At 38.7% G+C, this 57,671-nt stretch carries 52 protein-coding genes; 40 read left to right on the top strand and 12 right to left on the bottom strand.

Going from position 1 to position 57,671, the window contains the following annotated elements; genetic code table 11:
* Positions 1–108: 108 nt before the first annotated feature.
* Positions 109–1,905 carry a sigma-54 interaction domain-containing protein gene (locus tag JEP71_RS12715; protein ID WP_198626340.1) on the bottom strand — a complete coding sequence of 599 codons (1,797 nt, stop codon included), beginning with the start codon at positions 1,903–1,905 and terminating at the stop codon, positions 109–111.
* 365 nt (positions 1,906–2,270) lie between these two features.
* On the opposite strand from JEP71_RS12715, the gene dpaL reads away from it, so the two are divergent.
* From dpaL to JEP71_RS12695, 4 genes are all read left to right on the top strand, one after another.
* Positions 2,271–3,488 carry a diaminopropionate ammonia-lyase gene (gene dpaL, locus JEP71_RS12710; protein WP_198626339.1) on the top strand — a complete coding sequence of 406 codons (1,218 nt, stop codon included), beginning with the start codon at positions 2,271–2,273 and terminating at the stop codon, positions 3,486–3,488.
* Between the two features lie 31 nt (positions 3,489–3,519).
* Positions 3,520–4,704, top strand: a complete 1,185-nt coding sequence (locus tag JEP71_RS12705; protein WP_198626338.1) for a YgeY family selenium metabolism-linked hydrolase — start codon at positions 3,520–3,522, stop codon at positions 4,702–4,704.
* Positions 4,705–4,776: 72 nt separating this feature from the next.
* Complete coding sequence (locus tag JEP71_RS12700; RefSeq protein ID WP_100157995.1) at positions 4,777–6,363, top strand: N-acyl-D-amino-acid deacylase family protein; 1,587 nt, start codon at positions 4,777–4,779, stop codon at positions 6,361–6,363.
* Between the two features lie 95 nt (positions 6,364–6,458).
* Entirely contained in the window at positions 6,459–7,733 is a 1,275-nt protein-coding gene (locus tag JEP71_RS12695) for an MFS transporter (RefSeq protein WP_109372631.1), read from the top strand.
* A gap of 217 nt (positions 7,734–7,950) precedes the next feature.
* Here the strand turns inward: JEP71_RS12695 and prfH are convergent, their stop codons facing one another.
* The 4 genes from prfH to deoC form a co-directional block, all read right to left on the bottom strand.
* Positions 7,951–8,562: a peptide chain release factor H gene (gene prfH / locus JEP71_RS12690; RefSeq protein ID WP_198626337.1), complete on the bottom strand. Its 612-nt coding sequence runs from the start codon at positions 8,560–8,562 to the stop codon at positions 7,951–7,953.
* Entirely contained in the window at positions 8,562–9,698 is a 1,137-nt protein-coding gene (locus JEP71_RS12685) for an RNA ligase RtcB family protein (RefSeq protein WP_232797613.1), read from the bottom strand. Before JEP71_RS12685 ends, prfH begins: the two co-directional genes overlap by 1 nt.
* 314 nt (positions 9,699–10,012) lie before the next feature.
* Positions 10,013–10,789, bottom strand: coding sequence for a DeoR family transcriptional regulator (locus tag JEP71_RS12680; RefSeq protein ID WP_198626335.1), 777 nt, complete (start codon positions 10,787–10,789; stop codon positions 10,013–10,015).
* Positions 10,790–10,844: 55 nt separating this feature from the next.
* Positions 10,845–11,513 carry a deoxyribose-phosphate aldolase gene (gene deoC, locus JEP71_RS12675; protein WP_151434071.1) on the bottom strand — a complete coding sequence of 223 codons (669 nt, stop codon included), beginning with the start codon at positions 11,511–11,513 and terminating at the stop codon, positions 10,845–10,847.
* Positions 11,514–11,692: 179 nt separating this feature from the next.
* Between deoC and rbsK the strand changes: the two genes are divergently transcribed.
* The 9 genes from rbsK (at position 11,693) to JEP71_RS12630 (ending at position 20,955) form a co-directional block, all read left to right on the top strand.
* A complete protein-coding gene (gene rbsK, locus JEP71_RS12670; RefSeq protein WP_072064518.1) occupies positions 11,693–12,613 on the top strand; it encodes a ribokinase in 921 nt (306 codons plus the stop codon).
* 236 nt (positions 12,614–12,849) lie between these two features.
* Positions 12,850–13,761: an N-acetylmuramic acid 6-phosphate etherase gene (gene murQ, locus JEP71_RS12665; RefSeq protein ID WP_198626334.1), complete on the top strand. Its 912-nt coding sequence runs from the start codon at positions 12,850–12,852 to the stop codon at positions 13,759–13,761.
* A gap of 42 nt (positions 13,762–13,803) precedes the next feature.
* Positions 13,804–15,168 (top strand): PTS transporter subunit EIIC, encoded by a 1,365-nt coding sequence (locus tag JEP71_RS12660; protein ID WP_109372624.1) that lies wholly within the window; start codon positions 13,804–13,806, stop codon positions 15,166–15,168.
* Positions 15,169–15,192: 24 nt separating this feature from the next.
* Complete coding sequence (locus JEP71_RS12655) at positions 15,193–16,044, top strand: MurR/RpiR family transcriptional regulator (RefSeq protein ID WP_198626333.1); 852 nt, start codon at positions 15,193–15,195, stop codon at positions 16,042–16,044.
* A complete protein-coding gene (locus JEP71_RS12650) occupies positions 16,044–16,832 on the top strand; it encodes a sulfite exporter TauE/SafE family protein (protein WP_109372622.1) in 789 nt (262 codons plus the stop codon). Before JEP71_RS12655 ends, JEP71_RS12650 begins: the two co-directional genes overlap by 1 nt.
* Before the next feature lie 313 nt (positions 16,833–17,145).
* A complete protein-coding gene (gene speFL / locus JEP71_RS17770; RefSeq protein WP_109372621.1) occupies positions 17,146–17,247 on the top strand; it encodes a leader peptide SpeFL in 102 nt (33 codons plus the stop codon).
* A 136-nt stretch (positions 17,248–17,383) separates the two neighbouring features.
* Complete coding sequence (gene argF, locus JEP71_RS12640; RefSeq protein ID WP_109372620.1) at positions 17,384–18,376, top strand: ornithine carbamoyltransferase; 993 nt, start codon at positions 17,384–17,386, stop codon at positions 18,374–18,376.
* Between the two features lie 15 nt (positions 18,377–18,391).
* On the top strand, positions 18,392–19,339 hold the full coding sequence (gene arcC / locus JEP71_RS12635) for a carbamate kinase (protein ID WP_198626332.1): 948 nt from the start codon (positions 18,392–18,394) through the stop codon (positions 19,337–19,339).
* Positions 19,340–19,443: 104 nt separating this feature from the next.
* Positions 19,444–20,955, top strand: a complete 1,512-nt coding sequence (locus tag JEP71_RS12630) for a YfcC family protein (RefSeq protein WP_198620188.1) — start codon at positions 19,444–19,446, stop codon at positions 20,953–20,955.
* Between the two features lie 190 nt (positions 20,956–21,145).
* Here JEP71_RS12630 and JEP71_RS17765 read toward each other — a convergent pair whose 3' ends face one another.
* Complete coding sequence (locus JEP71_RS17765) at positions 21,146–21,313, bottom strand: hypothetical protein (RefSeq protein WP_420902346.1); 168 nt, start codon at positions 21,311–21,313, stop codon at positions 21,146–21,148.
* Between the two features lie 90 nt (positions 21,314–21,403).
* Between JEP71_RS17765 and ilvB the strand changes: the two genes are divergently transcribed.
* Complete coding sequence (gene ilvB / locus JEP71_RS12620) at positions 21,404–23,098, top strand: acetolactate synthase large subunit (RefSeq protein WP_198620187.1); 1,695 nt, start codon at positions 21,404–21,406, stop codon at positions 23,096–23,098.
* 3 nt (positions 23,099–23,101) lie between these two features.
* Complete coding sequence (gene ilvN, locus JEP71_RS12615) at positions 23,102–23,386, top strand: acetolactate synthase small subunit (RefSeq protein WP_109372615.1); 285 nt, start codon at positions 23,102–23,104, stop codon at positions 23,384–23,386.
* A gap of 93 nt (positions 23,387–23,479) precedes the next feature.
* Here the strand turns inward: ilvN and JEP71_RS12610 are convergent, their stop codons facing one another.
* On the bottom strand, positions 23,480–24,058 hold the full coding sequence (locus JEP71_RS12610) for a helix-turn-helix domain-containing protein (protein WP_151434082.1): 579 nt from the start codon (positions 24,056–24,058) through the stop codon (positions 23,480–23,482).
* Between the two features lie 184 nt (positions 24,059–24,242).
* Between JEP71_RS12610 and JEP71_RS12605 the strand changes: the two genes are divergently transcribed.
* The 6 genes from JEP71_RS12605 to JEP71_RS12580 all read left to right on the top strand — a co-directional run bounded on the left by JEP71_RS12605 (position 24,243) and on the right by JEP71_RS12580 (position 32,024).
* Positions 24,243–24,989, top strand: coding sequence for a sulfite exporter TauE/SafE family protein (locus tag JEP71_RS12605; protein ID WP_160229926.1), 747 nt, complete (start codon positions 24,243–24,245; stop codon positions 24,987–24,989).
* Between the two features lie 200 nt (positions 24,990–25,189).
* A complete protein-coding gene (locus tag JEP71_RS12600; protein ID WP_198626331.1) occupies positions 25,190–26,377 on the top strand; it encodes an MFS transporter in 1,188 nt (395 codons plus the stop codon).
* 744 nt (positions 26,378–27,121) lie between these two features.
* Positions 27,122–28,468 (top strand): NCS2 family permease, encoded by a 1,347-nt coding sequence (locus JEP71_RS12595; protein ID WP_099075192.1) that lies wholly within the window; start codon positions 27,122–27,124, stop codon positions 28,466–28,468.
* Positions 28,469–28,595: 127 nt separating this feature from the next.
* A complete protein-coding gene (locus tag JEP71_RS12590) occupies positions 28,596–29,099 on the top strand; it encodes a GNAT family N-acetyltransferase (protein WP_198626330.1) in 504 nt (167 codons plus the stop codon).
* A gap of 400 nt (positions 29,100–29,499) precedes the next feature.
* The gene (locus tag JEP71_RS12585; protein WP_198620183.1) at positions 29,500–31,149 is read left to right on the top strand and encodes a Na+/H+ antiporter; all 1,650 of its coding nucleotides are present in this window, start codon (positions 29,500–29,502) and stop codon (positions 31,147–31,149) included.
* Positions 31,150–31,151: 2 nt separating this feature from the next.
* Positions 31,152–32,024: a carboxylate/amino acid/amine transporter gene (locus tag JEP71_RS12580; protein ID WP_198626329.1), complete on the top strand. Its 873-nt coding sequence runs from the start codon at positions 31,152–31,154 to the stop codon at positions 32,022–32,024.
* Here JEP71_RS12580 and metR read toward each other — a convergent pair.
* The gene (metR, locus tag JEP71_RS12575) at positions 31,939–32,892 is read right to left on the bottom strand and encodes an HTH-type transcriptional regulator MetR (RefSeq protein ID WP_196533479.1); all 954 of its coding nucleotides are present in this window, start codon (positions 32,890–32,892) and stop codon (positions 31,939–31,941) included. The genes JEP71_RS12580 and metR overlap by 86 nt on opposite strands.
* 106 nt (positions 32,893–32,998) lie before the next feature.
* Here metR and metE point away from each other — a divergent pair, with 106 nt between their 5' ends.
* Positions 32,999–35,272: a 5-methyltetrahydropteroyltriglutamate--homocysteine S-methyltransferase gene (metE, locus tag JEP71_RS12570; protein ID WP_198620181.1), complete on the top strand. Its 2,274-nt coding sequence runs from the start codon at positions 32,999–33,001 to the stop codon at positions 35,270–35,272.
* Between the two features lie 179 nt (positions 35,273–35,451).
* Positions 35,452–36,279, top strand: a complete 828-nt coding sequence (locus tag JEP71_RS12565; RefSeq protein ID WP_198626328.1) for a hypothetical protein — start codon at positions 35,452–35,454, stop codon at positions 36,277–36,279.
* A gap of 83 nt (positions 36,280–36,362) precedes the next feature.
* Here the strand turns inward: JEP71_RS12565 and JEP71_RS12560 are convergent, their stop codons facing one another.
* On the bottom strand, positions 36,363–36,755 hold the full coding sequence (locus tag JEP71_RS12560; protein WP_198626327.1) for a YidB family protein: 393 nt from the start codon (positions 36,753–36,755) through the stop codon (positions 36,363–36,365).
* Positions 36,756–37,345: 590 nt separating this feature from the next.
* Here JEP71_RS12560 and udp point away from each other — a divergent pair.
* From udp to tatC, 10 genes are all read left to right on the top strand, one after another.
* Complete coding sequence (gene udp, locus JEP71_RS12555) at positions 37,346–38,104, top strand: uridine phosphorylase (protein WP_196571057.1); 759 nt, start codon at positions 37,346–37,348, stop codon at positions 38,102–38,104.
* A 152-nt stretch (positions 38,105–38,256) separates the two neighbouring features.
* A complete protein-coding gene (locus JEP71_RS12550) occupies positions 38,257–39,039 on the top strand; it encodes a tyrosine-protein phosphatase (RefSeq protein ID WP_198620178.1) in 783 nt (260 codons plus the stop codon).
* Between the two features lie 69 nt (positions 39,040–39,108).
* On the top strand, positions 39,109–39,639 hold the full coding sequence (locus JEP71_RS12545) for a DedA family protein (RefSeq protein ID WP_198620177.1): 531 nt from the start codon (positions 39,109–39,111) through the stop codon (positions 39,637–39,639).
* Between the two features lie 102 nt (positions 39,640–39,741).
* A complete protein-coding gene (gene rmuC, locus JEP71_RS12540) occupies positions 39,742–41,082 on the top strand; it encodes a DNA recombination protein RmuC (RefSeq protein ID WP_109372603.1) in 1,341 nt (446 codons plus the stop codon).
* An 83-nt stretch (positions 41,083–41,165) separates the two neighbouring features.
* Positions 41,166–41,921, top strand: coding sequence for a bifunctional demethylmenaquinone methyltransferase/2-methoxy-6-polyprenyl-1,4-benzoquinol methylase UbiE (gene ubiE / locus JEP71_RS12535; RefSeq protein ID WP_006535554.1), 756 nt, complete (start codon positions 41,166–41,168; stop codon positions 41,919–41,921).
* A gap of 1 nt (position 41,922) precedes the next feature.
* Positions 41,923–42,564: a ubiquinone biosynthesis accessory factor UbiJ gene (locus tag JEP71_RS12530; RefSeq protein WP_075672295.1), complete on the top strand. Its 642-nt coding sequence runs from the start codon at positions 41,923–41,925 to the stop codon at positions 42,562–42,564.
* Positions 42,564–44,201, top strand: a complete 1,638-nt coding sequence (ubiB, locus tag JEP71_RS12525; RefSeq protein WP_196533472.1) for a ubiquinone biosynthesis regulatory protein kinase UbiB — start codon at positions 42,564–42,566, stop codon at positions 44,199–44,201. The genes JEP71_RS12530 and ubiB overlap by 1 nt, the downstream gene beginning before the upstream one ends.
* A gap of 125 nt (positions 44,202–44,326) precedes the next feature.
* The gene (gene tatA / locus JEP71_RS12520; RefSeq protein WP_151434098.1) at positions 44,327–44,596 is read left to right on the top strand and encodes a Sec-independent protein translocase subunit TatA; all 270 of its coding nucleotides are present in this window, start codon (positions 44,327–44,329) and stop codon (positions 44,594–44,596) included.
* 3 nt (positions 44,597–44,599) lie between these two features.
* A complete protein-coding gene (gene tatB / locus JEP71_RS12515; RefSeq protein ID WP_109372599.1) occupies positions 44,600–45,115 on the top strand; it encodes a Sec-independent protein translocase protein TatB in 516 nt (171 codons plus the stop codon).
* Between the two features lie 3 nt (positions 45,116–45,118).
* Entirely contained in the window at positions 45,119–45,904 is a 786-nt protein-coding gene (gene tatC, locus JEP71_RS12510) for a Sec-independent protein translocase subunit TatC (RefSeq protein WP_198620176.1), read from the top strand.
* A 62-nt stretch (positions 45,905–45,966) separates the two neighbouring features.
* Here the strand turns inward: tatC and rfaH are convergent, their stop codons facing one another.
* Positions 45,967–46,467: a transcription/translation regulatory transformer protein RfaH gene (rfaH, locus tag JEP71_RS12505; protein WP_198620175.1), complete on the bottom strand. Its 501-nt coding sequence runs from the start codon at positions 46,465–46,467 to the stop codon at positions 45,967–45,969.
* A 290-nt stretch (positions 46,468–46,757) separates the two neighbouring features.
* Between rfaH and pepE the strand changes: the two genes are divergently transcribed.
* From pepE to fre, 3 genes are all read left to right on the top strand, one after another.
* A complete protein-coding gene (pepE, locus tag JEP71_RS12500) occupies positions 46,758–47,483 on the top strand; it encodes a dipeptidase PepE (protein ID WP_100158028.1) in 726 nt (241 codons plus the stop codon).
* A 120-nt stretch (positions 47,484–47,603) separates the two neighbouring features.
* Positions 47,604–49,073, top strand: coding sequence for a 4-hydroxy-3-polyprenylbenzoate decarboxylase (gene ubiD, locus JEP71_RS12495; protein ID WP_198620260.1), 1,470 nt, complete (start codon positions 47,604–47,606; stop codon positions 49,071–49,073).
* Between the two features lie 15 nt (positions 49,074–49,088).
* The gene (gene fre, locus JEP71_RS12490) at positions 49,089–49,790 is read left to right on the top strand and encodes an NAD(P)H-flavin reductase (RefSeq protein ID WP_196533469.1); all 702 of its coding nucleotides are present in this window, start codon (positions 49,089–49,091) and stop codon (positions 49,788–49,790) included.
* A 151-nt stretch (positions 49,791–49,941) separates the two neighbouring features.
* On the opposite strand, the gene fadA is transcribed toward fre, so the two are convergent.
* Both fadA and fadB read right to left on the bottom strand, forming a co-directional pair.
* Positions 49,942–51,105, bottom strand: coding sequence for an acetyl-CoA C-acyltransferase FadA (gene fadA, locus JEP71_RS12485; RefSeq protein ID WP_198626326.1), 1,164 nt, complete (start codon positions 51,103–51,105; stop codon positions 49,942–49,944).
* Between the two features lie 11 nt (positions 51,106–51,116).
* Positions 51,117–53,297, bottom strand: coding sequence for a fatty acid oxidation complex subunit alpha FadB (fadB, locus tag JEP71_RS12480; protein ID WP_198626325.1), 2,181 nt, complete (start codon positions 53,295–53,297; stop codon positions 51,117–51,119).
* Between the two features lie 267 nt (positions 53,298–53,564).
* On the opposite strand from fadB, the gene pepQ reads away from it, so the two are divergent.
* From pepQ to hemG, 4 genes are read left to right on the top strand one after another with little or no spacing between them, the layout of a single operon-like run.
* On the top strand, positions 53,565–54,899 hold the full coding sequence (gene pepQ, locus JEP71_RS12475) for a Xaa-Pro dipeptidase (RefSeq protein WP_109372593.1): 1,335 nt from the start codon (positions 53,565–53,567) through the stop codon (positions 54,897–54,899).
* On the top strand, positions 54,899–55,519 hold the full coding sequence (locus JEP71_RS12470; protein WP_100158033.1) for an IMPACT family protein: 621 nt from the start codon (positions 54,899–54,901) through the stop codon (positions 55,517–55,519). The genes pepQ and JEP71_RS12470 overlap by 1 nt, the downstream gene beginning before the upstream one ends.
* Before the next feature lie 25 nt (positions 55,520–55,544).
* Entirely contained in the window at positions 55,545–56,996 is a 1,452-nt protein-coding gene (gene trkH / locus JEP71_RS12465; RefSeq protein ID WP_036914641.1) for a Trk system potassium transporter TrkH, read from the top strand.
* Between the two features lie 20 nt (positions 56,997–57,016).
* Positions 57,017–57,547 (top strand): menaquinone-dependent protoporphyrinogen IX dehydrogenase, encoded by a 531-nt coding sequence (gene hemG / locus JEP71_RS12460; protein ID WP_198626324.1) that lies wholly within the window; start codon positions 57,017–57,019, stop codon positions 57,545–57,547.
* The last annotated feature ends 124 nt before the right edge of the window (positions 57,548–57,671 follow it).

The following is a 57,671-nucleotide window of genomic DNA, read 5'->3' as shown; positions in this document are numbered from 1 at the left end:
ATAATATATATAGAGTAATTAATGAAAATAATTCTTATTAAGTACCTTATATTAAATTAAATCTATTGATTAAATTATTAATATTCAAAAAATCATCTTAAATATCTTTTATCGTATTTTTATTTTCCTATATAGAGTAGCAATGCTTATCCCTAAAATTTCTGCCGCTTTCTTCTTTCCTTCTAATGTTGTCCCTGTTTTTTCTAATATGTTCATAATGGTTTGATACTCTGATGTCTGGTTTTGAGTTTTGAGAAATTCTTGTGCGTTTAACGGTTGATTTTTATTATCTGTTTTAGCTGCTGTATAGATACCACTGGTTTTTTCTTTTTCTAAAGGATCAGAATGAGGTGTTTCTAACAAATAAGGTGGAAGGTGGCTGAGGTTTAAATCCACTGTATCGCCTTGCATAACATACATATATTCAATCACATTACGTAGCTCTCTGATATTGCCCGGCCAATCATAGGAATATAAGTAGTTAATAACAACGTTGGGGATCTTTGCAGCAGGCCGTTGATAGGTTGAAGCCAGATCATCAGCAAAGAATTGTGCAAGTTCTGCAATATCTTCTCGGTGATCACGTAATGCAGGTGTATGGATCGGAACAACATTGAGGCGATAAAATAGATCTTCACGAAATTGTCCTTTATTTACCATTTCACGTAGATCTTTGTTGGTGGCAGCAATGATCCTTACATCAATATTGATCATATTATTAGAGCCAACACGAGTGATGCTTTTTTCTTGAAGAACACGTAAAAGCTTGGCTTGTAGATGTAAAGGCATATCTCCAATTTCATCTAGGAAGAGGCTTCCACCATGTGCCAATTCAAATTTACCAATACGTCCTTTAGGATCAGCACCACTAAATGCACCGCGTACATAACCAAAAAGCTCACTTTCTAGTAGTTGTTCTGGGATTGCTGCACAGTTAATAGTAATAAAAGGTTGCTTCGTGCGTAGGCTTTGTTGGTGAATAGTGTAAGCAACCACTTCTTTACCTGAACCGCTTTCTCCGGTGATAAGTACACTGGCGTGGCTAACAGCAACTTTACTTAACATGCTTTTTAATTGGAGCATATTTTGTGAGTTGCCAATTAAAGGGGAGTGAGGATTTTCATCAACCGATAAGGTATTCACCTGTGTCATATAATCGCGGGCATCATGGAAGATAACCATTGTGAGTTGGTCATTATCAACAGATGAAAAGGTGATTTTTTTACACAGAACATGATAGCGTTGTTGATTTAATATTAGCCATGCTTCTTCATCACCATAAAGAATATCGCCAGTCATATCGATATCAAGAGATTGCCCAATTAATTCACAATCAAAAAAACGTAGAGCAGAAAGATTGGCATGCCAAATTTTATTTTGGCTATCGATTGCAATCACACCTCTATCCATCACATCAATCAAGTTTCTAAAAGTCCCAAATCGCTCTTGTTCTCTAAGCCTTTCAAGACATTCAAAAATACGACTTGAAATCATCTCCGAAAACTGTTCGATAAAGGTGATAAAGGCTTGTTTTTGTTTCATCAAAAACATTTTTTGTTCTCGATTAGAACAAATAATCCCTATTACGCCAATAACTTGATTATTCAGGAAAATAGGAGCATTGAGATCAAGTTCTTCAGTGCAAGTTAATCGGTTTTGACACAGTTGGCATAGGCTATTTTCTTTGGGATCTTCAATCAAAATGGTTTTTTGTACTTGCAGTACATGGCGATAAATATGCCCATTACTAGAGACATCTTGATTGAGCATATAGCGATAACGTCCTGTACCTGCAATGCGAATCAAGTTGTTATCAATAATTTCAACATCGGTACCAGTGATACCTGCAATGGCATCGGTGTACTTGCTGATTTCATCTTGTAGAGTACTTAGTAATGAGTGCATCACATTCTCACCTTAAAATTATCAATATTGATAATAAATTATCACTTCGCATTTAGAGTATTAAATTTAATTATTATTTATTAGTTAGTTATGTGTTTTTTTGTATAAAGCTCACACAGTTTCTTATTATTGATAATTTATCACCTAAATAAAACCGCCTAGATCACAGCTTTTCTGCATCATTAATTTCACTTCTTAATTGTTAAAACAATAAATGTATTTTAAATCAAATAGTTATGTCTTTGTTAAATGCTTTTTGAATGAGTTGGCATACATATTGCGATATAGGAGATAACCCTATGTATTCCGATTAATCGCGATATTGGGTTATCGCGAATTTTAAAGTGTGATTAAGAGGTAATTCCATGCAGGAGCAATTGCAGTACCTGATTAACCAAAGTTCATTTACGCGAAAACCAACCGCTGAGCTTGCCCCTTTTTGTTATGAAGAGTTAGTCAAAGCGTTAGATTTTCATAGAACTATTCCAGGATACGCACCTACACCGTTATTTCATTTACCCCAGTTAGCCAAAACCTTAGGGATTGGTGAGTTATATCTTAAAGATGAGTCTTTTCGTTTTGGTTTAAAAGCATTTAAAGCGTTGGGTGGTGCTTATGCGATGGCTCGCCATATTGCTGATTTCCTTGAAATGGACATAAGTGAATTACCTTATGAGGTAATGATCAGTGATGAGATCAGGAAAAAGTTAAATGGCGTGACTTTTGCGACAACCACTGACGGGAATCATGGACGTGGTGTTGCTTGGATGGCAAGACAGTTAAAGCAAAAAGCGGTGGTCTATATGCCAAAAGGATCATCACAAGAACGTTTAGATGCCATTTTGCGTGAAGGTGCAGTCGCTGAAATCGTTGATATGAACTATGACGATGCAGTGAGAATGACGGCTGAAATGGCTGAAAAATATGGCTGGATAGTGGTTCAAGACACTGCATGGGATGGCTATGAAGAAATCCCACTTTGGATCATGCAAGGCTATGGCACTTTAATGCTGGAATCTCTTGCTCAATTACATGAAGTCCCCCCAACGCATATTTTTGTGCAAGCTGGTGTGGGCTCTTTTGCGGGTATGGTGCAAGGTATGGTAACAGCTGCTTATGGCAAACAAGCACCGAAAGTGATTGTGGCTGAAGCACGTATTGCCGACTGTTTATATCAATCTGCGGTATCAGGGAAAGCGGATGCTATTCCTGTTGGTGGGGATTTACAAACAGTCATGGCAGGGCTTGCTTGTGGTGAAGCGAATAGTATTGGTTGGAATTTATTACGCGATTATTCAGCGGCATTTTTCTCTTGCCCTGATGCTGTTGCGACGAGGGGAATGCGGATTTTAGGAAACCCTTTACCCGGTGATCCGCACATCATTTCTGGTGAATCTGGTGCCGTGACAACAGGCTTGCTCTCTATTTTGATGCAATCACCTGTTTATCAGAGTGCAAAAGAAGCGCTGGGATTAGATGAAAATGCAAGAGTGCTTGTGATAAGCACTGAAGGTGACACCGATCCTGAGCGTTATCGCGATATCGTGTGGGATGGCGAGTTGCCTAGCTTCAAACAATTTTAAAAAAACAAATAAGTCTTTTGGAGTGAACAGTATGTTATCAGCAAACCGATTTGATGAAGTTATTAAGAATTGCCAATTATTAATCCAACAAAAAAGCTATTCAGGTGAAGAAGGTAACGTTGTTAAAGTCATAGAAGAGATGATGAAAAACTATGATTTTGACGACATTCATATTGATAAATACGGCAATATCATTGGCGGAATTATAGGTCAACACCCAGGGAAAACCCTTGTTTTTGATGGTCATATCGACACTGTACCGGTTAGTGAGCGTGATTGGAAAGAAAAGCCTTATGGTGCAGAAATCAAAGACGGCAAGATTTATGGTCGTGGCACCAGTGATATGAAAGGTGCCGTCGCTGCCATGATTTCAGCGATAGGTTTTTATGGCCAAGATAATCAGCGCAATTTTGCTGGTCGTATTTATGTTTCTTGCATTGTGCATGAAGAGTGTTTTGAAGGTGTTGCCGCAAGACTCGTTTCTGAACGTTATAAACCAGACTATGTGGTAATTGGTGAAGCCTCCGAATTAAACCTCAAAATTGGGCAACGTGGTCGTGCTGAAATTGTTGTTGAAACCTTTGGCAAACCTGCTCACTCCGCCAATCCAGATGCAGGGATCAACTCTGTTTATAAAATGGCAAAACTGATCGAGAAGATCAGAACGTTAACGCCTTCCGTTCATCCTGTATTAGGAAAAGGGATCTTAGAACTAACAGATATTAAATCATCACCTTATCCGGGCGCTTCGGTTGTGCCTGAATATTGTCGCGCCACTTACGATCGCCGTTTGTTAGTGGGTGAAACGAAAGAAGAAGTGCTTGCACCATTACAAAAAGCGATTGATGAACTTGCTTCTCAAGATGCTGATTTTAAAGCGAAAGTCTCTTATGCCTACGGCACTGAAAAATGTTACACCGGAGCCACTATTGAAGGTGAACGTTTCTTCCCTGGTTGGGTATTAGAAGAGAGCGATCCTTATGTACAAAGCGTTTTAAAAGGGCTGCACGAGTCAGGCTTTAAACCGACTGTCACACAATACTCTTTCTGTACTAACGGTAGCCATTATGCGGGTGAGGCTGGTATTAAAACTATTGGTTTTGGCCCCTCTCGCGAGAACTTAGCGCACACCATTGATGAATATATTGAAGTTGAACAGTTAAAAGGTGCTGCGAGTGGCTATTACAGCATTATGAACAGCCTTTATCACCTTTAATTCTTACGAAATAAATCCTTACTAGAAGAGTATCTGGCGAAACAGTCAGATGCTCTTTGGAGAAATAACAGAATGAAAACAATATTTAAAAACGCCACTGTTATTGATGGAACAGGGGCAAGTGCATTTCAAGCTGATGTTGTGGTTAATGAAGGAAAAATAATAAAAATCGGTCAGTTTGATGCAAAAACGAATGATCAGATCATTGATGCAACAGGGAAGATAGTCTGTCCCGGTTTTATTGATACTCATACTCACTCTGATCTTTCTGCTCTGCTTAATCCCGCTTTATCCGCCAAAATCCGCCAAGGGATCACTACTGAATTATTAGGGCAAGATGGTGTCGCGTTAGCGCCATTACCAGAACAATATATTTCAGCATGGCGCAAGAATATTGCGGGTTTAGATGGTGATTCTGACAGCATTGATTGGCATTTTAAAAATACCGAAGGTTACTTAGGTATGTTAGAAGCGAGAGGCTCTGCAACGAATCTTGCTTACCTTGTTCCTCATGGCAACATTCGAATGGAAGCCATGGGATTAGAAGGTAATCCTTCTACTCGTGAAGATGTCGCCAAGATGTGTGAAATCTTAGAGCGTGAATTAAAAGCAGGGGCGTTTGGTTTATCAACAGGGCTGATTTATATGCCTTGCGCCTTTGGTGATACTGCTGAAATGATCGAACTTTGTAAGGTTACAGCAAAGCATAATGGTATTTTTGTTGTTCACCAGCGTAGTGAAGCTGACGATATTATTCAGTCGACTCAAGAGCTTATTGATATCGCCAAAGCATCGGGTGTTTGGTTGCATATTTCCCATATGAAGGTTTGCGGTAAGAAAAACTGGGGATTAATCGACGAAATGCTTGGCATGTTAGAGCAAGCACAAAAAGAGGGTATTCGTATCTCTTTTGACCAATATCCGTATGTGGCAGGCAGTACCATGCTTGGGGTGATTTTACCACCTTGGGTTCACGCAGGAGGCACAGAGAAATTATTAGAACGTTTAGCTTCTCCAGAACTGCGTAAAAAGATGATTGAAGATATCGAAAAAGGCATCCCAGGTTGGGATAACTTTATTGATTTCGCAGGGTTAGAAAATATTTATGTGACTAGCTCTAAAACAGAAAAAAACCAAGATGCCGTTGGACTTAGCCTTGTAGAACTAGGCAAATTGAGAGGTAAAGATCCATATAACGCAACCTTCGATCTGCTATATGAAGAAGAAAATGCGGTAGGAATGGTGGATTTTTACGGTACAGAAGAACACGTTATCAAATTCTTATGTCGTCCTGAACAAAACGTCTGTACTGATGGGTTAATGGGAGCAGGTAAGCCTCATCCTCGTGTATTTGGTGCATTCCCTCGTGTTTTAGGGAAATACGTCAGAGAAGAAAAATGCCTCACTTGGGAACAAGCTATCCGCAAAATGACAGGTAAACCAGCTGAAGTCCTTCGATTAACCGACAGAGGCTTAATTAAAGAAGGGTATGCCGCAGATATTGTGATGTTCGACCCTGAAACCATTATTGATAAAGGCACGTTTGTTGAACCAAACCAATACCCAGAAGGGATCGATTTAGTGATGGTCAATGGTCGTATCGCATTAATTAATGGGGTCGAAAGTTACGCCTGTAGTGGCCATGTTTTAAGAGCATAACCGCACAATAGCGCTCTTAAATGTTAAACCTTATCTCTGTTTATCACGGTTGTTCTTCAACCGTGATGGTTTCCCCTTACCTGAGGAACAGGAAAATGAGTTCAAATATTATTCCAAACCTTCAACAGAAGAAAACATGGAAAGCTCGTTACACCGTTTTATCCTTAATTTGGTTAGCATGGTTACTTTCGTTCTTAGATAGAATGGTAATGAGTGTTTCATTACCCTTTATTGGACGTGATCTGAATCTTGATACCACACAACAAGGCTTAATAATCAGTGCGTTCTTTGTCGGTTATGCGGCATTCCAAATACCGGGTGGATTCTTAGCTGACCGCTTTGGCGCACGTAAAATTATGGCAATCGGCATTGCATGGTGGTCAGTTTTCACCAGTTTAACGGGGATGGTGTTTACATTGCCATTAATGTTAGCGGTGCGATTCTTATTTGGTATTGGTGAAGGCTGTTTTCCATCGGCTTCTTGGAAAATGATCTCAACTTATTTCCCATCTAAAGAGCGTGGTCGTGCAACGGCAATTCAATCAACAGTAAATACCTTGGGGCCAGCATTAGCTGTAATTGTTGCGGCGAGTATTATCGGTGCTTTTGGCTGGCATATGGTGTTTATTGTTTTAGGTATTCCTGGCCTATTAATTGCAGCTGGTATTTATTTTTTCACTCGTGATAATCCAAAAGATCACCCAAGTATTACCCAGCAAGATCTCGATGAGCTAGCAGCAGATGGCACATTAACGGATAAACCTGTTGAAGCTGTACCCTTTAAAGATGTTTTAAAGATGCCAGTGTTGTGGCAAATGGCAGCAATTTGGTTTCTGTTTGATATTACCTTTTGGGGATTCTCAACATGGTTACCAAGTTATTTAATTACTGTTCGTGAATTCTCTTTGGCTAAAACAGGGGTAATGGCGGCTATTCCATTCTTATTTGGTGCTGGTGGTACATTATTAGGTGGTTATGTTTCTGATAAATGTAAATCACAGCGTAAATGGTTATATATGGTTACCGCAGTGATTGCAGCTGGCTTCTTATATATGACATATACTGTTGAAAGTGCTGATATGGCGGTTGTATATCAGTGTATTTCTGCATTATTTATGTTCTTCGCCATGGCAATGTTCTGGGGTATTTTAATGGATACTATCCCAAATAAAATCATGGGTCGTGCTTCAGGGATTGTTAACTTCGGTGGTCAAATGGCGGGTGTTGTTTCTGCACCTGTTATGGGCTTCTTAATTAAAGCGAGTGGTGGTAGTTACGACAGCGCATTTATGTTTATGATAATTGCATTAGTTGCCTCTGCTGTTGTAACGTTCACGGTTAAAATGCGAAATACACCTGCAGCCATTTAATTAATATTAATAATAGTTATATTTTAATAAGTGTGATGTTATTAAAAGAAATAAGATTAATTAAATAAAATAAATGTATTAACTGTAAGATTTATTTATTAAAACTCACTATACGCTTTATTGATTTTTTAATTTAAAAAATCTTATTGCAGGGTATTTTTGTCTTAAAAAAGCCACGATTAAAAATCGTGGCTTTGCTTTTGTTAGATTAATAACATTATTTGCTTATAAGTATAAAGTCGTTGCCACTAAAACAGAGTGTGGCATCGCCACGAATAACGCGGTGATGGGCAATATGGCGTTGACTATTTAATGAAGCGTGCTGTTTCATCATATAAGCCTCTAAATGCCATGCAATAAGTTGTTTAGCGAGCTTTTTATTCGCGTGCTGGCTACGTTCTGATTGCACTTTGACACTAATACCTGTGGCAATATGTGTTGCTCTGACCGCAGATTCTGTTTTATTAACATGCTGACCGCCGGGGCCATTTGAACGCATGGTTTCAAAGACAATTTCTTTGTCATTAATTTCATCAGGTTGTTCAAAACAAGCAACACCAATAAACCAGTTTTTACGTTTATGCCGCGGTCGTAATGTGCTTGCACATTGCCATTGTATAGAGCCTGCCCACTGTTGCGCGATAGCTTGTGCATCAGCACCTTCAAGAGACACTAATGCCGATTTTAAGCCATGACGTGAAGGCTCTTTTTCAAGAACCGTGACGTTCACTTGCTGTTTTGTTGTTGATTTCAAAAAGTAATTTAAGGCTTTTTCAACCGCTAAACAGCACTCTTCAGGGCCTTGTGCGGAGGTGAATTGTAATAACATTACGCCATCTCCCCACTTGTTTTATAGGTGATCACGGGTTTTAAACGTGCGATGACTTCGATTAGCCCGATACTCACCATACTTTCAATTACAGTCTCAATCGATTTATAAGATTGCGGTGCTTCTTCATAAATCAGTTGTTTATTGGCACAAATAATACGGCTACCTAATGCCGTTCGTGAAAGTTGTAAAGGTGTAAAACGGTGTGATAATCGGCCTTTGCACTCTGTACGCATCCATTTTCTACCTGCACCATGGGGTAAGGAATGAAGGCTTAATTCAGACACAATTGGCTTAACAATATAGCTGTAATCACCGCGTGAACCCGGAATAACCACCATATCGTGATGTGCTGGTGTTGCACCTTTACGATGTAACCAACCTTGTTGACCATGTAATTCACAAGGCTCTACAAGGTTATGATTTACATCAGAAATAACTGCACCTTGAGTGCGAATTTGGCGCATCATTCTTTCACCAATAAGGCGACGATTAATCTTTGCGTAATCAAGTGCATTATTGTGGGCTTGCAAATATTCATTTGCCTCTTCGGTGTTAGCAACAAGCCCTTTATGACCAAACTGTTCTGTATGAGCACGTAAGATAGATTGTCCTAAACCTCTCGATCCGCTGTGAACTAATAGCAATAACTGTTTTTTATTGATACCACTTGCAGCGAAAAGCGTTTCATTAATCACTTGGTCAATTTGTTGGAATTCAGCAAAGTGATTACCACCACCAATAGAGCTTAAAGAGCCAGCAAAAGGATGATGTTGCATTTCAGTCGGTAGATGCGTTTCTAGCCATTCTGAAGGTGCGATATCACTCATTTCACTCAACTGTTTCTCTGCTTTATCTAAGTTGAGTTTGCTGTTTTTAAATTCCGTTTGAAAGAGCGTCATGCCACAGCCAATATCATTTCCGACCAAAGCAGGGTAAAAACGATTAACAGAAAAAAAGGCAGCGCCAATGGGATAACCACGCCCCGGATGTAAATCAGGCATACCTGCGACATAAGCCATATCAGGAAGTTGAGCGGTTGTTTCTAATTGTTGGATTGCTTTGCTTTCAATCCAAGTATTATCCGATGCGATATAACAAACGCTATCAGATAAATAATGAACACACTTGTCCATATACCAATCCATATAATGTAAAGGATAAAAAAATAAATTGATTGGCGGACAGCAAAAAGAAGGAAAAAAGGATTACTTCTGAGATTGTCCGCAAAGAGTATTCATATTTGTAGTTGTCATGGGATACCTCCTTGCAGTTAATTGAAATGGATGAAAAATAATAAATCGCGGGCATATTAACCACTTTTTTTTGCATTGGCAATCAAAAAGTGGTGTGGTTTTTCTTTATTTTTTAAAAAAAGAATTAATAGATTTTATTTAATTTAAGGCTAACTTCCTTTTATTTGCTATTTCAGTTAGTTCTCTATTTTTAATTAATAAATTACTTTTACTGAGCTTTTTCGGCAATAATCTTCGTAATCATCCGTTAATTTTCTATCTGTGATAACAACATCAAACTGAGCTAAATCGCCCATATTGGCTGTCGCTGTTTCATCAAAATAGTGATATTTGGTGAGTAAGATCTTACGAATAGATTTACCCATCGCTTTTTTCTTCATGTACAGATCGTCGATGTTATAACAGGTAACGCCAAAATCGAGATGAACACCTTCGGCTGAAATAAAGGCTTTTTTGGGATTAATGCTATCAAGATAAGAAGGTTGGGTAGGATTGTAGAAAGAGTCACTTTTAGGACGATATTCACCTCCGCAGAGTAATACGGTGGCATTTTTTTTCTGGCTTAATGCCAAAAATACTCGATGAGAATAACAGATCCCCGTGAAATGCAGATTATCAGGAATAAGCTCAATCAGTGTAGGAATAAACTGCCCGTTATCGAAAAAAAGAACATCGCCGTCAGACACCATGCCAGCGGCAAGATTAGGAATATGAAGTTCTTCAGTTTGATCTGGCGTAATGATATTAGAGGATGTTGAGATTAATCCTGAATGGGGCTGGGCTAATGCAACAATGTAGCCACCTAATAATGACATCGGAAAAGGGTTTTCGGCGTCAGAACTAAGGTCGCGCCTAATTGTCATTTCAGAAACTTCAAGGATCCTTGCGGCGTCTTTAAGATGTATGCGACCTGAGCGTTTTATACATTCACTGAGGCGGCGCAAACGTTCGTGCTGTTTGGTCTCTATCACCGAAGGATCCTTGTGTTATCGAATAGCGTACTCCAAGAAAATATACGCTAAATAATTAGTAGTTTGATTCAGGTGCATCTGAATCTGTTGCGATAGCGACACTTGCGCTAGCGCCGATACGTGTTGCACCTGCTTTGATCATGTTTAATGCTGTTTGGCGATCGCGAACACCACCTGATGCTTTCACACCAACTTCATCACCCACTGTTTTGCGCATTAAAGCAACATGATGCTCTGTTGCGCCCATTGTACTGTATCCTGTTGATGTTTTCACAAAATCAACGCGGATCTCACGACACATTTCACAAACTAAACGTACTTCGTCGTCAGTTAATAAGCAAGTTTCTAAAATAACTTTCAGAGTTGTATTACCACAAGCGGCTTTTACTGCTTCGATATCTTGTTTTACGAAGTCTAAACGGCCGCTTTTTAACATACCAATATTGATAACCATATCGACTTCTTGTGCGCCTTGGCGAATAGCTTCAGCCGCTTCAAAGGCTTTTGTTGCTGTTAAACCCGCACCAAATGGGAAGTCGATAACACAACATACTTTTACATCACTTCCTTCAAGGCAAGTTCTTGCTAAAGGGATGTAAGAAGTGTTAATACAAACAGAGAAGAAACCGTGTTCAACTGCTTCAGCACACAATTTTTTGATTTGCGCTTCAGTTGTATCTGCAGCAAGAAGGGTATGATCGATATAATTAGCTAATGGACGCATAGTATATTCCTTAATAAGAAGATTGTTATTCATCACCCATGTGATTTTGGCAACATATTAGTGCCGTTTTAACGGGATAACAATCACAAATGATGTTTAAATAACATGATACTGTTATACATCTATCAAAATGTCACTATTTTCACATTTAAAAATTTCACATAAGAGTAAGAGGCGCTATGGATATCGCAGTGATTGGTTCAAATATGGTGGATTTGATCACCTATATAGACAGGATGCCAAAAGAGGGAGAAACCCTTGAGGCGCCAGCATTTAAGATTGGCTGTGGTGGTAAAGGGGCAAATCAAGCTGTTGCTGCTGCTAAATTAAATTCAAAAGTGATGATGTTAACAAAGGTTGGCGATGATATTTTCGCGGATAACACCATCATGAATTTAGAGTCTTATGGTATTAACACGCGCTATGTTGAAAAAGTGCCTGGTACAACAAGTGGTGTTGCGCCCATTTTTGTGACTTCTCAATCATCAAATAGCATTTTAATTGTTAAAGGTGCTAATCAGCATTTATCGCCAGAGGATATTGATAGAGCCACAGATAGCCTGAAAAAATGCAAAATAATCGTATTGCAATTAGAAATCCCGCTTGAAACGGTGTATCACGCCATTGAGTTTGGTAACAAACATCATATTCCTGTGTTATTTAACCCAGCGCCTGCTTCAAAAGCATTAGATCTTGATATTGCAGCTCGTTGTGACTTTTTTGTTCCGAATGAAACAGAACTTGAAATTTTGACTGGTATGCCAATCACTACAATGGATGAAATCCGTGAAGCCGCTTGTTCTTTACTACAAAAAGGCTTTAAGAATGTCATCGTTACATTAGGTGAAAAAGGCGCATTATGGATGAATGGTGAAATTGAAAAATATATTCCCGCCATTAAAGTTGATGCAATTGATACTAGTGGGGCGGGGGATGCCTTTATTGGTTGTTTCTCCCATTATTATGTTCACACCAATAATATTGAAGAAGCGTTAAATAAAGCCGTGATGTTTTCTGGTTTAAGTGTTGCAGGGAAAGGCACACAATCTTCTTATCCTAGCATTGAAGAGTTTGGGCAGTTTTTAGCGCAAGCCAAGTAGTACACTTCTGCACTATCACATCTTTGTATTCCACTTGCTATCTTATTTAGAAAGTAAGTGGAATTTCTTTAAAATTAATAGTTTGCTGTGTTTTTATAGTCACTGTTGGATTTCTTACAAAGAAAAACGGTTTAACTTAATGTGACTGATTTCACAGAGTGGTGACAATTATTATTGAAATATTATTTCATAAGATGTAATTTTAATTGAAATTTAGTTTCATTAAGGTTGTTATGATGAAAGAAGATGCATTAAGCGAATGTCTTAAAAATGAAAGCAATCAAGAAACAACACAGTTTTCTGAATTAAGCGCTTTAGAGTTGGTTACGCTTATCAATAGTGCAGATATGACTGTTGCAAATGCAGTTAAAAAAGAATTACCCGCTATTGCTAAAGCAGTAGAAAGAATTACTGAACGTCTGCAAAAAGGTGGACGTATTTTTTATGTTGGTGCAGGAACAAGTGGACGATTAGCGGTACTAGACAGTGCGGAATGTCCACCTACTTTTGGTGTATCTCCTACATTAGTACAGGCGATTATTGCTGGCGGTCATGATGCAATGCTAAAAGCGGTTGAAAATATTGAAGATAGTCAAGAGGCGGCAATTGAAGAGCTTCAACGTCGTCATGTTAGCGATAAAGATGTCGTTATTGGCATTGCGGCAAGCGGTCGTACGCCTTTCACTGTCGCAGCTTTGCAATATGGCAAGAAGCTAAAAGCATTGACAGTATCTATTACTACGCGTGGCAAAAGTATGATGAGTGAAATTGCCGACTTATCTATTGCACCAGATGTGGGCGCAGAAGTGTTAACAGGTTCCACAAGAATGAAAAGTGGCACAGCTCAAAAAATGATTTTGGGTATGTTAAGTACTAGCGTGATGACTAAACTTGGAAAAGTGCATAAAAACCTTATGGTGGATGTGATTGCGAGTAATGAGAAATTGCAACGTCGTGCTGAGGGTATTGTCAGTGAGGTGTGTGGAATTTCACATGAAACAGCCAGAACCCTGTTACAAATGGTTAATTATCATCCTAGAAAAGCCATTTTAATGTATGAACTTCACCTGAGTGTGGAGAAAGTTGAGCAAATTACACAGCAATATCCTTATCGTTCGTTACAACAGCAACTCGCCCTATTTAACTAATAACAATATGAGTAAACACTCTGAACTTTAGCAGGCACGCATATGGCTAATAAAATAGAACATCTCGACACGTTAGCAATAGAAATAGAAAAACATGCTGGTGGGTTTCAAAATGTGGCAACCCTAACACATTGTATGACTCGTATTCGACTGATTTTAAAAGATAGCTCGCTATTTGATGCCGACGCTTTAAAACAAGTCGAAGGCGTTAAAGGTGTTGTATTTAATGGCGAACAGCACCAAGTGATTGTAGGAATGGGAACCGCGGCAAAAGTTTATTCCATCATGAATAAGCGTATGCAAAACAGTTCAGCAAGTAGTGAAGATGAGCCTGCGTCAACACCAGTGAAAAAAGGCTTCTCCATTCGTCGTATGCTAAATACATTAGCGGCTATTTTTGTCCCGACAATTCCTGCTTTAATTGGCTGCGGTTTGATTATGGGGTTAATTAATATTATCCGTTTAGTCGCACCAGGCTTAGTTGAGCAATTCCCTGAGCTATTTAAATTATTCAAATTAATTGGTAGTACAGTATTTGCATATCTCTCTATTATGATTGGGATAAATACAGCTAAAGAATTGGGCGCGTCAACGTCGATTGGTGCCGTAATGGCTGGGTTATTAGCCATGCCTGGGCTTGCTGATATCACCTTATTTGGTGAGAAATTACAGCCAAACAGTGGCGGGATCTTTGCAGTATTAATGGTGGTCGTGTTCTCTTCAAAATTAGAATTATGGTTTCGTAGTATCGTTAAAGAGAGCCTAGATCTTATCTTAACGCCGTTTGTGACTATTTTAGTCTCTTCTCTTGTGGCGATTATGATATTCCAACCAATCGGCCATTATCTTAATCAGTTATTAGCACAAGGCGTATCATTATCACTTTTAAATCAAGGTGGTGGTGCGGTTGTAACGGGTGCTGCGCTAGGGGGAAGCTTCTTATTTTTACTCTTAACGGGATTGCATCAAGGACTAATTCCTATTCATACCGAAATCTTAAATACTTTTGGTTTAAATTACCTGTTCCCTATTTTAGCCATGGGTGGAATGGGGCAAGTAGGCTCTTGTTTTTGGGTTTATTTACGCACTAAAAACCAACGTTTAAAGAAAACATTAATGGGTGCATTACCTGTTGGTATTTTCGGTGTCGGTGAGCCTTTATTATTTGGTGTTTCCCTTCCATTAGGAAAACCTTTTGTAGCGGGATGTATTGGTGGTGCGGCTGGTGGTGCATTAATGGCATATTTCCAAGTTGGGATCATTATTCCATTTGGTACAGCTGGGTTATCATTAATTCCATTAGTGGGAGATGGGCAAATTATTAAGTTCCTGATCGCAGTATTAGGTGCATGGATTGTCGGTTTTATTGCCAGTATGCTAATGGGATTTACCGATCCAGAGAAATAAGTCAGAAATAAAAAGGATAACAGAATGTCGACACTGACCAAAAAGCTTGAAAGTTTGCTAATACAAGGCAAAGGCACAGAACAACGTATTGCTCATTATTTATTAGAGAATAGTGAGAATATTGCCAGTATGAATGCGGCTGATCTGGCACTTAAAGCAGGTGTAAGTAGTGCTTCTGTTATTCGTTTCTCTCGTCAAATGGGGTATCGCGGTTATCCTGAATTTAAAATTGATTACCTTTCAGAAGAAAAGCAACAAAAAAGCAGTGGCGATATTCTCTATGGCAATCTCGCGAAAACAGACCCGACAGAATTAATTATTTCCAAAACAGGGCATCTGTTTACCAGTGCTATTCAAGATTCATTAGCGTTGTTAGATCCTAATACCATAGATCTATTAGCTGAAAAAATGGTATTAGCAAAACGCATTGTATTGTTTGGTATTGGCGCATCCGCCGTTGTGGCGAGCGATATTTTTCATAAATTAATTCGTGTAAATAAAAACACCTTATTTAGTCCTGATCTTCATGCTCAATTGGCTTATTCCGCTAATTTATCTACTGATGATATTGCCATTGCTGTTACCGCTAGAGGAAATACGACAGATATTAATCGGATGCTGAAATCAGCAAAAAATGAAGGTTGTTTAACTGTGGCATTAACGCGTTTCGGACAAGATGAAGCAACTCGATTATCTGATTATACATTGCCTTATTTTTATGATGAACAACACTCTCAATTAGGCGTGATTACGCCACAAGTTTTACAAATGGTGGCTTTTGATGTGCTGTTTTTTAAATATATGACATTAGCGAGTGAGTCAGCAGAAAAAGCATTATTAAAAGGGCGAGAAGCTGTTATGCAAGGAAATCAATAATGTTACTTATCACCACATTAGCGGTGGGTGCGGCTATTGGTTTAATTATAAGTACGACGGGTGTGGGCGGCGGTGTTATTGTTTTACCTGTATTGACCTATTTCTTTGGTATGAATGCGTTAATGGCAGTTGCAACAGCGAATTTATTATCCATGTTGATGAAAGTTACTTCGTCTTATATGCATTTTCGCCTTGGAAATATTCCTTTTAAAAGAGCGATGATTGTCTTAGGAATAATGCTACCAAGTACCTTTTTAGCCAGTGTTTTGGTTAATTATTTAGGTTCGTTAGCGCAGTATCAGCAACAAGTTGAATGGGGAATTAATGCGCTTGTTGTTAGTGCTATTGTTTTTTCTCTATTTCTCTTTGTACAGAGAATGTTTTTCTCATTACCTCCCGTTGTGGTTGAAAATACAGCGTTAGCTCCTTTAAATATAAAAGCGCTATTACTTCCTGCGATCGCAGCAGGTGTTGTTTTAGGGGCAACAGGGGTGGGTGGTGGTGTGGTTGTGTTACCGTTATTGCTACGCTACGCGAACCTTTCTATTAAGCAAGCTATTGGCACTTCTATATTTACCACAACATTGTTATCGGGATCTTCAGCACTAGCCTATATGCAAGATGGGCATACGGATATTCATTTGGCACTTTTGTTATTTTTAGGCTCGCTAATCTCTATTCCGCTGTCTAAGTGGCTGTTGATCAGAATGCCTGACAGAATATTTCAGTATGCAACGCTGATTTTAATTATTTGTAGTGCGGTGATGATGCTAGCTAAATTATTTTAGTATTTAAATGTATCATTAATGTTAATTATAAAAGTGATATAAAAAAAATAGCTAAATAATAGCTAAATAAAAATAAATTTTTATTGGTTATTTCTTGATTATCTTATTAATTTAATTGAGGTCATTCTTAATATAGAAGCGATTATCCATTTTTTATTTGTGTGTTAATGGAATGTATTCTTGATGATTTATTTTTACTGATATATGGTTTTTATCATAAATAGATAATTGAGATGATAATCACATTAAAGTTAATTCCTATATGTTTCACTGTAACCCTCATTTAATACCTATAAGTGAAGGTACTAGTATTATGGAAAATAATAATAGGAAAACGCCTCATATTAGACGTATTGCCCACATTATGATGTATAAACAACGTCAGTGTTTCCATTTCTCCGTTTTTAACGGGTAAGCCCTCTTTTTACATGCTGAAAATATAAAGCATATTTCCTAATAACGTGTGTTATTGGGGAGACATCTATTTTTCATAAATAATGAATCATTTTTTAACTCTATTATTATCAAAATAATTAGGAGATAGGATTATTATGTCTATTAATATTAAAGGTAGAAGTTTTTTAAAATTACTCGACTTTTCATCAGCTGAAATTCAATATTTATTAAATCTTTCTAAACATTTTAAATCATTAAAAATGGCAGGTATTCCTCACCGCTCTTTGGAAGGTAAAAATATCGTTTTATTATTTGAAAAAACCTCAACACGTACACGTTGTGCTTTTGAAGTGGCAGGTTACGATTTAGGAATGGGAGTGACTTATCTTGATCCAGGCTCATCACAAATGGGTAAAAAAGAGTCTATTGAAGATACTGCACGTGTATTAGGGCGTTTCTATGATGGTATTGAATATCGTGGTTTTGATCAGTCATTAGTTGAAGAACTTGCGGCAAAATCAGGTGTGCCAGTATGGAATGGTCTTACCGATAAATTCCATCCAACTCAGATGTTGGCGGATATGCTAACAGTTGAAGAAAATTTTGGTCATTTAAAAGGGCTTAAGCTGACTTTCTTTGGTGATGCGCGTAATAACGTTGCTAACTCTTTAATGGTGGTCTGTGCCAAATTAGGCTTACATTTTACAGCATGTGGCCCAGCATCTTTAATGCCAGAAGAGCAACTTGTGAAGGAGTGTCGTGCAATCGCGGCTGAAAACGAAGGCTCTATCACATTAACAGAAGATATCGAGAAAGGGGCAAAAGAGGCTGATGTTCTCTATACCGATATTTGGGTTTCAATGGGAGAGCCAGATAGTGTTTGGGATGAGCGCATTCGCTTACTGAAAGCTTATCAAGTCAATGAATCTATGATGAAAATGGCAAATCCTCATGCGATTTTCTTACACTGTTTACCTTCATTCCATGATCGTCTAACGCTCATTGGTGAAGATATTTATCAGAAGTTTGGTTTGAGTGAAATGGAAGTGGCAGACGAAGTTTTTGAGTCACGCCAATCAAAAGTTTTCGATCAGGCTGAAAACCGTATGCATACCATTAAAGCCGTTATGTTCGCGACTTTAAGCTAAAGCAAGGAGTTAACAATGCCTAAGAAGGTATTTATTGCTTTAGGGGGAAATGCATTGGGCAGTACGCCACTAGAGCAAAAGCAGATAGTCCGAAAAACCGCAAAGCCCATTGTGGATTTGGTTGAGAAGGGTTACCAAGTCATTATTGGTCATGGTAATGGCCCACAAGTTGGGATGATTAACTTAGCTATGGATTATGCATCGCAACAGAACATCGGCACGCCTTATATGCCATTTGCTGAATGTGGTGCCATGAGCCAAGGTTATATTGGTTATCATCTACAACAGGCTATTAATGACGAATTATGTGCGAGAGATCTGAATAAAAATCATGGTTGTGCCACCATTGTGACCCAAGTGGTTGTTGATAAAAACGACCCTGCTTTTTTATCACCGACAAAACCGATTGGTGCTTTTTATACTCAACAGCAAGCTGAGGTTATTCAAAAAGAGCACGGTTTTCACTTTATGGAAGATGCTGGACGTGGATATCGTCGAGTGATCCCATCACCTAAGCCGTTAGAAATTGTAGAATCGCCGATTATTAAACAGTTGGTTGAACGTAATATTGTGGTGATTACTGTTGGTGGCGGTGGTATTCCTGTTATTCGGAAAGGGGATTTATTAGAAGGTATTGATGCTGTTATTGATAAAGATAATTCTAGCTCAAAATTAGCCGTAGAATTAAAAGCAGACATTTTATTAATATTAACGGCTGTTGATAAAGTTGCTATTAATTTTAATAAACCAGATCAAATGAATTTAGATAAATTAACGCTTTCTCAAGCGCAGAAATATATTTCCCAAGGGCAATTTGCTAAAGGAAGTATGCTACCTAAAGTTGAGGCTTGCCTTAACTTTCTAAAAGAGAGTGATAAAGGTGTACAAGCTATTATTACTTCTTTAGAGAATGCGTTATCTGCTTTAGAAGGAAAAACAGGTACAACAATTATTTCTGATTAATATCATACTTATCATTATTCTACATTTAATTCTAATAATAGACTCTGCCAGATAGATATTATTTCTACTGGCAGAGTAGCCTCTTATTTAAGTCGAGGACGCTTATGAAACTTAAAAAGTTTGCGTTTCCGACCGCATTTACTATTTTATTTGCCATTACAGTAATTGTGGTTGGATTAACGTGGATAATTCCAGCTGGCGAATATCAGCGATTAAGTTATAACTCAGCGGGGCCATCATTAGTGGTTGCGAAAATAGATGGTTCTCATGAAGTGTTACCTGCAACTCAGGCAACATTAAATGATTTAAATGTCTCTATTGAGATTAATAAATTTACAGATGGGACAATTAAAAAACCGATAGCGATACCTGGAACCTATGAACGCGTAGCACAGCAACCCAAAGGGATTATGGATATTACCGAAAGTATGGTGAAAGGCACGATAGAGGGAGCTGATGTTATTGTTTTCATTCTTGTCTTGGGGGGGCTTATTGGAGTTGTTAATAAAACCGGTGCATTCAATGCAGGTTTAACAGCACTAGCGAATCGAACCAAAGGCAAAGAGTTTTTAGTCGTGTTTGGGGTCACGATTATATTATCCATCGGCGGGACAAGCTGTGGGATTGAAGAAGAAGCCGTTGCCTTCTATCCCATATTAGTACCCATATTCTTAATCTTGGGTTATGACGCTATTGTGTGTGTTGGTGCTATTTTCCTTGCCTCTTCAATGGGGGCTGGGTTCTCAACTGTAAATCCTTTCTCAGTTGTTATCGCATCAAATGCTTCGGGGATCAGTTTTATTGAAGGGATCGGCTTTCGTACTATTGGGTTGGTGATTGGTACGATGGGGGTTTTGGTTTATTTATATTGGTATTGCAAGAAGATCAAAAAAGATCCGACTTTCTCTTACAACTATGAAAATGCCGAAAGTTTTAAACAGCGCTTTTTAAGTAATTACGATCCTAATGAGATATTAGAATTTTCGTGGCGTCGTAAAGTGATCCTCTGCTTATTTGTTGCTGCTTTTCCTATTATGGTTTGGGGTGTTATGGACATGGGCTGGTGGTTTCCACAAATGGCAGCTCTTTTCCTTGCTATCGCAATCATCATAATTTTTCTCTCTGGATTAAAAGAGAAAACAGCCATTGATGGATTTATTCACGGGGCATCGGAATTAGTCGGTGTTTCATTAATTATTGGTTTAGCGCGTGGTGTTAACCTTGTGATGGAACAAGGTAAAATTGCTGATACCATTCTTGAATTTATGTCTCATATGGTTGCAGGAATGCCACCAAGTTTATTCTTATTGGCACAGCTCGTTGTCTTTATCTGTTTAGGTTTTATTGTTCCGTCTTCTTCAGGGCTTGCGGTTTTAGCGATGCCAATCATGGCGCCATTAGCGGATGCAGTTGGTGTTCCTCGTTATATGGTGGTATCGGCATATAACTGGGGACAATATATTATGTTGTTCTTGGCGCCTACTGGGCTGGTGTTAGCGACATTGCAAATGTTAGATATCTCCTATAATAAATGGCTTAAATTTATTATGCCGATGGTGATATTTATGTTTGTACTCTCGGCAACACTATTATTGGTTCAAGTTGCTTTTTTATAAAATTGAGTCGATGTGTTTACGTTGAGAAACGAATTTTTGGTTATTCTGTAATGTGAAATTAATCTAGATTTTTATGCTGCAATCAGGGTTATTTTTTGATTTTCACTAGAAGTGATCTAGCTCTCGTTTTTGGCGGTGATAAAAAATAAACCGAAAAAAAAGGTTGTTAATTTGTAGAAGTTATGTTTTTTTAAATACAGATAACACGTAAACACATCATTAAATTAATTGATAGGTAACCCATGATCATCACTACTCTACTACAAAGCCTACGACTAACAGCGCACATTGCGGCTGTGGTTGTCGTGCGTGTGGTGGTGGTCGTCGGCAAAGCGCCGTAACGGGTCCGAATCAACACAGTTTCGCAACCCCGCCGGCGCACTAACCGGGCGGGGTTTTTCTTTTCTACCGCCCATAAAGTCCGGCTTAGAACAAAGGACAGAGAAAAATGGGTGCTCAACAAGATAACGCCACAAGTAGAACCTTTACTGGCGCACAATTAATCGTTTATTTACTGGAACGGCAAGGCATTACGACAATTGCAGGGATCCCCGGTGGTGCGGCGTTGCCTTTGTATGACGCATTAAGCCAAAGCAAATCTATTCGCCATATCTTAACTCGCCATGAACAGGGCGCAGGTTTTATCGCTCAAGGTATTGCAAGAGCAAATGGCAAACCTGCTGTTTGTATTGCCTCAAGTGGGCCGGGGGCGACGAATTTAGTCACTGCAATCGCAGATGCTAAATTGGATTCTATTCCTTTGGTGTGTATTACTGGTCAGGTATCTTCTGCAATGATTGGGACAGATGCCTTCCAAGAAGTTGATACTTATGGCATGTCTATTCCTATTACTAAACATAATTATTTAGTGCGCGATATTGCTGATTTACCCGAAATTATTTGTGATGCGTTTCGTTTAGCTATGTCAGGGAGACCGGGCCCAGTTTGGGTTGATGTACCAAAGGATATTCAGCAAGCCACAATTACATTAGAAGCGTTACCACCTATTCCACAAAAAGATCCCGTTCCCGCATTTAATACTGATTTAGTGATACAAGCGGCGCAAATGATCAACCAAGCTAAAAATCCAGTTTTATATTTAGGCGGTGGAATAATTAGCTCAGAAGCATGCAAAGAAGCGATTGAATTAGCAGAGAAAAATAATCTGCCAACAACGATGACCTTAATGGGATTAGGATTAATGCCACCTTCACACCCTCTGTATTTGGGGATGTTGGGTATGCATGCGACGCGTAGTACCAATTTTATTTTAGAAGAAGCGGATTTGTTGATTGTATTAGGTGCGCGCTTTGACGATCGTGCTATTGGTAAAGCAGAGAAGTTTTGCCCTAATGCCAAAATTATTCATGTTGATATCGATCGTGCTGAAATTAGTAAAATCAAGCGCCCAGATATTGCAATCCACGCTGATGCGAAATCAGTGTTATCACTGTTATTACCATTGATTAATACCAATAAGCGTAATGAATGGATAGAGCGTGTTACGACACTGAAACAAGAATATCCATTGGAGATGAAAAACTCTGAAAATATTCTGAGTGGTTATGGCATTGTATTAGCGGCCGCAAATTGTGTTGATGATGATGCCATTATTACAACAGACGTTGGGCAACATCAGATGTGGGTTGCACAAGCGTATCCGTTAAATCGACCTCGACAATGGTTAACATCTGGCGGTTTAGGCACGATGGGATTTGGTTTACCAGCAGCGATTGGTGCCGCATTAGCGGAGCCAAGTAAGAAAATCCTCTGCTTCTCTGGGGATGGTAGCATTATGATGAATATTCAAGAGTTTGCTACGGCGGCTGAACACCAATTAGATATCAAAATTATTTTGATAAATAATCAGGCATTGGGATTGGTTCACCAACAACAAACGCTGTTTTTTGAAGAGCGTATTTATGCGGCGGCTTACCCTTATCAAACAGATTTTATTCGTATTGCACAAGGCTTTGGTTTAGACACCTGTGACTTAAATCAGGAAGCGGATCCTGCGAGTGCATTAAAAGCAGCAATTGAAAAACCAGGTCCGTGTTTAATTCATGTCATGATTGATATTCATGAAAAAGTATTTCCAATGGTACCGCCAGGGGCGGCAAATATTGAGATGATAGGAGCTTAATTTATGTCACAACAATCACAACCTATCGCGCTGGAATTGATTGTTCGCAACCATCCCGGTGTTATGACCCATATTTGTGGGCTATTTGCTCGCCGTGCCTTTAACGTTGATGGTATTTTGTGTTTACCGATGAAAAATAGCGATAAAAGCCGTATTTGGCTATTAGTGCAAAAAGATGATCGCCTAATGCAGATGGTGAGTCAGGTAGAAAAGCTTGAAGACGTAAAAGAAGTGAGATTCAGCGACGATTTACGTGTTTTTGAACAAATGGAAAGTTATCTAAGTTAATTTGTCATTTTTATTTTATCAGTGGCTTTATTCTTAATTACGGTATTTTTAATTAATAGGAATAAAGCCATATTTTTATCACAAATAAAAAAGCTAAGGACGATGATGATAATGCTGTTGATTGGGGCTAGACATAATGACGGATGCACGCAAATGCCCTTCAACACAAATATAAGAGTGAGGGGTATTACCATGAAAGGCGTAAAAATCACCTGTTTCGAGTAAGACCGTTTCATCATTGTCAAAACGCATCATTAATTTACCCGAATAGACCATGATGTGTTCTTGAGTTCCATCTGCGTGAGCTGGGCTATTGATGATCGCGCCATGCTTCATTTCGATATGCCAAATTTCAGTAATATTGCCGATACCAATACGAAATTTAAACTCTTGGGCATAATCACCCACGATAGGCTTATGTCGTTCTAAACGAGGATATTCTTCTCGTGTGAAACTAAATAAATCCCCTAACGGAAAGCCAAGCGCTATTGCGATAGCCTCTAAGGTATCGATTCTAGGATTAGAATCACCCGATTCTAATTTTGACAATGCAGCCTTGGATATTCCCGATTTTCTTGATAACTCATTAAGTGACAAGTTTCGAGACTGTCTTAATTGTTTGACTTTATTACCAAGGTATTCATTCGTTTTTTTAGGAGGTTGTGGGTTCATTGCCAATTCAAAATATCGTTAGTTTAAAAGAGTTATTCCGATTAGATAATAACACTAATTAACCGTATTCGGAAAAATGAGATCCTGTTTCTGCTGTATTTTGTGAATAGTCTTACGATCACTGTTCGATTTTTAATAATTACGCTAATATTCTTCATTAAATGATAATTATTCAAGGTTTATTATGATGGACTTACTCAGTTGGTCTGATCTTTTTATTTGCCTACTTACCTTATTCTTTGCTTATGTTATTTTCGGTATGGCTGGGTTTGGCTCTGCGTTAATTGCAGGCCCTGTATTAGCACTTTATTTACCTCTTTCAATGATAGTGCCTTTATTGGCATTAATCGATTTAAGTGCTGCCATAGTGAATGTTTTAAGAGATGGCAAACAGGCTGATTTTAAAGAGATACGCTATCTTATTCCGCTGATTATTATTGGTAGTCTGGTCGGTGCGACGATTTTATTAACCACACGACCTGATTTGCTTTCTCTTCTTTTAGGTATCTTTGCCGCTTGTTATGCCATTTATGCCTTGTTTTGGAAAAAACAAGAAAGCCAATTTTCTCAACGCTTGGTTTATCCTTTTGGGTTAATTGGTGGTGTATTTAGCGCATTGTTTGGTAGTGGTGGCTTTTTATATGCAATCTATTTATCAGGCAGAATTGCAGATAAAAACAAGTTTCGCATTACACAAACGACATTGATTGGCTTTAGCACACTAACGCGAGTGGTGATTTTCTTATTTGCGGGTATTTATTGGCAATTGGATATTCTTAAGTTAGCTGTCATTTTCTTGCCTGCTATGTTTGCGGGAGTTTGGTTAGGGCGAAATTTAACATTACGTATGTCGAAAGCTCGATTTATGAGTGTGATTTATACCATTGTATTGGCATCAGGTACTGTGCTTATTTATCGTTATTTTTCTTAAGCGTTGCAGGATAAATGACGGTGAAGTGAGAATATTGTGAAAGGCAAAGATCTTGGTGAGTCAAACGAAGATCTTTCTCTGATTAATGTTACTTTTTAAGCATGTTTATCTATTTCTTATCCCCTATAATAAAACAATATTTTATTTAACCACCTTCCTTTTATTACAGAGGTTTCTGTTATTCGCAGAAACAAAATAACATGTCATATCAAAATTATCGCCAATCTGAAGTTTTTGCGATAACAACTATCACGGTAAGTATTGGCGTTATCGGGATTGTTATCGGATTAACTATTCCTATGGTTGCACTGCGCCTTAATTTAGCGGGAATTAGTGAATCTATCATTGGACTTATTTCCGCTGCACCCGCTATTGGGATGTTAATTATTTCGCCTTTTGCTCGGCGTATTGTGCAATGGATAGGCAAACGCTTTGCCATGCTATTAGCAACCATTGTTTCTGCAATAAGCTTATTACCTTTAATGGGGAGCTTGCCTTTAGAGGTTTTATTTCCTCTACGATTAATCACTGGGATTGCCAGTGGTGTGATGATTTGTTTAGGTGAAACGTGGATTAATGAGCTTTCACCAGATAATAAACGTGGGCGGATTTTAGCGGTATATACTACGGTATTTACTATTAGCCAGTTATTAGGGCCTTCAATTATTGCGCTTTATGGCGTCGCAGATAAGACACCTATTTTAATTAGTGTCTTTATTCATATTATCTCTATTGTCCTGTTTTTAATGATGGATCAGAAAACAGGTGATAAATTACCGAAAGATACGCAAGAGCCTAATTTTTCTATTATCCGCTTTGTTAAAGTGGCACCCGCAATCTGTGGTGGTATTGTTTTCTTTGCTTTTTTTGATGGCACCGTACTTTCTATGTTTCCTATTTATGGCCTAAGTATGGGACACACTGAAGCTATTGCCGCAATGATGATAAGCGCTATTTTAGCGGGTGATGCCATTATGCAAATGCCATTTGGCTGGCTTGCTGATCATATGAACAGAACACGGTTATATCGAGTTTGTGGTGTAGTGACTTTACTTGCAAGCTTATTATTACCTATCACTATGTCCCATACATTTTTGATTTGGCCTTTATTGCTGGTGTTGGGTGCAACAGCTGGTGCGATATACACCATTGCGTTGGTACAAATAGGGCAATATTTCTCAGGCAATGATCTGATGGTTGCTAATGCGTCAGCTGCGATGTTATGGGGAATTGGTAATTTAGCAGGGCCTTTGCTGGCTGGCGCGATGTCAGAAATTTCTTCATCTTCACTACCATTTTTATTGGTTGCTATGACAGGTTTATTCTTAGTTTCAACGATGGAACGTTGGAACCTAGGTGTTGAAGCACTCAATAGTAGCTCATCTTAATATTATTTCTTCTCTATCGTATTCCATTTAAGGTCAAACGAATGCGATAGAGGAAGCCTTTCTTTTCTCGATTTCTAAATATTAAAAATTTATCTTATTGTTTTTTATAAATGATTATGATTATCTTTTGTAGTTGTAACTATTTTAAAATTTATTAAGAATAATCTAGAAATGCTTATGCAAAACGGAAAATTATTTGCTAAAACTGCGCTTACTCATCTAACGTTAGAAGTAGAAGATGACACTATCTTCAGATAAAAATAGTGAATACTGCAAATCATTAATCGCCACACATTGGGAACGGGAGGTATTATTTATCTAAGCAACTTATTAAAGTTACTAATAATAGATAGATATACCTAGTTATCATATCGTGTAATATAAATTCAATAAAAACAATTGATTAATCTGTTTTTCTACTGTGAGATAAGCATGATATTAGATGATTGTACAAAAGTAGAATGATGAGGAAAGTCGGTAGCTGCTTTCCTCTTTTTCTTTTTTCTAACTTAAATTATCTTTTTATGACATTTTTATTAAAAATGTATTTTTTCGCTTGATTCTTACCCTAAAAGCACCAGATAATCGTTTGCGTCAAATTCTCTCACTCAATCCACACGAAAAACCAAACGTTTGCTTTTGACTCCCTCTTAAGATTTTTCATCGACAAGAGGTTATTCTAATTGATACGTAATCGTTTTCTTTTTTTTGGAGAGTGAACCGTTTTTATGTCAGAGGAAAGTAATGTCTGCTAATCAATCAGCAAGCACAGGTAAACTGGATAGCTATTTTAAACTTACAGCACGCGGCACAACTGTTCGCAAAGAAATGATCGCTGGTTTGACGACATTTCTGGCTATGGTGTATTCCGTTATTGTTGTTCCTAGTATGTTAGGACAAGCCGGTTTTCCACATACAGCGGTTTTTATTGCAACCTGTTTAGTCGCGGGATTAGGCTCCCTTCTAATGGGATTGTGGGCAAATCTTCCTATGGCAATTGGTTGTGCTATTTCATTAACAGCATTTACCGCTTTTAGCTTGGTCTTGGGACAAAACATTTCTGTGCCCGTTGCATTAGGTGCCGTGTTTTTAATGGGATGTTTATTCACCGTTTTCTCATTAACTGGCATTCGCACTTGGATCTTAAAAAATATTCCAATTGGTATCGCACATGGTGCAGGAATAGGGATTGGGCTTTTTCTGCTTTTAATCGCAGCAAACAGTGTTGGATTAGTGGTTAAAAACCCATTTGATGGTTTGCCTGTCGCAATGGGTAAATTTACATCATTTTCTGTTCTGATGTCACTTGCTGGATTGGCCGCTATTTTCGGATTAGAAAAACGTAAAGTGCCGGGTGGCGTGCTATTAGTGATTGTGGCTATTTCGATTATCGGCCTTATTTTTGATCCTAATGTAAAATATCAAGGCATCTTTAAAATGCCTCAATTAGGTGAAGATGGACTTTCTTTATTGTTTGCAATGGATATTAAAGGTGCCTTACAGCCTTTAGTATTACCGAGTGTTCTTGCGTTAGTGATGACTGCCATTTTTGATGCCACTGGGACTATTCGCGCTGTTGCAGGTCAAGCAAACTTATTAGATAAACGCGGGCAAATTATTAATGGCGGAAAAGCGCTGACTTCTGACTCTGTCAGTAGTATTTTTGCGGGTGTTATTGGTGCTGCACCGGCTGCGGTTTATGTTGAATCAGCCGCAGGAACAGCGGCTGGTGGTAAAACAGGATTAACCGCAACAGTAGTCGGTATTTTATTTTTACTGATCCTTTTCTTATCGCCTCTTTCTTATTTAGTTCCTGCTTATGCAACGGCACCTGCGTTAATGTATGTGGGTTTATTGATGCTAGGTAACGTCACTAAGTTAGATTTCAGTGATTTTGTTGATGCAATGTCAGGTATGGTGTGTGCTGTATTTATTGTTTTAACCTGTAATATCGTCACAGGTATTATGTTAGGTTTCGGCTGTTTGGTGATTGGCCGTATATTTGCAGGTGAATGGCGTAAACTCAATATTGGCACAGTATTAATTACTATTGCTCTAGTGGCATTTTATGCGGGTGAGTGGGCAATTTAATTTAAATAATCGGTTTTAAAGACAAAAGGCGGAATATATTTTTATTCCGCCTTTTTGCTATTTATTTCTCTACTTTTATTCGCTATTGTCGAAATTAAATCTAGTAATTAAATAGTTGGTAGAAGATATGCAAGAAATAAAAATACGCCATGGTGAACCTGACGACGCATCAGCAATTCAACAACTATATACACATCCTGATTTATATATTTGCACTTGCCAATTTCCTTATCCTTCAGTCACGATGTGGAAAAAAAGATTACTTGAATTTTCAGAACAAAACATCCCTAATTTTGTTGCAACTATTGATGGCCAAGTCGCGGGACATTTAGCACTGATAATCGATAATCATCCTCGTCGTCGCCACATTGTGAGTTTTGGTCTTGGTGTTGGTGCTGAATATTCCGGAAAAGGCGTTGGTAAATTACTTATCAATACAGCAATTGATTATGCTTTCAATTGGTTAGCAGCCACTCGATTAGAATTAGAAGTGTATTCAGACAACGAAAGAGGCTTACATCTGTATAAGAAATTGGGTTTTGAAGTTGAAGGTATACGCCGTAAAGCTGCTTTTAGAGAAGATAAATATTGTGATGTTGTCATGATGTCGATGTTAAGAACAATTGAATAATCATTAGCATTACGAGTTAGCTCTCAAATTTAATCGCTATTGTCATTTATCTATTATTTTTTATTTAATTACTTAATGTTTTACGTTTTTATACGGTCTATTACATTGTTTAGACTGAAAAAGAGGAATAAAAACGTATGCTTTCTATAATTAATGCCGTTAATAAATAGAGAGCAATAAATAGCGTACAATGTGCGGTGTTAGATACGATTAGTCTTAATTTTTAAATATTCTCACAGAGTCTGAGTGGGATCTGTTTAAAATAAGCAGTGATGCATAGATAAAGAAATGTATGATGCGCGAATTTTACATAATATGTTTCTTTATTGTTCGGTAGGTTTTCCTTTTATAAGGGAAAGATGTCAGGTTTTCAGGATAAAAATAGGCATGTAAGGGTAACATGGAAATTTTCTTTACTATTTTGATTTTAATACTGGTGGTTTCAGTTTCGGGAGTTATCACAAAATTAATTCCCTTTCGTGTTCCGTTACCATTAATACAGATTGTGATAGGGGCTTTATTGGCATGGCCTCAGTTTGGTTTACATGTCACTTTTGATCCTGAATTATTCCTCGTTCTATTGATCCCGCCTTTACTTTTTGTTGATGGTTGGAAAACACCGACACGAGAATTTATCCAGAATGGGCGTGAGATTTTTATTCTTGTGCTTGTTTTAGTCATGGTGACCGTTGTTGGTATCGGTTATCTGATTTATTGGATGATGCCAAGTATTCCCCTGATTTCGGCATTTGCATTGGCGGCAGTACTTTCGCCAACGGATGCGGTCGCACTCTCTTCTATTGTTGGTAAAGGGCGAATACCAAAACGAATTATGGGCATCTTAGAGGGTGAAGCATTAATGAACGATGCTTCAGGTCTGGTTGCCTTGAAATTTGCGGTTGCTGTGGCAATGGGAACGATGGTGTTTACTGTTGGTGGTGCAACCCTTGAATTCTTTAAAGTCGCCGTTGGCGGATTACTGGCAGGTATCGGTGTCACCTTAGTTTACAGTAAATCTCTGCGATTAATGAGTCGTTGGAGCGGCGACGATCCTGCTACACAAATCGTCTTTATGTTGCTGCTACCTTTTGCCTCTTATCTTATTGCGGAACATATTGGTTTTTCAGGCATTTTAGCGGCTGTTGCTGCCGGTATGACTATCAGTAAATCAGGCGTTATCAGAAATGCACCTCTTGCGATGCGTTTACGTGCTGATAGCGTGTGGTCAATGCTTGAATTTGTCTTTAACGGTCTTGTCTTTATCATGCTTGGCTTACAGCTTCCTATTATCTGGACAAGCTCTGTTATTCAAGCCGATCTTGACCCAGAAGTTGAAGTCTGGATGCTGTTTGCAGCAGTTTTTGTTATCTACTTTGCACTGCTGATCCTGCGATTTACGTGGTTATGGCTAATGAAGAAAATGAGTCGGATCTTTATGAAAAAGCATCCACTTGATTTCGCTAATTACACAACGCGTGAGTTGTGGTTATCGTCATTTGCAGGTGTTCGTGGTGCAATTACATTGGCGGGTGCGCTTTCTATTCCACTCTTTTTAACCGATGGCAGCACTTTCCCTGGGCGTTATCAAATAATCTTTATTGCTGCTGGTGTTATTTTACTGTCGATTTTAGTAGGCATTATTTCACTTCCTTTCCTATTAAAAGGCGTGAAGGCAACTGACAAAGAAGCAGATAAAAACGAAGTTCGCTACGCACGTAAAGTGATGGCAGAAGTGGCAATTGTTAGTCTGAATAAAATGGAAGAGCGCTTAGCTGCAAGTACTGAAGAGCAGTTGGATGCAGAAGAAATTAATGAAGTTGCTTCTCGTGTAACGGGTTATTTAAGACGCCGTACTGCGGAACAAGATGAAATGGTTCATAACGCGTTAGAAGAAGATCTCGAAAGGCGTTTTCGTTTAACGGCATTACGTGCTGAACGTGGTGAGCTTTATCATCTAAGAGCAACGCGAAAAATCAGTAATGAAACACTCCAATTATTGCTACATGAATTGGATTTAATGGAAGCACTGTTAGTAGAGAAAGACAGTTAATTATGTGGTTATTGGTTATTACAACACTATTATGGGCTGCTTCTTTTAGTCTGATCGGTGAGTATCTCGCCGGTCAGGTTGATAGCTGGCTCTCTGTTCTGATCCGCGTTTCTTTAGCCGCTTTGGTCTTCTTACCTTTCTTACGTTGGAAGGGGATCCGCTTTAAGGTGATTTTGCTTTATATGCTTGTGGGGGCTTGCCAACTAGGGATTATGTATCTGTTTGTCTTCCACGCTTATAACTATTTAACCGTCGCAGAATTTTTACTTTTTACCGTATTAACACCGCTTTATGTCACGTTAATTTATGATTTATTAGAACGTCAAAGATTACGTTGGGGTTATGTCTTTAGCTCATTATTAGCGGTATTAGGTGCGGCGATTATTCGCTATGACCATTTAAGTGATGATTTTTGGTATGGCCTGTTATTAGTACAACTGGCGAATATTTTCTTTGCGATTGGTCAGGTTGGTTATAAACGCTTAATGGAAGTTCATCCACTTCCACAACATCATGCTTTTTCTTGGTTTTATCTTGGTGCTGTTGCGGTGGCACTTGTTGGCGCATTGTGTTTTGCCGATTGGCAGAAAATGCCAACAACATCACTACAGTGGGGTGTTTTACTCTGGTTAGGAATTGGCGCTTCTGGAATAGGGTATTTCATGTGGAATTATGGTGCCACACAAGTTGATGCTGGAACCTTAGCGATTATGAATAACATGATGGTTCCAGCAGGGTTATTAGTGAATTTCTCTATTTGGCAACAACATCCGAATTGGCCAAGTTTCATCATAGGCGCGAGCCTGATTGTTGCATCACTTTGGATCCATCAACGCTGGATACGCCGACCTGTTTTACAAAAGGAAGATTGTTAACAGCGTGCTGGCCTGATAAGCGAATAAACTCACGGATCGCTGGTTGATGTTGCTCTCCACTACGGTTGGCAGCATATAACCGGCTCCATAATCCCTCACCTAATGTTTTTGTCACCACTAATCCCTGTTTTTCGAAATTCTCAACCGCCCAGTGTGGTAATGCCGCAATTCCCATGCCAGCTGCAACCATTTGAATTAGCAGTAATGTATTATCGACATGTTTGAAATGTGGCGTAATACCCGCGGGTTGTAGAAAATGACGCCATACATCAAAACGCTCTCGTTGAACGGGATAAATAAATAAGGTTTCTGCAATCAAGTCTTGTGGCTGAATATGCAAGCGATTAGCAAGAGGGTGATCTGGTGATAAAACTAATTTGACTTCATAGTCAAACAACGGCGTGTAGTGTAAACGAGAGTCATCTAAGATATCTGATGTCAGTACTACATCTAATTCACGTTGTAATAACGCAGGTTGTGGATCAAAAGTCACACCCGAATGAAAATCAACAGTCACTTCAGGCCATGTTTGGCGATATTGTTGTAATGCAGGGGTTAACCATTGAATACAACTATGGCATTCAATCGCTATATTTAAATTCACACTACCTGGCTCATTACACGCTTCAATAGCTCTACGAACGATAGGCAATACTTCTTCTGCTAATTTAACGAGCACTTCTCCTTGTGAAGTAAAGCGCAGTGGCTGGCTTTTACGCACAAAAATTCGATAACCAAGGCGATGTTCTAATTCACTAAATTGATGTGAAAGAGCAGATTGCGTTTGATGCAATTGATTTGCTGCGTTAGCAAGAGAGCCTGTGTGCTTTAAGGCTAATATCGTTTTTAAATGTTTTATTTCTATCATGAGAAACCTTCAAGTTATTGATGAAAAATTTGCGCTTGTGATTTATACACTACCTGTAGATTATGGATGTGTAAACATCTAGACGGCTAAAAATAGGATTTTAATTATGACAATTCGCAATCACACACTCGGCTTCCCTCGTATTGGCTTAGATAGAGAGCTAAAAAAGGCACAAGAAAATTATTGGGCAGGTAAGATTTCACAGGAAGAATTAGTTGCAGTGGGTAAAGAGCTTCGTGCTCGCCATTGGCAACAACAAGCAGATGCGGGTGTTGAATTATTACCTGTTGGTGATTTTGCTTGGTATGACCAAGTGTTAGGGACAAGCCTACTGTTAGGTAATGTACCGCCTCGTCACCGTAATGAAGACGGCTCACTCGATCTTGATACTCTATTCAGGGTCGCTCGTGGTAGAGCGCCAACAGGTAAACCTGCGGCTGCATCTGAAATGACGAAATGGTTTAATACCAACTACCACTATATCGTACCTGAATTTCAGCAAGGTCAATCATTTACCTTTGCATGGAAAGAGCTATTAGACGAAGTCGATGAAGCATTAGCATTAGGTCATAAAATAAAACCTGTTTTACTTGGTCCGGTGACTTACTTGTGGCTAGGTAAAGTAAAAGGCCCTGAATTTGATAGATTAACGCTTCTAAAAGATATTTTACCTATCTATCAACAAGTGATTTCTGCATTAAAAGAGAAAGGTATTGAGTGGGTGCAAATTGATGAGCCTGCATTGGTACTGGATTTACCTGTTGAATGGCAAAATGCCTATCAAACAGCTTATCAAGCATTAACGGGACAAGTTAAATTACTGCTGACAACCTATTTTGATGGTATTTCTCATCATCTTGATATTATTAAAAACTTACCTGTTAATGGGCTTCATGTTGATATTTCAGCAGGGCAAGATGATTTGCAGCACTTACACCAAGCATTACCCAAAGATTGGGTACTGTCATTAGGTGTGATTAATGGTCGAAATGTGTGGAAAGCAGATTTAAGTGCACGTTATCAGCAAGTGATTGCGCTAAAAGGGAAACGCCCTTTGTGGATTGGAACTTCATGTTCATTACTGCATAGCCCAATTGATTTAAATGCAGAGACGAAACTTGATGATGAAGTAAAAAGCTGGTTTGCTTTTGCTGTTCAGAAATGTGAAGAAGTCGCTTTGTTAGCTAAAGCATTGAATGCACCAGAAGGTGAATATGATGAACAACTGACACAGTACAGTGCGCCAATTCGTCAACGTCAACACTCGACTCGTGTACATAATGCAACAGTTGAAGCTCGTTTACAGGCAATTGAAGCGCAAGATAGTGAAAGAAATTCACCTTATACCCAACGCGCAGAAGTACAACGTACTCGGTTTAATTTGCCATTATGGCCAACCACCACAATTGGCTCATTCCCACAAACAACAGAAATTCGTACTGTTCGTTTAGATTTTAAGAAAGGGCGTATCGATACGGCAGCTTATCGCACAAATATCAGCGAACATATAAAGCAAGCAATATCCGAACAAGAAAACCTTGGTCTTGATGTATTAGTTCATGGCGAAGCAGAACGTAACGACATGGTGGAGTATTTTGGTGAGCATTTTGATGGTTATGTGTTTACGCAAAATGGCTGGGTACAAAGCTATGGTTCACGTTGTGTAAAACCACCTGTGATTATCGGTGATATTAGTCGCCCAGCCCCTATTACCGTGGATTGGGCAACTTACGCACAGTCGTTAACTGAAAAGCCAGTCAAAGGCATGTTAACAGGCCCTGTGACAATTTTATGTTGGTCTTTCCCTCGTGAAGATGTGACGCGTGAAACGATTGCAAAACAGATCGCGTTAGCACTGCGTGATGAAGTGGATGATTTACAAAAAGCAGGTATTGGTATTATTCAAATCGATGAGCCTGCATTACGTGAAGGATTACCACTGCGCCGTAATGAGTGGCAGGCTTACCTTGATTGGGCAGTCGATGCCTTTAAATTAAGTGCCGCCATTGCTGATGATGAGACACAAATCCATACCCATATGTGTTATTGCGAATTTAATGACATCATGGATTCAATCGCAGCGCTGGATGCGGATGTGATTACAATCGAAACATCACGTTCAGATATGGAATTACTAGAAGCTTTTGAGCACTTTGATTATCCAAATGAAATTGGACCAGGTGTTTATGACATTCATTCACCTAATGTGCCAAATGTGGAATGGATCGTTGGATTATTAAGAAAAGCGCAATCGCGAATTCCAGCAGAACGTTTATGGGTAAATCCAGATTGTGGATTAAAAACACGAGGCTGGCCTGAAACACGCGCAGCATTAGCGAATATGGTTGAAGCGGCTAAATATTTGCGTCAGAACGCGTAATAAAAGAATTAATTGTTTATTAGCCTGTTATTTTTGAACTGTCACTTTAGATAAGTCGCATAGTCAAAATAGCAGGCTAACTTTATATAAAATTAAAAAAAGGCATTCATTAAAACCCAGAGTAAATCTTATTATTGATATTCTTGATCGTTGCTATACTGCGAAAACTCTTTAATTTTATGGATATAATTATTGTGCAAACTAGCATTAAACTTTCGGATAAGGTATTAGATGCTTTTCCAACTCGACCTTTGAAATTAGTTCCACTAAGAGGAGACGGTGGATTATTTCGCACCTTATTCTTAGTTATTTTCATGTTAGCAATGACTGTATTTAGTGCTTATCAAATTCCCAATATTCTTTATGATTATAAAATCAGTGAGAATGCAGTACCTGTTGATGCTACGGTGAATGGCTCTTGTCGTTCTCAACTCTTTGTTCTGACTAACTGTAGTGTTGATTTACGTTATAAAGGCAATGAAGTTTCGCGTAATTTTACTTTTTTAGATTTAGGCCCTAAAGATGTGTTAGTTGAACCCGTCGCTGATGCAAATGATCTCAGTAAAATGACCGTTGATGTGGCGATAGATAATATTTGGCTTCGCTTAATGAGTACGATTATTTTTATCGGCTTGTTTGGTTTTAGTGTGATCTTTTTTATTTATCGTCAAATACTGATCAGTAAAGTAAAAAAAGCATTATTATCAGTAGGCACTCAACCTTTAAAGTTAATAGCCATTCCCGCAAAAATGGTTGTGAGTAATAAGCAATTTATTGCAACTTATCATCTTAATTTAGAGGGTAAAGATATTCGTATTGCTTATTTAGGGAATAAGAAAACACCGCCTATTGTGATTGAGCAAAATGGAAATACCTACGTATTAGCCGTTTATTCACCACAACAAAATATCCCTTATGCTTTGGATGTACCTTTAGAACGTATTCAGGCAACACCTGAAGAAAAACAACGTTTTCATGAAGCGTTGATTGAAGAAGGTTTGCTGTAATCAAATTTGATTATTAAGAACGTGATGCGTTTTCTCTTATGGGATGGGATGTAAGGGAAAACGCATTAAAACAGTTTGTTTATTTATCCACCGAAAATCTTCGCTTTTAAAATATCCATTCCCGCACTGACTAAATCTAAGTCTTTAGGTACAACGCCATCAGGTGTGACTTTATCAATTAATTTAGGTAAATATTGCGCGGCCATTTCAGAAGCTTCTGTCGCATTTAAATTAATTTTCGCCGCAAGATCATTAATCACTGGAGATGAAAAAACAGCGACGATTTGCTCTGCACTGATCGGTAAATTGGCGTTGGTACTTATCCATGATTGAATAAGCTCACTTAAACCCGCGGTATCAAATTGCTTTACTAAGCCTTCAATGCCACCTTGAGATCCAACCCACTCAAGGACGGTTTTGTATTGATTGATTTTTTCGCCGCCTAGTAGGCTCGCAATTTGGTTAAATAAGCTCATGTTCACTCCAGTGACGATGTGTTTGTCACATTAGATGTTTGTTTTAAGGGCGGGTAGTGTACGCGCTATGCTCGTTATACTTCAAGTTACTCGTCATACTTCAAGCTACAGCGTTGTTGACTTCGTTTATTCGCACTAGTCACATACTGATGTATGCTTCTAGCGACTCCTTCACTTGTCGCCTAGCCACTCGTCATACTTCAAGGTGTAGCGTTGTTGACTGCGTTCATTCGCACTAGTCACATACTGATGTATGCTCCTAGCGACTCATTCACTCGTCGCCTAGCTACACCTCGAATTATTTAGAGTGTATATATTGAGGTATTTATATTCGATAATGTATTTATCGCATCTATACTGATGAGAGAAATGTTTACTTTAGTTAATGATTGATGCTGGCGAATATTGATAATGTATTCGTGGATAATGTATTTAAAATGTCACTTTTTGTGATAATAATCACAATTTTATGAAATTGTTACTTTGTTTGATGTCCTGTAGGTGATGTTTATCACTAAAAAGGACTGAAAAACTGATACAGTAACTTTTAATTTAATGATCATTGGTTTTGTCCCATTGAGGAGTCCGATATGTCTGATGTATTTCACTTAGGTTTAACCAAAAATGACCTACAGGGTGCCACTTTAGCAATTGTTCCAGGTGATCCTAAGCGTGTTGAAAAAATTGCAAAATTAATGGATAACCCAGTTCATCTGGCTTCTTTACGTGAATACACGTCATGGCGTGGCGAAATTGATGGCAAAGCTGTCATTGTTTGTTCAACAGGTATCGGTGGCCCATCTACTTCTATCGCTGTTGAAGAATTAGCACAGCTAGGTATCCGTACTTTCTTGCGTATTGGTACAACTGGTGCAATTCAAGAACATATCAATGTAGGTGATATTCTTGTAACTACGGCTGCGGTTCGTTTAGATGGCGCAAGCTTACATTTCGCACCAATGGAATTCCCAGCTGTTTCTGATTTTGAATGTATGAACGCACTGTACAAAGCCGCTAAAGACAATGGCTCCACTGTACACGTCGGTATTACTGCATCTTCAGATACATTCTATCCAGGACAAGAACGTTACGACACCTATACAGGTCGTGTTGTTCGCCGTTTCAAAGGCTCTATGAAAGAGTGGCAAGAAATGGGCGTAATGAACTATGAAATGGAATCTGCAACATTATTGACAATGTGTGCAAGCCAAGGTTTACGTGCAGGTATGGTTGCGGGTGTTATCGTAAACCGTACTCAACAAGAAATTCCAGATGCGGAATTACTGAAGAAAACTGAGAATAATGCACTCGGTATCGTGATTGAAGCGGCTCGTAATTTAATGAAATAATATTTCGAATCGCTGATAGAAGCCCTTAATACGTAAGTGTTAAGGGCTTTTTTTATGCAATAATTCATTAGCTTAATATACTATGTCAATAGAACTGCATTTTTGATAATGTAATTGAGAATTATTTACAATACAACAATGAGAAAATAAATATGACTGATATTTTGCAGACACACCCTTCAGTGTTGCCTTTAACCGGTGGAATTAACTTCCGTGATCTAGGAGGTAAAAAATTAAGCAACGGTGGTATTATCAAGCCAGGTATGTTATTTCGAGCTGGATCACTGGATAGGCTGACGGATACGGATCAATCCCTTCTTATTGATAAAAATCTTTTTCAAATCATTGATTATCGCGATAGTGGTGAAATTGTTGATAAACCAGACCGTATCTGGGAAGGTGCGCAATATTACCATGCTCCTGCAAACCCGCTATCCAAAGAAGTTTCTGCAAACCTTGAAAAGCTGACTCCTGAAATACTTGAGCAATTTGATGCCAAAGCTTTTATGTTTCAGTTATATAAATTACTTCCTATTAATAACCCTGCATATAAACAATTGGCAACATTATTAAAGCAACCTGAGAAAGGGGGCGTTGTGCAACATTGTGCTGTGGGTAAAGACAGAACAGGTGTTGGCTCTGCTTTAGTGTTATTTGCGCTGGGTGCATCTTTAGATGTAGTGATGGAAGATTACCTACTTACCAATGAAACATTAGCGCCTTATCGCGCTTATCTTTTAGAAGAACATGCTAAAACAATGAGTGATAACATTGTTGATAAATTTGCCTATGTTTATTCAGTACAAGAAGAGTTTCTGCAAACAGCATTGGCGAGTATTAATCAGCATTACGGTAATGTGGATACTTGGCTAGAGAAAGATATCGGTCTAGATGCGTCTAGCCGAGATTCCTTACAAAATTATTTTCTCGAATAATAAAGTGATTTATATTCGGTTAATCAATTTATTATTTCACTTAGGTTAACCGAATTTAAGGTCTTTATTTTGACAGTACAAGACATTATTCATACCATCACTCTCTTTGTAAAAGAGCACGAAGTCTGGGCTATTCCGATCGTGTTTTTTCTTGCTTTTGGTGAGTCACTTGCATTTATCTCTTTGCTTATTCCTGCCACAGTTATTTTATTGGGATTAGGTGCTTTAATTGGTGAGAGTGGTCTGTTTTTCTGGCCGATTTGGCTTGCTGCTGCATTAGGCGCTTTCTTTGGTGATTGGGTATCCTACTGGGTAGGATTTCACTATAAAGATGGGGTGAGAAACTTGTGGCCCATTTCACGTTCACCACAAACATTAGTTAGAGGTCATCAATTCTTTAATCGTTGGGGAATTTGGGGGGTGTTTATTGGACGATTTTTTGGACCTTTTCGTGCAATTGTCCCATTAGTTGCGGGTATTTGCGCAATGCCACAACGTTATTTTCAAATTGCTAATTTAATATCAGCGATGATTTGGGCATTTGGTATTTTGGCGCCCGGTGCTTTTGGTTTGCAATGGCTTGCGAAATGGATGGGATAACTGCGTCCTTTATCGCAAATCAAGTCATGATGTAAATTGTTGCTAGACAATATTACCTATGCGTTTTAACGTAGCCCGCTGGAAAGTAAAAAGGTCACTTTAGTGGATATTCAGTTGTTATACGGGATCATTGGTTTATTAGGTGGAGTGCTTGTTGGCGGCGCGCTGGTTTGGTGGTCTATCCAACAACGTTTATCCGATAAAGAAGCCATGCTACGTGAAAATCATACACAGCTTGCTATCGCCCAAGAAAAAGCGGTGATTATCCCCTCTTTACAACAAAATATAGAACAGCTAGAGCAAGAATTACGTGCTCAGAGAGAAATTATTACTTCTCAAGAAGCTGAATTAAGAGAAGTGACAACTCGTTGGGAAGAAAGCCGAATATCCGCAGAAGAAAAACAGCGATTATTAATTAATAGTGAGCAACGGCTTGCAACACAGTTTGAGAACTTAGCTAATCGTATTTTTGAACAGAGTGGGCGTAAAGCCGAAGAGTTAAATCGCCAAGGATTAACCCATTTACTGTCACCATTTCGTGAGCAACTCGAAAGCTTTCGACGACAAGTTCAAGATGGTTTTGGGCAAGAAGCCAGAGAGCGACATACTTTGGTTCATGAAATTCGCCAGCTCCAACAATTAAATGTAAAAATGGCGCAAGAAGCCGTTAACCTAACCAATGCCCTCAAAGGGGATAATAAAGTTCAAGGTAACTGGGGTGAAACGGTATTAGCACGTATATTAGAATCGTCAGGGTTACGCGAAGGTCATGAGTTTGAAACACAGGTGAGTATTCGTCATGAAAATGGTGGGCGTTATCAACCTGATGTCATTGTACATTTACCTCATGGCCGAGATGTTATTATCGACGCTAAAATGTCGCTGGTGGCGTATGAAAAGTATTTTAATAGTGAAGATGATAATCAACGTAAGCAGGCGCTTTGTGCGCATGTAAACTCAATTAGAGCGCATATTAAAGGATTGAGTGTAAAAGATTATCATAAACTACCGGGTATAACGTCTTTAGACTATGTTTTAATGTTTATACCTATTGAGCCCGCTTATCTTGTTGCAATTGGTCATTCTCCAGACTTGCTAGAAGAAGCATTGAAAAACAATATTATGTTAGTTGGGCCATCTACTTTACTTGTTGCTTTGCGTACAATAGCCGCATTGTGGCGTTATGAATATCAAAGCCAAAATGCGCAAGAAATTGCAGACAGAGCGGCTAAAATGTATGACAAATTAAGACTTTTCGTTGATGATATGCAAGGGCTAGGAAATAGTATTCAAAAAGCGCAATCTGGCTATCTATTAGCGATGAAAAAACTCTCTGAAGGTCGTGGAAATCTTATCAGTCAAGCGGAAGGCTTTAAATCCTTAGGGGTTGAGATAAAAAAAACGATTGATAATGATCTCATTGAAAAATCAGCATCTGATTGATTTAATAAAAGAAAGAGATAAAGACTTCTGAAAACGGCCAGTACTGAATTTACTAAATTTTGATTAATTAGCGGGCAAATAATATGACTCAACAAACTAAGGAAACAACAGATTTTGGTTTCCAAACCGTTGACAAAGATGATAAACAAACCATGGTTGCAAGGGTTTTTCACTCTGTCGCGTCTAAGTATGATTTAATGAATGACTTGATGTCTTTTGGTGTTCACCGTATCTGGAAACGCTATACCATTGAAGCGAGTGGTGTAAGACGTAACCAACGTGTTCTTGATCTTGCGGGTGGTACTGGTGATTTAACAGCTAAATTTTCTCGTCTCGTGGGCGAAAATGGGGAAGTTGTTTTAGCTGATATCAATGACTCAATGTTGAAAATGGGTCGTGAAAAGCTACGCGACCACGGTATTGTCGGCAATGTTAACTATGTGCAAGCAAATGCTGAAGAGTTACCTTTCCCTGATAACCATTTTGATTGCATTACAATCTCCTTTGGTTTACGTAATGTGACTGATAAAGCAAAAGCTTTACGCTCAATGTTCCGTGTATTAAAGCCAGGTGGACGTCTGCTGGTGTTGGAATTCTCTAAACCTGTTCTTGAGCCTTTAAGTAAGATTTATGACGCTTACTCTTTCCATATCCTACCTAAAATTGGTCAAGTGATTGTGAATGATGCTGAAAGTTACCGTTATTTAACGGAGTCCATTCGCATGCATCCAGACCAAGAAACACTAAAAGGTATGATGGAAGAAGCAGGATTTGATCAAGTTACCTATACCAATATGACCGGAGGTATAGTTGCATTACACAAAGGATTTAAATTCTGAGATGGAAAAAGCCACTTTTTCTCATGATATTGCTTCTCAAGTACTGTATCCGCTGCTAACCGCATCCATGGAGACAGCGCTTAATCACGTTTTATATCAGGAAAATGTGCTTAAACCTGCCCGCAATCGCCTTGCGGGCAAAGTGTTGGCGCTTTCTATCAATGAGTTTCCTCGTTCCATCTACTTAGTCTTTAGCGAACAACAAGTTGATGTATTAAGTCAGTGGGATGATGAAACCGATTGTTTGATAAAAACAAAACTATTAACACTGATTAAGCTTCGTGATCGTCAAAAAATGTCAGAACTGATCAACCGTGGTGATATTACTATTGATGGTGATATGCAGGTTGTTCAAAATTGGTCTGCATTATTAGATATGGCGCAGTGGGATCCCGCGCAATATTTAGCTCCTTATATTGGTGATATTGCGGCGCAAAGTCTGACTGTTGTTGCAGGAAAGGGCGTTCAGTTATTTTCTTCACTCTTAAGTCACCAAAAAGATTATTTACGTGACGCGTTAATTGAAGAGTGGAAAACCGCACCTAGTGCATTAGAAACAGTCCATTTTTATGATGAAATAGAAGAACTTGCACAGCAAACCGCCGAACTGGAAAAACGGTTAGGCACATTGGAGAAAAAATAATGCTCCTTAGTGAGTTAAAGCGCCTCTATCATATTATTCAGGTATTTTTATCTTATGGGCTTGATGAGTTAATTCCTAAACACCGAATTACTTTACCTGTAAGATTAGGATGCCGAGCACTATTTTGGATCAAAAATAAACATCCAGAAAAACCATTAGGTGAACGCTTACGACTCGCATTGCAAACATTAGGCCCTGTTTGGATTAAATTAGGCCAAATGTTATCAACTCGACGTGATCTTTTCCCTCCTCAAATCGCTGACCAGCTTGCTTTATTGCAAGACAAAGTTGCTCCTTTTGATGGTAAGAAAGCACGACAATATATTGAAAACTCATTTGGTTGCCCTATCGACCAATGGTTTGATGATTTTGATGAAACTCCACTCGCTTCCGCTTCTATTGCGCAGGTTCACACTGCAAAATTAAAAGAAAACGGCAAAGAAGTGGTACTAAAAGTTATTCGTCCCGATATTCAACCAGTGATCAAAGCGGATATCCGTTTGATGTATCGCTTGGCAAATCTATTACCGTTTTTACCTGATGGTCGTCGTTTACGGCCAAAAGAGGTGATCCGCGAATACGAGAAAACATTACTTGATGAGCTAAATTTACTGCGTGAAGCTGCGAATGCTATTCAGCTACGTCGTAATTTTGAAAATAGCTCAATGTTGTATATTCCTGAAGTGTATTCAGATTATTGCCATGAAAACGTGATGGTAATGGAGCGTATTTATGGTATTCCCGTTTCTGATATTGAAGCGTTGAATGCACAAAAGACAAATATGAAGCTTCTTGCAGAGCGTGGTGTAAAAGTCTTTTTCACTCAGGTGTTTAGAGACAGTTTTTTCCATGCTGATATGCATCCTGGTAATGTGTTCATTAGCTATGATCACCCTGAGAACCCATATTATATTGGTATTGATTGCGGTATTGTTGGCTCATTAAATAAAGAAGATAAACGCTATTTAGCTGAAAACTTCTTAGCTTTCTTTAACCGTGATTATCGAAAAGTTGCAGAATTACATGTTGATTCGGGCTGGGTGCCAGCAGATACCAATGTGGAAGATTTTGAATTTGCGATCCGCACTGTGTGTGAACCGATTTTTGAAAAACCACTTTCTGAAATCTCATTTGGACATGTGTTACTTAATCTTTTCAATACAGCACGTCGTTTCAATATGGAAGTACAACCGCAATTAGTTTTACTTCAAAAAACATTGCTTTATGTTGAAGGGCTTGGACGCCAATTATATCCACAATTGGATTTATGGAAAACGGCAAAACCTTTCTTAGAAGATTGGTTGCATAGTCAAATTGGTATCACGGCATTAATGAACGGTATCAAGAGTAAGGCACCTTATTGGATTGAAAAAATGCCAGAGATACCAGAGCTGGTTTATGATAGTCTGAAACAACATAAAAATATGAAGTTAACGCTAGACAAATTGACGGAACAAATAGGTTCTCAAAGAGTCAAACAGAGACAGTCTTTATTTTTATTGGGTATAGGTACAACACTGTTTTTATGCGGTAGCCTGTTTTTTGTTTCTGGTTTTAAAACATTATTCAGTGTTTTTATCAGTTTAGGTCTTCTTGCATGGATTTTGGGTTGGTTTAGATCTGGTAATGCACAATAAAAACACATCAAAGTTTGTCTTTGAGCAAGTTAAAAGATGAATTCGAGATTCCCGAAAATTGAATTCGTTGTATATAATGGGCACTGTTATTAAGTATAACCCCGAAAATAGTTGAGGAACATAAAATGGGCGGTATTAGCATTTGGCAATTACTCATCATCGCTGTCATCGTTGTCTTATTATTTGGTACAAATAAACTGCGCACATTAGGCTCAGATTTAGGCGCATCAGTAAAAGGCTTTAAAAAAGCGATTGGTGACGAAACTGCAGATAAAGACACCAGCAACGCTGAAAAAACAAATAATGACGCAGATTTTGATACTAAAAATTTAGCGCAGAAGACTTCAACAGAAGAGAAGTCTACAACTGAGAGCAAAAACAAAGAGCAGGTGTAAACCGTGTTTGACATTGGTTTTAGTCAGCTGCTATTGGTCATGGTGATTGGTCTTGTTTTTCTGGGGCCAGAACGTTTGCCCGTAGCAGTAAAAACAATTGCTGGCTGGGTAAGGGCACTACGCTCTTTGGCTGCGAATGTGCAAAATGAACTGACTCAAGAACTAAAACTTCAAGAACTCCAAGAGAGCTTGAAAAAAGTTGAAGAGAAAGCGAATTTGCAAACGTTATCGCCAGAGCTGAAAGCGTCTATGGATGAGTTAAAAGAGGCTGCACAGTCTTTAAAACAAACTTATCATGCACCTACAACGCCAGACTCCACGAAAGAGCAGTCTGTAAAAACCGACTCTACGGAACCTTCACCTTCTGATTTAGCTGCACTTGCTGAAGCTGATGAAGTTAATGATGATGCTAATCGCCATAAACCTGTGGCAGAAAGTGTTACAAAGACAGAAGTTCCTGTTACTCAACCAGTAACAATAGAGAAAAAAACAACTGATCAGGTCAATGGTGAGCATTAAAACATGGCAGTAAATGATACCCAACCGCTGATCAGCCATTTAATAGAACTTCGTAAGCGTTTGATGTATAGCTTAGTCTCAGTTCTAGTGGTTTTTTTAGCGCTGGTTTATTTTTCTAACGATATCTATCAATTAGTCTCGGCTCCATTACTCGATAAGTTGCCAAAAGGGTCAAATATGAGTGCGACGGATGTTGCCTCTACCTTTTTGACTCCGATTAAATTGACAATCATGGTATCCATTTTTGCTTCTGTACCTATTATTCTTTATCAGGTATGGGCTTTTATCGCACCAGCATTGTATAAACACGAACGCCGCTTAATGCTGCCATTACTTGTTTCAAGTACGGTATTATTCTATCTCGGTATGGCGTTTGCTTATTTTGTTGTGTTCCCTCTCGCGTTTGGCTTCTTTGTTAATACAACCCCTGAAGGGGTTAACTTTATTCCAGATATCAGTAAATATCTAAGTTTCGTAATGACGTTATTTATGGCGTTTGGTGCAGCTTTTGAAGTACCGATTGCGATTATTTTACTGTGCTGGAGTGGTGTAACGACACCTGAAGCATTAAAGAAAAAACGCCCTTATATTCTTGTAGGTGCCTTTGTCGTTGGTATGATCTTGACACCACCAGATGTTTTCTCTCAAACCTTACTCGCAATACCTATGTACTTACTGTTTGAAATCGGTGTCATGGTATCGCGCTTTTATGTAGGTAAGGGAAGAAGAACAGATGAAGAAGGAGCTGAGGAAGCAGAGGCCGAAACTGAAGCAGAACAGCAAAAATAATTTTAGAACCGATTTTCTAAAATCATATGATATTAGCCCAGCAATTGCTGGGTTAAATTTTTCTAGAGCAACTCTTTTTTAAACTCTTTATTTCCCACAGATTTTTTCACTTCACTATTTAATATATTTAAAAGCAAAATCGAACGGGCTTCACCATCAGGCTCTTGATATATGGCTTTGATCCCTTGAAAAATCCCCTCTGTTATTAATACGCTATCGCCACTGTGAGGTACATTTTCTTCGCTATAAGTGAGAGAAGAAAGCTGAGGGATTTGCAGTGTATCAATCACATCTTGAGGAACAGTGACAGGATATTGCCCAAAGCGAACAAATGAGTTTACTCCACGCGTTGAGTTAATGGTCGTGGTATGGATCACTTCAGGATCGAACTCTATAAAAAGATAATTAGGGAAAAGCGGTTCTGTTACGGTAGTGCGCTTTCCTCTTAGTACTTTTTCTATGGTTACCATAGGTGTAAAACAACCCACTTGCTGACGTTCTAAGTGTTCGATAGCACGAGGAATTTGTCCTCGTTTGCAATACAGCAAATGCCAGTTTTTCATAATAGAGACAATAGGTTAGTTAAATTTAATTTAAGTGATAATAGCAAATTTATCATTAAGGTAACAGTCATCTATCGGGGGATTAAATAAAAAATAGGTTAACGTGGTTTTATACTGAAAAAAGAACAGAAAAGCTGTGTTTATTCGCAATAAAAAGGCTTGTTTTTGTTACTTTCACTTGGATCTCGGATAGAGGTAACAAGTTAATAAAAAAGTGATGGTAAAAATAAGAAAAAGCTCTCAAGATAATTATCTTAGAATTTTGTTCATAATTATAAAGAGGTTCTGTAATGGAAGTTTTTTTATTAAGTAACGGAAAAATTGCCGGGGATCCACGTTGGTTAAGTTATGCAAAAGATAATATCGATAGCATGATTAAAAAACGCGGTATTCGTTCTGCTGTATTAATTGCTTATGCCGTTATTCGTTCCGATCATGATCAACGTGCTCGTGATTTATCAGAAGTGTTAGGTATTGAAGTTACTTGTATTGAACATTTTGATTCAGAAGTTGATGCAATCAACAATGCAGAATGTATTTTAGTCAGTGGTGGCAATACTTGGTTATTAAACCAAATGCTGCATGAGAAAGGATTAGTTGTTCCAATCCAACGCGCCGTACGTGAGCGTAATATTCCGTATATTGGTTGGAGCGCAGGTTGTAACGTCGCGACACCAACAATTCGTACCACTAATGATATGCCTGTACGTTCCTCTGTTATTATGCCTTCATTAGGCCTATTCCCTGTTCAAATTAACCCACATTACATTGATGCTTCTATCAGTGGTCATATGGGTGAAACTCGTGATGAGCGTATTGCAGAGTTTTGTGCAATTAACCCTGAAGAGATTGTTGTGGCTATCCGTGAAGGAAGTTACTTATATATTCAAGGTGAAGAATTACGTTATTACAGCGCTAAAAATGAAGGTTTTAAAATCTTCCAACATGGAAAAACATTCCCTGAACAGTTTGATACTAAGTTACTTTCAGAGTGGGTTCCATTCCGCTGTTTATAAGTATAGTGAACGCTATTAAATAAAAAGCATTGCATTTTAGTGAGTTATGCGTTTAGCTTATAGCGTCTCAAAGAGGGCATTGGCCCTCTTTTCTTTCACTCACTGGCTCGTAAGATTATGATGAAATACCGCGATTTAAGAGATTTCCTTTCATTATTAGAAGAAAAAGGTGAATTAAAACGTATCGCCTATGAAATAGATCCCTACCTTGAAATGACCGAAATAGCGGACAGAACTTTACGTGCCGGTGGGCCAGCGCTGTTGTTTGAAAATCCTAAAGGGTATGATATGCCCGTGCTTTGTAACTTATTTGGTACACCAGAGCGTGTGGCAATGGGGATGGGGCAAGATGATGTTAAAGCCTTACACGAAGTTGGAAAGCTATTGGCTTTTCTAAAAGAGCCTGATCCTCCGAAAGGTTTTCGTGATCTCTTTGATAAGTTACCTAAGTTTAAACAAGTTTTAAATATGCCAACAAAACGCTTGAGTAAAGCGCCTTGTCAGGAAGTGGTTTTAACAGGTGATGATGTTGATCTCACAAAAATTCCTGTTATGCATTGTTGGCCTGAAGATGCGGCACCTTTGATTACTTGGGGATTAACGGTGACTCGTGGCCCATTGAAAGAGCGCCAAAATCTCGGTATTTATCGCCAGCAGGTGCTGGGTAAAAATAAAGTGATTATGCGCTGGTTATCGCATCGTGGTGGTGCGTTAGATTTTCAAGAGTGGTGTCAAAAACATCCCGGTGAGCGATTCCCTGTTTCCGTAGCATTAGGGGCAGATCCTGCGACTATTTTAGGTGCAGTAACACCTGTACCAGATACCTTATCTGAATATGCATTCGCGGGTTTATTACGGGGCAATAAATCAGAAGTTGTAAAATGTCTTTCAAATGATCTTGAAGTCCCTGCAAGTGCTGAAATTATCCTTGAAGGTTACATTGAACCAGGCGAATTAGCCCCAGAAGGGCCATATGGTGATCACACAGGATATTATAATGAGATTGACTCTTTCCCTGTGTTTACCATTACGCATTTAACGCGCCGTAAAGATGCAATTTATCATTCAACCTATACAGGTCGTCCACCTGATGAACCCGCAGTATTAGGTGTTGCGTTGAATGAAGTGCTTGTTCCGATATTACAAAAACAGTTTCCTGAAATTGTCGATTTTTATCTACCTCCTGAAGGATGTTCTTACCGTTTAGCCGTTGTGACAATGAAGAAACAGTATGCGGGTCATGCTAAACGCGTAATGATGGGAGTTTGGTCTTACTTACGGCAATTTATGTACACCAAATTTGTGATTGTTTGCGATGATGATGTTAATGCAAGAGATTGGAAAGATGTGATTTGGGCAATTACGACCAGAATGGATCCTGCAAGAGATACCATTATGATGGAAAATACGCCTATTGATTATCTCGACTTCGCTTCACCTGTTTCAGGATTGGGATCAAAAATGGGTCTTGATGCGACGAACAAATGGCCGGGTGAGACAGATAGAGAATGGGGTAGGCCTATTGTGATGTCTGATGAAGTTAAGCAACGAGTCGATACTATTTGGGAACAGCTCGATATTCTTAAATAAGAACAGAGGAACAACATGGCAATATTGAATTGTAAAGTCTCACTTGTTGAGCCGATGACAGATACGGTTTATCGGGTAAGGCTATTACCTGATGGCGAATTTGATTTTCAGGCTGGACAATATCTTTTAGCTGTTATGGATGAGCGTGATAAACGTCCTTTTTCTATTGCATCTATACCTGAAAATAAAGACTTTATTGAACTTCATATTGGTGCGTCTGAACTCAATCTTTATGCGATGGCAGTGCTTGATGTGATATTAGAAAAACAGCAGCTTACCATTGATATTCCTCATGGGAATGCGTGGTTTCAAAAAGAGAGTCAACGTCCATTACTATTGATTGCTGGCGGTACAGGATTCTCTTATACCCATTCAATTCTATTGGCCGCGTTAGCTGAAAATCCTCAACGACCTATTACAATTTATTGGGGGGGAAGAGAAAGCGTTCATCTCTATGATCTCAATGAATTACAAGAATTATCAGAATTGCATCCATCGTTATCCGTTATTCCAGTTGTTGAACAGCCTGATGAGACTTGGCGTGGCCGCAAAGGTACGGTATTAACGGCAATAAGCGAAGATTTTGGTGATTTATCAGAATATGATATTTACATCGCAGGGCGTTTTGAAATGGCGAAAATAGCCAGAGATCGCTTTTGTAATGAGCGTAATGCAGATAAAACTCGCTTATTTAGCGATGCCTTTGAATTTATCTGATAAAACGATAGTACCCCGTTATTTGTTATTATTTTCGTTTTTAAAACCATAAAAAAACCCGCCCCTGACGGCGGGAAAATGGTTTCTAACCATGCAATCGAAAAGAATACGTTCCCCTAACGATCAGAGCGTGGATATACAGAATATCGTATTAAACACGTTCTATAATCGTTGCAATACCTTGTCCTAATCCAATACACATTGTGGCTAAGCCAAATTGTGCATCTTTACACTCCATAATATTTAATAATGAAGTGGTTATTCGAGAGCCTGAACATCCTAAAGGATGCCCTAAGGCAATTGCTCCGCCATTTAAATTAATCTTGTCATCTATGCTATCGAGCAGATTCATTTTCTTCATACATGCTAATGACTGTGCGGCAAATGCTTCATTTAGCTCAAAAATATCAATATCACCTAATGTTAATCCTGCTTTTTTCAACGCGATTTCTGTTGCAGGAACAGGGCCATAACCCATAATTGCAGGATCACATCCTGTCACTGCCATAGAACGAATAATGGCACGAGGCTTTAAATTATGCTCTTTAGCATAACGTTCACTGGTTATAAACATGGCGGATGCACCATCAGAAACTGCGGATGAATTGCCTGCTGTAACAGAGCCCGTAGCAGGATCAAACACAGGTTTAAGCTGGGCTAATTCATCAAGGCTTGGGTTATAACGAATAACTTCATCATTTTTGACATTAATAAAATTACCTGTTGCATCATGACCATTAATCGCAATTATCTCATTATCAAAATAGCCTTGTTGCGTTGCAAGAGCCGCTAAATGATGAGAACGGTAAGCGAATTTATCTTGTTCTTCGCGTGAAATTTGGAATGATTTAGCCAGCATCTCTGCCGTTAATCCCATTGAAAATGAGGCTTTAGCGACAGAAAGATTAAGTGATGGATTAAAATCTGCATTATAAGTCATCGGTACGTGACCCATATGTTCAACACCGCCAATTAATGCTACTTGACTATCACCCAGCATAATTTGGCGTGCACCATCATGTAATGCTTGCATTGATGAACCACATAACCGATTAACTGTAACTGCCGGAACCTTGTGTGGAAGTTCAGCCAATAACGCCGCATTACGAGCAATATTAAAACCTTGCTCTAAAGTTTGTTGTACACAGCCCCAAATCACATCACCAATATCATTAGGATTAATATTCGGATTGCGTGTTAGTAGTGCTTGCATCAATTGTGCAGAGAGATTTTCCGCTCTGATATGGCGAAATGCACCACCTTTTGAGCGTCCCATTGGAGTACGAATACCATCAATTATGACAACCTTTTCCATTTCATATCTCCTTAAGCGAGTTCTCTGATGTTAACATCTACTTTTGCGGGCTTTGGATAATAGGTTTCGTTGCGTTGCGCTTTCTGTTTTAAGCTTTCAGGAATTTGATAAAGAGATCCTAATGAGGCGTATTGCTGTGCATCTGCAACAAATTGCGCTAATCCGATGGTATCAAGATAACGGAAGACACCTCCTCGGAAAGGAGGGAAGCCTAAGCCATAAACTAATGCAATATCAGCTTCTGCTGGTGAAGCAATAATACCTTCATCTAAACAACGGATAACTTCATTGATCATCGGGATCATCATGCGAGCGATAATTACATCTTGGCTAAAATCTTGTGTTTTGCCAGCATTTTGCTGAATAAGCGTTTGAATTTGACCATCAACAGATTTCTGCTTTTTACCCCGTTTATCAACTGTGTAATTATAGAAACCATGATTATTTTTCTGACCATATCGCTGTTGCTCATATAAAAGAGCAATAGCATCTCGTTCAATTGTACCCATTCTGTCAGGGAAACCCTGAGCCATTACGGCTTGAGCATGATTTGCCGTATCAATGCCTACAACATCAAGTAGGTACGCCGGTCCCATAGGCCAGCCAAATACTTTTTCCATCACTTTATCTACAGCAAGAAAATCAGCACCATCTCTTAGTAATAGAGAGAACCCAGCAAAATAAGGAAAGAGGACACGGTTTACAAAGAAACCAGGGCAATCATTAACGATAATCGGTGTTTTACCCATTTTACTAGCGTAACTGACAATACGGTTAATCGTCTCTTCACTGGTTTTTTCACCTTTTATGATTTCAACCAGTGGCATTCGATGAACTGGGTTAAAGAAGTGCATCCCACAGAAATTCTCAGGACGCTTTAAGGATTTTGCGAGCAGGGAAATAGGGATTGTAGAGGTATTTGACGCAAGTACCGCGTGATCAGCTAATAGTGCTTCTGTTTCTGCGAGTACAGTTGCTTTTACTTTGGGATTTTCAACAACGGCTTCAACCACAACATCCGCATCACTGACAGAAACATAATTCAATGTAGGTTGAATAGAGGCGAGCGTTTTTGCCATATCTACGGCACTCATTCGACCTTTTTCTTGGCGTTTTTGTAATAGGCTTAACGCTTCATTCATACCAAGCTCAAGGGATTTTTGGTTAATATCTTTCATTACAACGGGAATACCTTTTAAGGCAGATTGGTAGGATATTCCACCGCCCATTATCCCAGCGCCTAAGACCGCCGCTTGTTTAGGTAATTCAGCATGACGTTTTTTCGTGATATTTTTGACATACTGATCATTAAGGAAAATACCGACTAAGGCTTTTGCAACATCAGTACGTGTGAGTTTGACAAAATTTTCAGTTTCGATAGCCAGTGCTTCATCTCTATTTAGAAATGCCGCTTTTTCAATAGTTCTTACTGCCGTGATCGGTGCTGGATAGTGAGGGCCTGCTACTTTCATCACCATACCTTTAGCCACACTGAAAGACATTTTATGTTCAAGCTCTGTCAGTCTTAATGGTGCTATTTTTGGATGACGTGCAGCTTTCCAATCAATTTTGCCTTCAATTGCTTGCTCGATTAGCGAAATAGCACTTTCTTTTAAATTTTCTAGAGGGACAATTGCTTGGATTAATCCATTTTTAAGTGCAGTTTGGGCATCAACATCTTTACCAGCAGTAATAATTTCTAATGCGTTATCGACACCAATCAAACGAGGAAGGCGTACTGAACCGCCAAAGCCCGGCATGATCCCAAGTTTTGTTTCTGGTAAACCGATACGTAAATCAGGAGAAGCAATACGAAAATCAGTAGCAAGTACGCACTCGCAACCACCGCCAAGGGCATAGCCATTGATAGCAGAAACGGTAGGAACAGGTAGGTCTTCAAGTCGACTAAAAATCTGATTAGAGAAGTGTAGCCACTGAGTTAATTCTTCTTCAGGGGCATCAAAAAGGGATAAAAACTCGGTAATATCAGCACCGACAATAAAAGCCGGTTTTTCGGAACGCAAGATAACACCTTTCAGGCCTGGTGTTGCTTCTAATACGGTTAAAGCTTCACTTAGCATTGCAACCGTTTTGGTATCTAATTTGTTAATAGAACCTTTGGCGTTAAAAATGAGTTCAACAATACCTTGTTTCACCCAATCGGCTTGAATATTTTCGCTTTGATAGAGCATTTGTATTCTCCCTAAATGTATAGACTGGTATGACCAGATAATAAGAGTGTGAATACTATGTTAAATAAATGCAAATATTTGATTAAAAAACTGCAAGGGTGATCACAGTGAAATTATTCAACTTATTGAATTCTATGTTGTTGCTCAGTTTGATAAAACGAGGGGAGATAAATCGGTAATAATCTATTTTTGTTATGGGGTTAGCCACTCAAAGAGTTGGCGTGTTAAGCTGAATCATTAACAATGAATAAGATAAGGTAATTAATAATGGAAAAATTGCTCTCTCTGTACCAAGAACATATCAAAACTCTACAAAATCGTACTCGTGATGCTTTATCCAGACACCATCTTGATTCGGTATTAATTCATTCTGGTGAACCTATCCGTGTTTTCCTTGATGACAGTGATTACCCTTTTAAAGTGAATGCTCATTTTAAAGCATGGGTGCCTGTAACAGATGTACCACATTGTTGGTTATTAGCGGATGGTGTTAATAAACCTAAATTATGGTTCTATTCCCCAGTTGACTATTGGCACAGTGTTGAAGCTTTACCAAGTAGCTATTGGACTCATGAAGTTGAGTTAATTCATCTTAAAAATGTTGATGATATTCAGAAAGAGCTAGCACCTTATATTAATAAAAATACCGCTTATATTGGTCCAAATATACAGCGAGCAGAATCATTAGGTGTGAGTATTGATAATATCAACAATCAATCTCTTCTTAATTATTATCATTATTACCGCGCCTATAAAACAGGTTATGAATTAGCTTGTATGCGTGAAGCACAAAAAATGGCCGTCAACGGACATATTGCCGCTCATGAAGCTTTTCAAGCTGGATTAAGTGAGTTTGATATTAATATGGCGTATTTAATGGCTACGGGTCATCGTGATACCGATGTTCCTTACGGCAATATTGTCGCATTAAATGAACACGCCGCTGTTTTGCACTACACCAAATTAGATCATGAATCACCAGATGAATATCGTAGTTTCCTTATTGATGCAGGTGCAGAGTATAATGGCTACGCAGCAGATATCACTCGTACTTATAGCGCAAAAGAAAATCATGAATTTACTTCATTAGTTAAAGATATGAATGATGCGCAACAAGCGCTGATTGCAACGATGAAAGCGGGTGTGCGTTATACTGAATACCATGTTCAAATGCATCGACGTATTGCTGGGCTACTTAATAAATACGGTATTGTTAAAGGTGTGAGTGAAGAAGAGATGGTGAGTGCTGGATTAACTACACCATTTTTACCTCATGGCTTAGGGCATGCTTTAGGTCTGCAAGTTCATGATGCAGCTGGATTTATGCAAGATGATAAAGGAACCCACTTAGCGGCTCCTGCAATGTATCCATTCTTACGTTGCACACGTATTGTTGAACCAGGCATGGTATTAACAATTGAACCTGGATTTTACTTTATCGACTCTCTGCTAGAGCCTTGGAAAGAAGGAAAATACAGTACTCATTTCAATTGGAAGCTTATTGAGCATTTCAAACCATTTGGTGGTATTCGTATTGAAGATAATATTATTATCCACGATAACAAAATTGAAAATATGACTAGAGACTTACACTTAGCCTGATGAAAGCGTATTTGATCCCCGCTGAAACCGTAGAATTCAGTGAAGAAATAAAGAAGAGTCGTTTTATTACATTTATTGCTCACACTGAAGGTATTGATGCAGCAAAAGCGTATATCCAGTCTATCAAAGAACAATTTCCTGATGCCCGGCACCACTGTTGGGCTTTTGTTGCAGGAAGACCCGATGACTCACAACAATTAGGTTTTTCTGATGATGGTGAGCCAACAGGTACTGCGGGAAAACCTATTCTTGCACCTCTTTTAGGGAGTGGAATGGGAGAAGTTACTGCAGTGGTTGTTCGGTATTTCGGTGGGATCAAATTAGGAACTGGTGGGTTAGTTAGAGCTTATGGCAGTGGTGTTCAACAAGCATTAAAGCTTTTGCCAACAAAAACGAAAGTGCCACAGTTGCGTTTTAGTGTAGCGTGTGAATATTCACTGGTTTCATTACTTGAACAAGTTGTTGAACAATATCAGGGGCAAGTACTTTCAAGTGAATATACTGATAAAGTCACTTTTATACTTTCATTGCCTGCCGTGCATAGCGGTGAAGTTGAAGTTAAACTACGTGATATAAGTCGTGGCAGTATGCAATTAATCCCGTTAGATAAAAATGAATAATCTTTGCTACCAAGGAAATCGCTAAATGCATTTTCGTTCAATAACCCGTATTGTCGGACTGCTTGTTATCTTATTTTCTGTCACGATGATCATTCCTGGTATTGTTGCATTAATATATCGAGATGGTGCAGGGCGTGCATTTAGCCAAACATTTATTGTAGCCTTGATCATTGGGTTAATGCTGTGGATCCCCAATCGACATAAAAAAAGTGAGCTTAAGCCTAAAGAAGGCTTTCTTATTGTTGTCTTATTTTGGACGGTACTGGGTAGTGTAGGGGCATTGCCGTTTATCTTTTCTGAGCAACCTCATCTTTCTATTACTGATGCCTTTTTTGAATCTTTCTCTGGACTGACTACAACAGGAGCCACAACGCTTGTAGGGCTAGATTCATTACCTAAAGCTATTCTGTTTTATCGCCAAATGCTCCAATGGTTAGGAGGAATGGGGATCATCGTATTAGCTGTCGCTATTCTCCCTCTTTTAGGTGTTGGGGGAATGCAGTTATATCGCGCAGAAATGCCAGGTCCATTGAAAGATAACAAAATGCGACCTCGAATTGCAGAAACAGCGAAAGCACTTTGGCTTATCTATGTCTTATTAACGATCATTTGTGCCTTAGCATTATGGATTGCGGGCATGGATGTGTTTGATGCTATTTCTCATAGCTTTTCAACTATTGCAATTGGTGGGTTTTCTACTCACGATGCCAGTATTGGTTATTTTAATAGCCCAACCATTAACATCATTATTGGTGTATTTCTTCTGATTTCTGGTTGTAACTTTGGTTTGCACTTTGCCGTACTAACGGGAAGAAGCTTAAATATTTATTGGCGTGATCCTGAATTTCGTATGTTTATCTCAATTCAATTGGGATTAGTCATTATCTGTAGCGGTATTCTATGGCTTTATTCTGTATACGACACAGGATGGATAACCATAAACCAGGCTTTTTTCCAAGTTGTCTCTATGGCGACAACTGCGGGATTTGCCACGGATAGCTTTGCACAATGGCCTGCATTTTTGCCTCTTCTATTATTATGCTCGGCGTTTATTGGTGGCTGTGCAGGATCAACGGGTGGGGGATTGAAAGTCATTCGTATCTTGCTTTTATTCCTACAAGGGAATCGTGAATTAAAACGTCTTGTTCACCCAAATGCGGTTTATACCATCAAACTTGGTCACCGAGCATTACCCGAACGTATTATTGAAGCTGTGTGGGGATTTTTCTCCGCTTATGCGCTGGTCTTTATTATTAGCTTAATGTTGTTGATAGCAACAGGCGTTGATGAATTTTCTGCATTTTCTGCTATTGCCACTACATTAAATAATCTTGGTCCTGGATTAGGGATTGTCGCCGATAACTTCACGACAATGAATCCAGCTGCAAAATGGATATTGGTCGTGACAATGTTATTTGGGCGACTAGAAGTTTTCACTCTATTGGTTTTATTTACCCCAACGTTTTGGCGTGATTAACCTAATACAAGGAGTAATGTATGAGCGCGCTATTGTTGTATTGTAGTACTGATGGTCAAACTAAAAAAATAATGACACAAATCGCGAATGAATTAAGACAACACGGTCATGAATGTGATGTGAGAGATTTAACCTCTGTTCAGCAGAGTTTAAATTTATCTGCTTATAATAAAATCTTAGTGGGCGCTTCGATTCGTTATGGTTACTTTAATAAAGCGCTCGATAAATTTATCACTCGTCATCTTGCACAATTGAATAGTATGCCGTCCGCATTCTTTGGCGTTAATCTTACGGCAAGAAAAGCAGAAAAGAATACACCCGAGACGAATGCTTATATGCGTAAGTTTTTAGATAAGACTCCATGGAAACCAACGTTAACGGGTGTCTTTGCTGGCGCACTTTTTTATCCTCGTTATAAATGGATTGATAGAGTTATGATCCAATTAATTATGAAGATGACTAAAGGTGAAACGGATCCTACAAAAGAAATTGAATATACTGATTGGAATAAAGTAAGCGAATTTGCGGCGCATTTTGCTAAAATTGAGTGATATTTAATCTTTACTGTGGGGTTTTTATACGTCTTGTTGGAGTTTTGAACGAACAGTAAATTATTTTAAAAAAACACTTGCGCTAATCCGAGATCTCCCTATAATGCGCATCCACTGACCGGCA

The sequence above is a fragment of the Proteus sp. PR00224 genome, from assembly GCF_016238105.1.
Classification (GTDB): domain Bacteria; phylum Pseudomonadota; class Gammaproteobacteria; order Enterobacterales; family Enterobacteriaceae; genus Proteus.
Note: the sequence above shows the minus strand (reverse complement) of the source record. Positions and strands in the feature narration are given on the sequence as shown.

Bases quoted from the DNA above. Each gene is read 5' to 3' on its own strand.
- JEP71_RS12700 (WP_100157995.1), top strand. From the start codon at position 4,777: ATGAAAACAATATTTAAAAACGCCACTGTTATTGATGGAACAGGGGCA.
- deoC (WP_151434071.1), bottom strand. From the start codon at position 11,513: ATGCGTCCATTAGCTAATTATATCGATCATACCCTTCTTGCTGCAGAT.
- JEP71_RS12550 (WP_198620178.1), top strand. From the start codon at position 38,257: ATGACTGATATTTTGCAGACACACCCTTCAGTGTTGCCTTTAACCGGT.
- ubiD (WP_198620260.1), top strand. From the start codon at position 47,604: ATGAAATACCGCGATTTAAGAGATTTCCTTTCATTATTAGAAGAAAAA.
- JEP71_RS12590 (WP_198626330.1), top strand. From the start codon at position 28,596: ATGCAAGAAATAAAAATACGCCATGGTGAACCTGACGACGCATCAGCA.
- JEP71_RS12695 (WP_109372631.1), top strand. From the start codon at position 6,459: ATGAGTTCAAATATTATTCCAAACCTTCAACAGAAGAAAACATGGAAA.
- rbsK (WP_072064518.1), top strand. From the start codon at position 11,693: ATGGATATCGCAGTGATTGGTTCAAATATGGTGGATTTGATCACCTAT.
- pepQ (WP_109372593.1), top strand. From the start codon at position 53,565: ATGGAAAAATTGCTCTCTCTGTACCAAGAACATATCAAAACTCTACAA.
- ilvB (WP_198620187.1), top strand. From the start codon at position 21,404: ATGGGTGCTCAACAAGATAACGCCACAAGTAGAACCTTTACTGGCGCA.
- murQ (WP_198626334.1), top strand. From the start codon at position 12,850: ATGAAAGAAGATGCATTAAGCGAATGTCTTAAAAATGAAAGCAATCAA.
- JEP71_RS12470 (WP_100158033.1), top strand. From the start codon at position 54,899: ATGAAAGCGTATTTGATCCCCGCTGAAACCGTAGAATTCAGTGAAGAA.
- JEP71_RS12605 (WP_160229926.1), top strand. From the start codon at position 24,243: ATGATGGACTTACTCAGTTGGTCTGATCTTTTTATTTGCCTACTTACC.
- JEP71_RS12565 (WP_198626328.1), top strand. From the start codon at position 35,452: ATGGATATAATTATTGTGCAAACTAGCATTAAACTTTCGGATAAGGTA.
- tatA (WP_151434098.1), top strand. From the start codon at position 44,327: ATGGGCGGTATTAGCATTTGGCAATTACTCATCATCGCTGTCATCGTT.
- JEP71_RS12650 (WP_109372622.1), top strand. From the start codon at position 16,044: ATGTTACTTATCACCACATTAGCGGTGGGTGCGGCTATTGGTTTAATT.
- argF (WP_109372620.1), top strand. From the start codon at position 17,384: ATGTCTATTAATATTAAAGGTAGAAGTTTTTTAAAATTACTCGACTTT.
- JEP71_RS12705 (WP_198626338.1), top strand. From the start codon at position 3,520: ATGTTATCAGCAAACCGATTTGATGAAGTTATTAAGAATTGCCAATTA.
- JEP71_RS12660 (WP_109372624.1), top strand. From the start codon at position 13,804: ATGGCTAATAAAATAGAACATCTCGACACGTTAGCAATAGAAATAGAA.
- JEP71_RS12580 (WP_198626329.1), top strand. From the start codon at position 31,152: ATGTGGTTATTGGTTATTACAACACTATTATGGGCTGCTTCTTTTAGT.
- speFL (WP_109372621.1), top strand. From the start codon at position 17,146: ATGGAAAATAATAATAGGAAAACGCCTCATATTAGACGTATTGCCCAC.
- fadA (WP_198626326.1), bottom strand. From the start codon at position 51,105: ATGGAAAAGGTTGTCATAATTGATGGTATTCGTACTCCAATGGGACGC.
- JEP71_RS12595 (WP_099075192.1), top strand. From the start codon at position 27,122: ATGTCTGCTAATCAATCAGCAAGCACAGGTAAACTGGATAGCTATTTT.
- ubiB (WP_196533472.1), top strand. From the start codon at position 42,564: ATGCTCCTTAGTGAGTTAAAGCGCCTCTATCATATTATTCAGGTATTT.
- hemG (WP_198626324.1), top strand. From the start codon at position 57,017: ATGAGCGCGCTATTGTTGTATTGTAGTACTGATGGTCAAACTAAAAAA.
- trkH (WP_036914641.1), top strand. From the start codon at position 55,545: ATGCATTTTCGTTCAATAACCCGTATTGTCGGACTGCTTGTTATCTTA.
- JEP71_RS12560 (WP_198626327.1), bottom strand. From the start codon at position 36,755: ATGAGCTTATTTAACCAAATTGCGAGCCTACTAGGCGGCGAAAAAATC.
- rfaH (WP_198620175.1), bottom strand. From the start codon at position 46,467: ATGAAAAACTGGCATTTGCTGTATTGCAAACGAGGACAAATTCCTCGT.
- fre (WP_196533469.1), top strand. From the start codon at position 49,089: ATGGCAATATTGAATTGTAAAGTCTCACTTGTTGAGCCGATGACAGAT.
- JEP71_RS12600 (WP_198626331.1), top strand. From the start codon at position 25,190: ATGTCATATCAAAATTATCGCCAATCTGAAGTTTTTGCGATAACAACT.
- metR (WP_196533479.1), bottom strand. From the start codon at position 32,892: ATGATAGAAATAAAACATTTAAAAACGATATTAGCCTTAAAGCACACA.
- JEP71_RS12715 (WP_198626340.1), bottom strand. From the start codon at position 1,905: ATGCACTCATTACTAAGTACTCTACAAGATGAAATCAGCAAGTACACC.
- JEP71_RS12610 (WP_151434082.1), bottom strand. From the start codon at position 24,058: ATGAACCCACAACCTCCTAAAAAAACGAATGAATACCTTGGTAATAAA.
- tatC (WP_198620176.1), top strand. From the start codon at position 45,119: ATGGCAGTAAATGATACCCAACCGCTGATCAGCCATTTAATAGAACTT.
- pepE (WP_100158028.1), top strand. From the start codon at position 46,758: ATGGAAGTTTTTTTATTAAGTAACGGAAAAATTGCCGGGGATCCACGT.
- fadB (WP_198626325.1), bottom strand. From the start codon at position 53,297: ATGCTCTATCAAAGCGAAAATATTCAAGCCGATTGGGTGAAACAAGGT.
- metE (WP_198620181.1), top strand. From the start codon at position 32,999: ATGACAATTCGCAATCACACACTCGGCTTCCCTCGTATTGGCTTAGAT.
- ilvN (WP_109372615.1), top strand. From the start codon at position 23,102: ATGTCACAACAATCACAACCTATCGCGCTGGAATTGATTGTTCGCAAC.
- dpaL (WP_198626339.1), top strand. From the start codon at position 2,271: ATGCAGGAGCAATTGCAGTACCTGATTAACCAAAGTTCATTTACGCGA.
- ubiE (WP_006535554.1), top strand. From the start codon at position 41,166: ATGACTCAACAAACTAAGGAAACAACAGATTTTGGTTTCCAAACCGTT.
- udp (WP_196571057.1), top strand. From the start codon at position 37,346: ATGTCTGATGTATTTCACTTAGGTTTAACCAAAAATGACCTACAGGGT.
- JEP71_RS12685 (WP_232797613.1), bottom strand. From the start codon at position 9,698: ATGGACAAGTGTGTTCATTATTTATCTGATAGCGTTTGTTATATCGCA.
- JEP71_RS12530 (WP_075672295.1), top strand. From the start codon at position 41,923: ATGGAAAAAGCCACTTTTTCTCATGATATTGCTTCTCAAGTACTGTAT.
- JEP71_RS12655 (WP_198626333.1), top strand. From the start codon at position 15,193: ATGTCGACACTGACCAAAAAGCTTGAAAGTTTGCTAATACAAGGCAAA.
- prfH (WP_198626337.1), bottom strand. From the start codon at position 8,562: ATGTTATTACAATTCACCTCCGCACAAGGCCCTGAAGAGTGCTGTTTA.
- arcC (WP_198626332.1), top strand. From the start codon at position 18,392: ATGCCTAAGAAGGTATTTATTGCTTTAGGGGGAAATGCATTGGGCAGT.
- JEP71_RS12630 (WP_198620188.1), top strand. From the start codon at position 19,444: ATGAAACTTAAAAAGTTTGCGTTTCCGACCGCATTTACTATTTTATTT.
- JEP71_RS12585 (WP_198620183.1), top strand. From the start codon at position 29,500: ATGGAAATTTTCTTTACTATTTTGATTTTAATACTGGTGGTTTCAGTT.